The following is a 54,547-nucleotide window of genomic DNA, read 5'->3' as shown; positions in this document are numbered from 1 at the left end:
ACAAGGCCACCAAGCTGATGCTCGACGTCCACCACAAGGGCCGCGCCGTCGTCTCCAGCGGAACACGCGAGGAGATGGAACGCGACGTACAGGCCATGCACGGCTACGGTCTGTGGGCCACCCTCCAGCAGGACCGGAAGTAGCGACCGCCTTCATGCCAGGACAATTCGAACCGCTCCCCGGCGGCGGCGCGGCCGTCGCGCTCGACGAGGTCGAGATCTCCATCATCCGCTCACTGGCGGTGCAGCTCCTGGAGCTGATCGGCCCGGGTCCCGCCGAGGACGCCCCCGACGACCCGCTCGCCGAACTCTTCGCCGAGGGCCCCAGTGAGCCCCCCGAGGACCCCGTACTCAAGAGGCTCTTCCCCGACGCCTACAGCGACCCCGAGGGCACGCCGACGTCCGAGGCGGCCGAGGAGCAGCGGGCGTACTCCTCCGAGTTCCGGCGCTTCACCGAGAACGACCTGCGGGCCGGTAAGCGGGACAACGCGCTCGCGGTCGTCCGCTCCCTGGACACGCTGTCCGCGGTGGGTGAGGGCGGCGCCGTGCTGAAGCTCTCGCCGGACGACTCCCGGCAGTGGCTCGGCTGCCTCAACGACCTGCGCCTCGCCATCGGCTCCCGCCTCGACGTCGTCGACGAGGAGGACGCCGACCTTCTCTACCGCCTCCCGGACGAGGACCCGCGCAAGCCGATGGTGATGGCGTACCTGTGGCTGGGCGGACTCCAGGAGTCACTCGTCGCGACGCTGATGCCCTAGCGGACTCCCTGGCGAAACTCCGTGTTCCGTCATTGTTCGCTCAGAGGACACTCAAATCCGGATAACGATCGTGTCACCGGGGCGGCGAGGGATGACCTCCCGGGTGCTCTTTATCCCCTTCTTCCTGTGTTGTGCGCCACACAGCGGATAGTCGATCAAGATTGCGGCCGTGATAGATCTTCACGACCGCCCGACGAACACCACCCGTATGTTCGCCCGGGTGCGCCACCGAGCCGGCAACCGCCGGCCAGGCACCGCTCCATCAATCCGGGGGGATCGAGATCCGATCCGGGGCCGACGAAGGCCTGGGTCGGCGTGGAGAAAGGCGCACAACACATGACCTCCGCTCAGGTCAGCAAGAACGGCGACGACGCCGTGCAGGGAGACGCCCCCGAAGAGGGGTACGAGCGCGGGCTCGGCAGTCGCCAGGTCCAGATGATCGCGATCGGCGGCGCCATCGGCGTCGGCCTCTTCCTGGGAGCCGGGGCGAACATCGCCAAGGCCGGCCCCAGCCTGATCTTCATGTACGCCCTCGCCGGCGTCATCATCTTCTTCATCATGCGAGCGCTCGGCGAGCTGCTCCTGTACCGCCCGGTCTCGGGTTCCTTCGCGGAGTACAGCCGCGAGTTCCTCGGCCCGTTCTTCGGCTACTTCACCGGCTGGACGTACTGGCTGATGTGGGTCGTCACCGGCATGGCCGAACTCACGGCGGCCGCGATCTACGTCAACTACTGGTGGCCGGAGATCCCGCGGTGGGTCACCGCCCTGGTCTTCCTGGTGGTCCTCTTCGGCGCCAACCTGATCTCGGTGAAGCTCTTCGGCGAGATCGAGTTCTGGTTCTCGATGGTCAAGGTCACCGCTCTGCTCGGCATGATCGTGATCGGCCTCGGCGTCCTCACCTTCGGTTTCAGCTCCGCCGGTGACACGGCCGCCGTCTCCAACCTCTGGGCCTTCGACGGCTTCTTCCCCAAGGGCATCGGCTCGTCCCTGATGACCCTCCAGGGCGTGATGTTCGCCTACCTCGCCGTCGAGCTGGTCGGTGTCACCGCCGGCGAGTCCGAGAACCCGGAGAAGACCCTCCCCAAGGCGATCAACACCCTGCCCTGGCGTATCGCGCTCTTCTACGTCGGTGCCCTCACCGTCATCCTGTGCGTGGTGAAGTGGACCGAGTTCGGGCCCGGCGTGAGCCCCTTCGTCGCCGCCTTCGCCAAGATCGGCATCCCGGCGGGCGCCGGCATCGTCAACTTCGTCGTGCTGACGGCGGCCCTGTCCTCCTGCAACTCGGGCATGTACTCCACCGGCCGTATGCTCCGCACCCTCGCGGACAACGGCGAGGCCCCGCGCGTCTTCAGCAAGCTGTCGTCGACGAAGACCCCGGCGTTCGGTATCACCGTCTCCGTGCTCTTCATGGGCATCGGCGTGATCCTGAACTACATCGTCCCGGAGAAGGCCTTCGGCTACGTCGTCTCCGTCGCCACCGCGGCCGGCATCTGGACCTGGCTGATGATCCTGATCAGCCACGTTCTCTACCGCCGCGCGGTCGACGCCGGCCGCCTGCCCGCCTCGTCCTTCCCGGCCCCGGGCGGCGCGAAGTGCAGCTGGGTCGCCATCGTCTTCCTGCTCTTCGTCACCGGCCTCATCGCGTACGACGCCGACTCCCGCGTCTGCCTGTACGTCATGGCCGGCTGGGCGGCGGCCCTCGGCGTCGGCTGGGCCGTACTGAAGGCACGCAACCCGGAGGTCACCGAGCGCCGCGACCCGGAGCTCGAGAAGATCGGCTGACACCGGAGCTCACGGGTTCGTCCCAGCATGTGGGCCGTTCCGTACCACCCCCCGGTACGAACGGCCCTTCTGCTTATCCTGACCATCATGCTGACCATCACCCAGGCCCTCGTCGACCAGATCGTCGCCCACGCGCGCAAGGACCACCCCGACGAGGCGTGCGGCGTCATCGCCGGCCCGGCTGGCTCGGACCGCCCCGAGCGCTTCATCCCGATGCTGAACGCGGCCATGTCGCCCACGTTCTACGAGTTCGACTCGGGCGACCTGCTCAAGCTCTACCGGGAGATGGACGACCGCGACGAGGAGCCGGTGGTCATCTACCACTCCCACACCGCCACCCAGGCCTACCCCTCCCGCACCGACATCTCCTACGCCAACGAGCCCGGCGCCCACTACGTCCTCGTCTCGACCGCCGACACCGACGGCCTCGGCGACTTCCAGTTCCGCTCGTACCGCATCGTCGAGGGCGAGGTGACGGAGGAGGAGGTGAAGATCGTGGAGGCGTACTGACGTGCACGTCAGTGCACTGACGTGCACTGACGTGCACTGACGTGCACTGACGTGCACTGACGTGCACTGACGTGCACTGACGTGCACTGACGTGCACTGACGTGCACTGACGTGCACTGACGTGCACTGACGTGCACTGACGTGCACTGACGTGCACTGACGTGCACTGACGTGCACTGACGCGTACTGATCATTCGGTGAGCGGAATTCGCGGCTACGGTGTGGCGTACGCACACACGCACACACACGCACGCACGCACGTACGTCCGCGCACGCACACACAACTGCCCGCGACGGAGACGGTGTTGACACCACAGACGCGACGACAGACGCGACGACTGCCCGGCCGGCGCCCCACACTCGACGACGTCGCACGCGGCTCGGGTGTCTCGAAGTCCACCGTGTCACGGGTGATCAACGGCGAGGACAAGGTGCGCGCGGAGGTCGTCGAACGCGTCCGGGAAGTGATCGACGAGCTGGGCTACGTACCGAACTCCGCCGCCCGCCAGCTGGTCACCCGCCGCAACAACGCCATCGCCGTCGTCGCGAGCCAACCGCAGAACCGGCTCTTCATCGACCCCTTCTTCGACCTCCACCTACGGGGCATCCGCAAGGAGTTGGTGGCCCACGGCACCCAGCCCGTCCTCCTCTTCCTGGAGGAGCCCGAGGAGTACCCGCGCGTCGGCGACTTCCTGGGCGGCGGCCATGTCGACGGCGCCCTGCTCTTCTCCCTGCGCGCCGACGACCCCCTGCCCGGCATGATCGAACGGCTCGGCCTGCCCGCGGTCTTCGGCGGCCGCCCGCTGGTCCGCGAGGGCGAGCGGGTCCGCGAGTGCGTGTACGTGGACGCCGACAACCGTGGCGGTGCCCGCGAGGCCGTCCGCCATCTGGTCTCCCTCGGCCGCGAGCACATCGCGACGATCACCGGCCCGTACGACCAGGAGGCGTCCGCCGTCGACCGCCTGGACGGCTACCGGGACGTCCTGCTCGACGCCTCGCCCGACCTCGTCGAACGCGCCGACTACACCCGGCAGGGCGGCGCCGACGCCATGGCCGCGCTCCTCGACCGCCGCCCCGACCTGGACGCAGTCTTCGTCGCCTCCGACCTCATGGCCTCCGGGGCGTTGCAGGTCCTGCGCGAGCGCGGCCGCCGGGTGCCGGACGACGTGGCCGTCGTCGGCTTCGACGACCTCGCCCCGATCGCCGAACACACCGACCCACCCCTGACGACCGTGCACCAGGACATCGAGGGGATGGGACGGCTGATGGCACGGCTGCTGTTCAGCCGTGCCGGGGAGACGGAGGCGGGCGGGGTGACCGGGGCGGCCGAGGCGGGGCGACCCCTGTCGTCGGTGGTCACGCCCACGAAACTGGTGGTGCGGAAGTCCGCCTGAAACGCGCGCCCGAGCCGGGTATCTCACTCCCCGGCCCGAATCCGTCCGCCATGTGGGATCACATTCCGAGACCCGGACCGGGAATCGATACGATGAGCGCATGGTTTTTGACGACGTGAGCGAGAAGACGCCGGGCGCACTGCTCGTGGCGCGGCTGCACGTCGACCTGTGCAGGCTTGCCAGCGCCATCTGTTGACGCCGACCCCTGTCGCCGTACGGCCGTGAGCCGCGGCGCCACCACCTGTGTGACCACGCACTTCGCGCTGCCGCGCGCCACCGATCTGACAACTCCCGACAGGAGCCGCAAACCATGGCCATCGAGGTCCGCATCCCCACCATCCTCCGCCAGTACACCGACGGTCAGAAGGCGGTGGAGGGGGCCGGTGCCACGCTCGCCGACCTGTTCGCCGACCTCGAGACCCGCCACACGGGCATCCAGGCCCGCATCGTGGACGGCGGTGAGCTGCGCCGCTTCGTCAACGTCTACCTGAACGACGAGGACGTCCGCTTCCTGGACGGCATCAACACCAAGCTGTCCGACGGCGACAACGTGACCATCCTGCCGGCCGTGGCCGGCGGCATGGCCTGATCGGACCGCTGATCCCCGATGCGCTACGACTCCCCGTTGGCCGCGGTGGGCAACACCCCTCTGGTGCGCCTGCCGCGGCTGTCGCCGTCCGCCGACGTCCGCATCTGGGCGAAACTGGAGGACCGCAACCCCACCGGTTCGGTCAAGGACCGCCCCGCCCTGCACATGATCGAACAGGCGGAGAAGGACGGCCGCCTGACCCCCGGCTGCACGATCCTGGAACCCACCTCCGGCAACACCGGCATCTCCCTCGCGATGGCGGCCAAGCTCAAGGGCTACCGCATGGTCTGCGTCATGCCCGAGAACACCTCCCAGGAGCGCCGCGACCTGCTCGGCATGTGGGGCGCCGAGATCATCTCCTCCCCGGCGGCGGGCGGCTCCAACACGGCCGTACGGGTCGCCAAGGAGCTCTCGGCCGAGCATCCCGACTGGGTGATGCTCTACCAGTACGGCAACCCCGACAACGCGGGCGCCCACTACGCCACCACCGGCCCCGAGATCCTTGCCGACCTCCCCTCCATCACCCACTTCGTGGCAGGCCTGGGCACCACCGGCACGCTCATGGGTGTGGGCCGCTACCTCCGCGAGAACAAGCCCGACGTCAAGATCGTCGCCGCCGAACCCCGCTACGACGACCTCGTCTACGGCCTCCGCAACCTCGACGAGGGCTTCGTGCCCGAGCTCTACGACGCCTCGGTCCTCACCACCCGCTTCTCGGTCGGCTCGGCCGACGCGGTCACCCGTACGCGAGAGCTGCTCCAACAGGAAGGCATCTTCGCCGGCGTCTCCACCGGCGCCGCCCTCCACGCCGCGATCGGCGTGGGCAAGAAGGCCGTGAAGGCGGGCGAGCCCGCCGACATCGTCTTCGTGGTCGCAGACGGCGGCTGGAAGTACCTCTCAACGGGCGTCTACACCGCCGCGACAACAGAAGAAGCCATCGAAACACTCCAGGGCCAGCTCTGGGCGTAGAGACCGGACGCCTGAGAACTCGGGGGCGCGGTTTGTGTGGCGGGTGCGGTGCGGGTGCGGGTGAGCCGTGGCTGGGGCGCAGCCCCTGCTTTTCAGGGGCGCGGGGAACTGCGCGAACAACCCCCACCCACCCGCACCCGCCACACAACCCCACCCACCCGAGCTCGAACGCGGGGGTCGAAGGGGCACAGCCCCTGGGGAAGGGACGGGTAGGGGCGGCGGGGGCGAGAAAACCCCTCAGCGGGACAGATGCCGCACCTGATCCCAAAGCACCGGATCCACCACCCCCGCCTTACGCCGAAAATCCCACACCGGCACATCCCGCAGCTCCCCGGTCTCCAGAAAGCTGGGCCGCCCCCGCGCATCCCCCACCACCCCCGGCGGCAACGGAATCACCCCACCCCGCTCATCCCGGTACTTACTGGTGATCTTCGCGACCCGAGCCCGATCCCCCCGAACCGCCAGCACAAGACAGGGCCGATCCTTGACCCCCGGCCCATCCTCGAACGGCACACTCGCCCACCAGATCTCCGCGGGCCGAGGCCGCGGCACAACCCGCCCCGCGCCCACCCCCTCGGCCCGCCCCGGCGGCCGAGTACGCCGCCCGCCAGGCCGCCGCCGCGAGTGCCCCCGACCCCACCCGTCGACAAGCGCCGCGACCAACGCCAGCAACACCACCGCCGCGAGCCCCAACCACCAGGACGTGTCCATAGCAGGACGGTACCGGCGCATCCCGAACCCTGCGCGTCGCACAACCGAGCGCCTGGTAACCCGGATGGCAGCGCCGCACAGGTGAGTTCGCCCACAACAGCCCCTGGTGGAGGAGCGACCCACCCTTTTGCGCCTTACGCTCAACGAACCGCACAACCCTGGTTGCACCCAAGTCCATCCTTCGCAACCCCGCTAACTGCAACTCGCACTCTGTACGTCACGACTGTCACGACTGTCACGACTTCACGCCAGCGCGGAGGTTCCAGCTCTCATGAAGCTCACCGTCGTCGGCTGCTCGGGGTCGTTCCCGTCCGCGGAATCGGCCTGCTCGAGCTACCTCGTAGAGGCCGACGGCTTCCGGCTGCTTCTCGACATGGGCAACGGTGCCCTGGGTGAGCTGCAGCGCCACTGCGGTCTCTACGACCTCGATGCGATCTTCCTCAGCCATCTGCACGCCGACCACTGCATCGACATGTGCGCGTACTTCGTCGCGCGCTACTACCGGCACGACGGCGGCCGCTGCGCCCCCCTCCCGGTCTACGGCCCCGAGGGCACCGAGCAGCGCCTGACCACCGCCTACGCCGACACCCCGTCCGCCTCCTCCATGAGCGAGGTCTTCGACTTCCACACGGTCAAGCCGAGCACGTTCGACCTCGGCCCCTTCACCGTCCACACCGAACGGGTCGCCCACCCCGTGGAGGCGTACGGCATCCGTATCGAACACGGCGGCCGCACCCTGACGTACTCCGGGGACACCGGAGTCACCGACGCCCTCGACGAACTGGCCCGCGACGCCGACCTGTTCCTGTGCGAGGCCGCCTTCACCCACGGCAAGGAGAACATCCCGGACCTGCACCTGAACGGCCGCGAGGCAGGCGAGACGGCCGCCCGCGCCGGCGCCCGCCGCCTGGTCCTCACCCACATCCCGCCGTGGACGGACCCGCAGGTCAACCTCGTCGACGCCCGCGCGGTGTACGACGGCCCGGTGGAACTGGCGGTGCCCAGGAAGTCGTACGAGATCTGAGCCTCGTACATACGAGAAGGCTCCCGGAATGACCGATCACCGGGGGCCTCTCGTGTGTTACGGGACGAGTACTACTTGGCCTCCGCCTTCTGCAGCTCCGCCAGCTCCTCGTCCGACTCCCGGCCGGGAGTCGGCAGGTTGAACCTGACGATGGCGAAGCGGAAGACGACGTAGTACAGCGCGCCGAAGCACAGGCCCACCAGCACCAGCATCCACGGCTTGCTGGCGATGCCCAGGTTGAGGAAGAAGTCGATCGCGCCGGCCGAGAAGCCGAAGCCGTCCTTCATGCCGAGTGCCCAGGTCAGAGCCATGGAGACACCGGTGAGGACGGCGTGGATGGCGTAGAGGATGGGAGCGATGAACATGAACGTGAACTCGATCGGCTCGGTCACACCCGTCACGAACGAGGTCAGGGCGAGCGAGAACATCATGCCGCCGACGACCTTGCGGCGCTCCGGGCGGGCCGTGTGGTAGATCGCGAGGCAGACGGCCGGGAGGCCGAACATCATGATCGGGAAGAAGCCCGTCATGAACTGGCCCGCGGTCGGGTCACCCGCCAGGAAGCGGGCGATGTCGCCGCTCTTGCCCTCGTACGAACCGGCCTGGAGCCACGGGAACGAGTTCAGCAGGTGGTGCATGCCGACCGGGATCAGCGCGCGGTTGGCGACACCGAAGATGCCCGCGCCGGCGGCGCCCGAACCGACCAGCCACTCACCGAAGTTGTGCAGACCGGCGCCGAGGACGGGCCAGATGTAGCCGAAGACGATGCCGATGAAGAGACCCGCGAACGCGGCCAGGATGGGCACGAGGCGGCGGCCGCCGAAGAAACCGGCCCAGTCGGGCAGCTTGGTGCGGTAGAAGCGCTGGTAGAGCAGGGCCACCACGATGCCCATCACCACACCGCCGAGGACACCGGCGTTGACCGCCTTGTCCACCATGACGACCTTGCCGTCGACGACCGTGGCCTCCTGGGGGAGGTTCGGGTCGGTGAAGGTGGCCAGCACCTTCTGGAAGACGAGGTAGCCGACCACCGCCGCGAGGGCCGTGGAGCCGTCCGACTTCTTGGCGAAGCCGATCGCGATGCCGACGGCGAACAGCAGCGGCATGTTGTCGAGGATCGCACCGCCGCCCGCGGCCATGAAGCTCGCGAACTTGGTGATGAACTCCGGGAACGACTCGCGCCCGAGCATGTCGGTGTTGCCGAGGCGGACCAGGAGCGCGGCCGCCGGCAGGACGGCGACCGGCAGCATCAGGCTGCGGCCGATGCGCTGAAGTACCGCCATGGTGCGCGAGCCCCAGCCGGGCCCCTTGTTGTCTGCGGCCGCGGGAGCGGCACTGGCCGTAGTCACGACTTCCTCCAGAGGGCAGGGCGCCGCCCGGGGACAAGGGTGGGGGAGGGCAGCACGAACAGGTCTACACCAATCAGTGGTGTAGACCTGTTGTAGCACGGTGGGGGGCGGCCAAGGAACCCGTGATTGCCGTTTGTGTCCTCACTTATGTCTTCACTTGGCGGCCGATCGGTGAGTGGTGTAGACCAGCCTAGGACGGTTCCGCAGTGGATCAGGTCAGTGGAACAGGCAGTGGAACAGGGAGAGAAGACATGGCCACCAAGGCTGAGAAGATCGTCGCCGGGCTCGGCGGCCTCGACAACATCGAAGAGATCGAAGGCTGCATCACCCGCCTTCGCACCGAGGTCAACGACCCCTCCCTCGTCGACGAGGCCGCCCTCAAGGCCGCCGGCGCCCACGGCGTCGTCAAGCTGGGCACGGCGATCCAGGTCGTCATCGGCACGGACGCGGACCCGATCGCCGCGGAGATCGAAGACATGATGTGAGCCCAGCTCACGCACACACAGGGGCTCCTTCCCGATATCCCCCTATCCCCGACAACCCCATACGGGAGGAGCCCCTTCCATATCTGCGGCTAGGCTCATGGCCATGTCTCGAATCGACGGCCGCACGCCCGAACAGCTCCGCCCGGTCACCATCGAACGCGGCTGGAGCAAGCACGCCGAGGGCTCCGTCCTCATCTCCTTCGGTGACACCAAGGTCTTCTGCACCGCCTCCGTCACCGAGGGCGTCCCGCGCTGGCGCAAGGGCAGCGGCGAAGGCTGGGTCACCGCCGAGTACTCCATGCTCCCGCGCTCCACCAACACCCGCGGCGACCGCGAGTCCGTACGCGGCAAGATCGGCGGCCGCACCCACGAGATCTCCCGCCTCATCGGCCGCTCCCTGCGCGCCGTCATCGACTACAAGGCGCTCGGCGAGAACACCATCGTCCTCGACTGCGATGTGCTGCAGGCCGACGGTGGCACGCGTACGGCGGCGATCACCGGCGCGTACGTGGCGTTGGCCGACGCCGTCGGCTGGGCCCAGCGCAAGAAGCTCGTCCGCGCCGGCCGCCAGCCGCTGACCGGCACCGTGAGCGCCGTGTCGGTCGGCATCGTGGGTGGCGTTCCCCTCCTCGACCTCTGCTACGAAGAGGACGTCAAGGCCGAAACCGACATGAACGTCGTCTGCACTGGCGACGGCCGCTTCGTCGAGGTCCAGGGCACCGCCGAGGCCGAACCCTTCGCCCGCGAGGAACTCAACGCCCTGCTCGACCTGGCCGTTTCCGGCTGCACGGAGCTCGCCCTCCTGCAGGCCAAGGCACTTGATACGGTCCTCGAAAAGTAAAGGGCACACCAAGAGCGGTGGCCGCCGACAGCAACCACACGGCCCCCGCTCGCGTCCTTGGAAGTACGGGCGTGCGGAACACCACCGTGCGCCCGGCCACACCGGCAGTAACCGTTCACGCGCCACACGGGGGCCGTCAGGCCTGCGACCAGTAGCCAGTAGTAACCAGTAGGAGGACCGTTCCATGGCCGCGAGCCGCCGACGTCGTACCACCACCATCGCCGGAGCCATAGCTGCCGTCGCACTCACGGCCGGGCTCACCACCGGCTGCGACGCCGTGAACAAGGCCCTGGACTGCGTCCAGACCGCCGAGGCCATCGCCCAGAGCGTCAGCGACCTCCAGCAGGCCGTCGAGAACGCCGCGAACGACCCGACCCAGCTGGAGGAGTCCCTCAACTCCATCGACGAGAACCTGAAGGAGATCGGCGACAAGACCGACAACGCCGACGTCAACAAGGCCGTCGACGACCTCCAGAAGGCCGTGGAGGACGTCCAGAAGGCCGTCGACACCGGCGACACGACCCCCGACGTGAGCGGCATCGTCAACGCCGGGAGCGAACTGACGAAGGTCTGCACCTCGTAACCCTCCAGGGGAGGGGCTCGGGATACTGGTGGGCATGACCCGCCTGATCCTCGCCACCCGCAACGCCGGAAAGATCACCGAACTGAGGTCGATCCTCGCCGACGCAGGTCTCCCGCACGACCTCGTCGGCGCGGACGCCTACCCCGACATCCCCGACGTCAAGGAAACCGGCGTCACCTTCGCCGAGAACGCCCTGCTCAAGGCCCACGCCCTCGCCCAGGCCACCGGACTCCCGGCCGTCGCCGACGACTCCGGCCTCTGCGTCGACGTCCTGAACGGCGCCCCCGGCATCTTCTCGGCCCGCTGGTCGGGCAAGCACGGCGACGACCGCGCCAACCTGGAACTACTGCTGTCCCAGCTCGCCGACATCGACGACGCGCACCGGGGGGCACACTTCGCCTGCGCGGCGGCCCTCGCCCTGCCGGACGGCACGGAACGGGTCGTCGAGGGACAGTTGAGGGGGGTGCTGCGGCATGCGCCGGTGGGCACGAACGGGTTCGGGTACGACCCGATCCTCCAGCCGGAGGGTGAGACGCGGACCTGCGCCGAGCTGACGGCCGAGGAGAAGAACGCGATCAGCCATCGGGGGAAGGCGTTCCGGGCGCTGGTGCCGGTGGTGCGGGAGCTGTTGAGTTGACTTCATGAAAGAGCCCCGCACCTTTGAATCGAAGGTGCGGGGCCATCCTTTCCTGTGGGCCCGGTGGGACTTGAACCCACGACGCACCGCTTCTAAGGCGGCGTCCTCTAGCCTGCTGGGATACGGGCCCGCAGTACGGTGCCTACTCTACTGGGCGTTACGACTGCGCTGTCCGCCTCCTCTGCACCAGGTGCTGGTGATCGCATGGCAGTTGGGGCACAGCAACCGCAGGTTCTCGCGCCGGTTGTCGCTCCAGTCCCCGTTGGTGTGATCGACCTCCAGGGTCATGGGCTTGCCGAGCCATTCGGGGCCGACGCCGCAGCGCGCGCACTCCTCGGTTACACCGACTTCGCGAAGAGCACGGCGTATGCGCTTGGTCTCCGTCCGGCGCATGCCGTTGTGCTGCACCAGCACCTCTTCGGGGCGCTTGGCGTTCGTGGACGGTTTACCCCGCTGATGTGCCTGCCCCAGGAAGTGTGAGGTCGTGATCTCGTACTCGGCGATCCACTTGCGCAGCTGGTTGCGTTGCGAACCGTTGCCCGGGCGGTCCAGGCGCCGCAGCACCTCTGCTATGGAGGTCGACTCGGCGACTGCCGTTCGCAGTTCGCTCACCGCGGGGCGAGGGCGCCTGCCGCAAGGGCGGAAGTGCGAAACGTCGAGGCCGAAATGAGCGAACCGTCTCACGAGATAGCGGCGAAGGTTCTCATACGGCTGGGTTCCGAAGAACGCGATGACCTCGTCGATGTCGACACACCTCTCGGCAGCCTCGGCCAGCCGCTCCCGGGAGTACAGCACGCCGCTGCTCATGAAGCCCTACCCTTCCCGCGTCCCCGATAACTGTCCGTCGTCGAGTGGCAGTTGGGGCACAGCAGTCGCAGGTTCTCAATCCGGTTGTTGCGCCAGTCGCTGTCGATGTGGTCGACCTCAAGGGGGAGCGGCTCTCCGAGCCACACCGACTCGATGCCGCACAGGGCGCAACGCTCCTCCACGCCCAGCTCGCGCATCGCCCGCTTGAGACGGCTGCTCGGTACGCGCCTGGCGTGTGCAGAGGCGTCCTCGACGAGGATCTCTTCAGCTGTCCGGCGGCGTTGGTTGTACCGCTGCCGCTCCGTCCGGACCACTGGCGTGAAGTGCGAGGTGTCCAGGCCGTACGCCTTGATGCGCCGGGAGATGTTCGTATGGTGCCCGCCGACCGGGTCGAGCCCCAGATGCCGTAGCACCTCGTTGACGCTCGTCGACCGGGCGACCGCCGGCTCAAGGATCTCCCGCGTCCACTTCGCCCCCTCGCGCTCGAAGTGCGATACGTCCACCCCAAGCTTCTTCATGCGCTCGTGGATGTACCGCCGCTTCCAGCCCTTCGGATCCACCCCCAGCCTCCCCAACGCCTCCGACAACGTTCGCGCCCCCCGAGCCGCCTCCTCCAGCCGCTCCTTGGTGTACGCACTGGCCCCCATCGAGCCCCTCCATCCTCGGTCACCTGTTCATGTCTCGTACGGAGTAACGAGACGCAGATCGGACAGTCACGCCCGGAATGCGGAACAGCCCGTACCGGGGCGATCCGGTACGGGCTGTAAGCGCGGCTGAGGCGGGCTCAGATACCCAAGTCCTTGATGATCTTGGCCACGTGGCCGGTCGCCCGCACGTTGTACAGCGCCCGTTCGACCTTGCCCTCCTCGTCGACGACGATCGTGGAGCGGATCACGCCCAGGTAGGTCTTGCCGTAGTTCTTCTTTTCGCCGAAGGCGCCGTAGGCGTCGAGGACGGACTTGTCGGGGTCTCCGAGGAGGGTGACCTTCAGGGACTCCTTGTCGCGGAACTTGGCGAGCTTCTCGGGGCTGTCGGGGGAGATGCCGATGACGTCGTACCCGGCGCCGGCCAGCAGCTCCAGGTTGTCGGTGAAGTCGCAGGCCTGCTTGGTGCAGCCGGGGGTCAGGGCGGCCGGGTAGAAGTAGACGATGACCTTGCGGCCCTTGTGGTCGGACAGGGACACCTCGTTGCCGTCGGCGTCGGGGAGGGTGAAGGCGGGGGCCACATCACCGGGCTGGAGTCGCTCGCTCATCGTTCCAGCGTAATGGCGGGCCCTGACGGTGCGGCGCCGGGTGGAGCTGACAGACTGTCCGCAAACAAGAGTTTTCACCGACAACGGGAGGCGGCGCGGTGGCGGACACCTCGGACACCAGGACCCCGGCCGAGATCGAGGCGGACATCAAGCGCCGCCGCGACACCCTCGCCGAGACGCTCGACGAGATCGGCGTCCGGGTGCACCCGAAGACCATCGTCGGGGACGCCAAGGCCAAGGTCGTCTCCAATGTCGATCACACGCTCGGCAAGGCGTACGTCGGCGTCAACCGGGTGGTGAGCGACGTCAAGGCGCAGTTCGTGAGTGAGGACGGCGCGCCCCGGATCGAGCGCATCGTGCCGGTCGCCCTCGTGCTCGTCGGTGTCGTCGGGCTGCTCGCCCTCGGGACTCGGCGCCGCAGGGGCTGAGGAAGACAGGTAGGTTCGTGGGTGTGAGCGAGAAGACCCACCACGACAAGTTGCCCATCCGGATGCTGCACGACCGTGTGCTCGTGCGGCAGGACACCGCCGAGGGCGAGCGGCGGTCCGGGGGTGGCATCCTGATCCCCGCGACGGCGGCGGTCGGCCGGCGCCTCGCCTGGGCCGAGGTCGTCGCGGTCGGCCAGAACGTCCGGACCGTCGAGCCCGGCGACCGTGTCCTCTTCGACCCCGAGGACCGTGCCGAGGTCGAGGTCCGGGGCGTCGCGTACGTCCTGATGCGTGAGCGGGACCTGCACGCCGTGGCCGCCGACCGCTTCGAGGGGTCGGAGGACTCGACGGGCCTGTATTTGTAGGGCCTGTATGTGTAGGGCCTGTCATTCGCAGGGCCTGTCATTCGTAGGCGAAAGGGGCCGGTGACCATCGTCACTGGCCCCTTTCGGCGGTTCAGGGGTGCGGACCCGCTAGGGGAATGTCCCCTCCGTCGTCCCGTCTCCCGCTGTGACTCCGCCGTCCGACGTTCCTCCGTCGGTGGTGGTGGCTCCGCCGTTCGACGTTCCTCCGTTGTTGGCGTTGCCACCGTTCGACGTGGTACCGCCGTCGGTCGTCGTGCCGCCGCCCGTGGTGGTCGTGCCGCCGTCCGTTGCCGTGCCGCCGGTGGTGGTCGCGCCGCCCTCGGCCGGGGTGCCGCCGGTGGCGGTGCCGCCGTCCGTGCCGCCGCCGGTCGGGTCGTCGGGGGTCTCGCCGCCGGTGGTGGTGCCGTTCTCCTCCTCGTCGCCGGTGGCTCCCGGCTCGTCGGCGGGGGTGCTCGGCGGGACGACGACCACGTCCGCGCCCTCCTGGAGCTCGAGGTCGAAGTCCTTGACCTTCTTGCCCTTCAGGGCGTCCTTGGTGAACTGGGCCCAGATCTCCGTGGGCGCCCCGCCACCGTTGATGCGGGGCAGGCCCATGGCGCCGTACAGCGATTCGTGGGCGCCCGTCTCGGGGTTCTGGGCCATGACGGAGACGACGGTGGCGAGGTCGGGGGTGTAGCCGGCGAACCAGGCGGCCTGGTCCTCCTCGGCGGTACCGGTCTTGCCGGCGGCCGGGTGGCCGGAGGCCTGCGCGGCGGTGGCGGTGCCGCCCTCGACGACGCTCCGCAGGACGGAGGTGGTGGTGTCGGCGGCCTGGCGGCTGACGGCCTGCTGCGGCTCGGTCGAGGGCAGCTTGATCACCTCGCCGTCCTTCGAGATCTTCTCGATCATGGTGTATGTGCCGTGCTCGCCGTGGTTGGCGAGCGTGGCGTACGCCTCCGCCATGTCGAGGACGCTGGCGGTGGCCGTGCCCAGCGCGACGGACGGGTACGGGTTCATGTCCGGGGTGTCCTTGGGCACGCCCAGGGCGATCGCGGTCTGTTCGACCTTCTCGGGGCCGACGTCCACGGCCATCTGCGCGTACACCGAGTTCACGGACTTGTCGGTGGCCTGGCGGACGGTGATGTTGCCGTAGTCGACGTAGTCCTCGTTCTCGGGGGCGTACGCCTCGCCGGGCCAGCCGACGACGGGGCGCTCGCTGCTGCCGTCGTAGATGGTGTTCGGGGTGATGGCCTGGCCGGTCTGGGTGTTGGAGTTGTTCTCCACGGCCGCCGTGAACACGAACGGCTTGAAGGTGGAGCCGACCTGGTAGTCGCGGCGGGTCGCGTTGTTGACGTACTGCTTGGTGTAGTCGATGCCGCCGTACATCGCGATGACCTTGCCGGTCTTCGGGTCGATGGAGACGCCGCCGGCGCGGACGTAGTTGTCGACCTTGCGGTTCTTCTTGTCGAGTTTGTCCATCAGGTTGTCGTCGACGGCCTTGATGAACGCCTTCTGCATCTTGGGCTGGATGGTGGTGGTGATGCGGTAGCCACCGCCGTTCTCCAGCGCCTCCTCGTCGATGATCTTGTTCTCGATGAGGTACGACTTGATGGCCTCGACCAGGTAGCCGCGCTGTCCGGAGAAGGCGGTGGAGGTGGTGGTCTGCTTCGGCGTCGGGAACTTCATGCCGTCGCGCTCGGACTGCGTGAGCCAGCCTTCCTTGACCATGCCGTCGAGGACGTAGTTCCAGCGGGCTACGGCCGCGCCCTTGTTCTCGGGGTGGGCGACGACGTCGTACATGCTCGGCGCGTTGACGAGCGCGGCGAGGTAGGCGCCCTGCTCGGGGGTGAGTTCGTCGGCGTCGACGCCGTAGTAGGCCTGGGCGGCGGCCTGGATGCCGTAGGCGTTGCGGCCGAAGAAGCTGGTGTTGAGGTAGCCCTCGAGGATTTCGTCCTTGGTGACCTCGCGGTCCAGCTTGATGGCGATGAAGAACTCCCTCACCTTGCGGGTGACGGTCTGGTCCTGGGCCAGGTAGTAGTTCTTCACGTACTGCTGGGTGATCGTCGAGCCGGACTGCTTGCCCTTGCCGGTCGCCGTGTTCCAGGCCGCGCGGACCATGGCCTTGGGGTCGATGGCCGGTTCGGTGTAGAAGTCGCGGTCCTCGGCGGCCAGTATGGCGTGCTGGGCGGCCTTGGAGACCTTCGACAGCGGGACGTTCTCGCGGTTGACCTCGCCGTCGCGGGCGATCTGGGTGCCGTCCGCGTAGAGGTAGACGTTGGACTGCTTGGTCGCGGCGTCCTGCGGCTTGTCGGGGATGTGGACCATGGTGTAGCCGAGGACGAAGGCGCCCATGATCAGCATGATCCCGATGACGAAGGAGCCGAGCACCATGCGCCAGGTGGGGATCAGCCGCTTCCACCCGGTCCGCTTGGGCCGCTTGGCCTTCTTCTTCGCCTTGCCGGTGGGGGCCGCCGCCGGGCCGGGTGTGACGTCGGGAACTTCGCTGAGCGCGGCGGTCGCGGTGACATCCGGGCCGCCGGGACCGCCGGGGGGCGTCGGGCCGGGCTCCCCACCAGGGGTGGGCCCGCCCTTCCCGGCACGCGTGACGCCGAGCGTCATGGTGTGCTCGACGTCGCCCGCCGGGCCGCTCGCAGCACCGGGCGCACGGCCGGCTGCAGCGCCGGCCGCCGAGCCGGCGGCTGCTGCGCCGAGCTTCCCGCCAGGTGCCGAACCGGACTTGCCACCGGGCTTTCCACCCGGCGTGGGGCCGGTCTTGACGGGGCGCGTGACACCGAGGGTCATGGTGTGCTCGACGTCATCCACCTGACCGGGCGTCCGGCCGGCTGCCGCGCCAGGCGTGCGGGGCGCCGCCGCGCCAGGCTTTCCGCCGGGTGCCGCGTCGGGCGTCCGGCCGGGCGCGGAGCCGGGTGTTCCACCGGTCGCCGGGCGGGGCGTACCACCAGGCCTACCGGCAGCGGAGCCGGAAGTTCGGCCGGGGGTGGCCTGGGGCGTCCGGCCGGGGGCCGTGCCGGGCGTTGCGCCAGGAGCAGCCTGGGGCTTGCCGCCGGTGGCCGAGCCAGGCGTTGCGCCAGGAGCAGCCTGGGGCTTGCCGCCGGTGGCCGAGCCAGGCGTATCACCGGGCTTGCGGGCGGCAGCGGAGCGGGAAGTGCTGTCGTGGGTGGCCTGGGGCTTGTCACCAGGTGCCGTGCCTGGCGTTCCGCCGGGCGCCGCTGGGGACTTGCCGCCGGTGGCCGAGCCGGGCGTACCGCTGGGCGCCGCTGGGGACTTGCCGCCGGTGGCCGAGCCGGGCGTACCGCTGGGCCTTTCGGCAGCAGCCGAGTTGGAGGTTCGGCCGGGGGCGGCGTGGGGTGTCCGGCCGGGGGCCGTGCTGGGCGTTGCGCCGGGAGCAGCCTGGGGCTTGCCGCCGGTGGCCGAGCCGGGCGTATCGCCGGGCGTGCCGGCAGCAGCCGAGTCGGAAGTTCCGCCGCGGGCAGTACGAGGCTTCTCGCCGGGTGTCGAGCCGGGCGTTCCGCCGGTGGTGGAACCGGCCATACCACCGGGCTTCCCGCCGGTCGCCGAACTGGCCGTCCCGCCGGTCGCCGAACCGCCCATACCGCCCGGCATGCCGGCCCCCGAACCGCCCGTACCGCCGGCCTCCGAGCCGGAGTTCCCACCAGCGGCCGTCGAGGGCTTCCCGGCGGGCGTCGGGTCGGGCTTCGGCCCGGTGGCCGAGGCCGAAGTCCCCGCGGGCGTTGGCTCAGGCTCTGCTTGCGGCGTGCTCTGGGCGGCGGTGCTGTCGCCGGAATCCGGGTTCGCGCCCGGAGCGCGGGGCTCCGGTTCTCTCGGTGCCCAGCCCGGGCTGTTCCGCTTCGGCTGCGGCTCGTCGCTCATCGTGCTGCCGTGCTCCTGTTTCGCGTCGTACGTTCATTTCCGTACGGCCTCGTACGCTTTGCGCCCGCTCCGGGCAAGTTTTGCACCCCTGACTGAAGACTCCCGCACCGGCCGATCCGTTCCCGGATCCCGGCACGCGCCCCGCACGCCCCCCTGCGCCCCCTTCGTCCTGTCCGCCCCGCCCGAAAACCCATGGCACACGGATCCGGACGCGGAATAGGCTGGTTCGCTTCGGCCCGAAACGGCCTCGACCTCGGCTTCTCGCCTGACTCTTCGCAGCGGATGGGGGTTTCCTCGTGGGCACAGGGCGGTTGTACGCCGCCGTCGCCGCCGGTGGATTCAGGCGGTACGCGACATATCGGGTGGCCACCGCGGCGGGGGTGTTCACCAACACCGTCTTCGGCTTCATCCTCGCATACACCTACATCGCCCTCTGGCACGAGAAGCCCCACCTCGGTGGCTACGACCAGGCGCAGGCACTCACCTATGTCTGGGTCGGCCAGGCGATGTTCGCGGTCATGGTGCTGGGAAGCGCCGGATTCGAGGAGGAGTTGATCGAGCGGATCCGTACGGGCGACATCGCGGTCGACCTGTACCGGCCCGCCGACCTCCAGTTGTGGTGGCTCGCCGCCGACATGGGCCGGGCGTTGTTCCAGCTGCTCGGACGGGGTGTCGTCCCGATGGCGTGCGGCGCGCTCTTCTTCGATCTGGCGCTGCCCGACGGCCCGTTGCCGTGGCTCGCCTGCCTCGTCGCGGTCGCCCTCGGCGCCCTCGTCAGCTTCGCGATCCGGTACATCGTCGCGCTGTGGGCGTTCTGGCTCCTCGACGGCGCCGGAGCGATGCAGATCACGTGGCTCACCGGTGTCTTCTTCTCCGGGATGCTCCTGCCGCTGAACGTCTTCCCGGGCGCGCTCGGCGACCTCGCCCGCCTCCTGCCCTGGTCCGCGCTGCTCCAGGCGCCCGCCGACGTACTGCTGGGCGAGGCCGACCCGATCGGCACGTTCGCCTTCCAGCTCGGCTGGGCGGTGGTGCTGCTGGCGGTCGGGCGGCTGATCCAGTCGGCGGCGACGCGGAAGGTGGTGGTTCAGGGTGGTTGACCTCGACGGGCGCCCGGCCGGGCGGGTCACGGAGGACCCCTTCGGGCGGTACGGCGCCGTCAGCCGCGTACGGGACGGTCTGCGCGCCTACCGCATGATCGCCGCCATGTGGATCCGCTCCACGATGGCGTACCGCGCTTCCTTCGCCATGACGACGTTCGGCAACTTCGCGGCGACCTCCTTCGACTTCGTCGCGATCCTGCTGATGTTCTCCCAGGTCGACGAACTCGGCGGCTACGCCCTGCCGGAGATCGCCCTCCTGTACGGCACCTCCGCCGTCGCCTTCGGTCTCGCGGACCTGACGATCGGCTCGATGGACCGGCTCGGCCGCCGGGTGCGCGACGGCACGCTGGACACCCTCCTCGTACGGCCCGTGCCGGTGCTCGCCCAGGTCGCCGCGGACAAGTTCGCGCTGCGCCGCCTGGGCCGGGTCACGCAGGGGCTGTTCATCCTCGGGTACGCGCTGGCCACGCTCGACGTCACCTGGACACCGGTGAAGGTGCTGATGATCCCGCTGATGGTGGCGAGCGGCGGGCTCATCTTCTGCGCGGTGTTCGTGGGCGGGGCCGCCTTCCAGTTCGTCGCGCAGGACGCCTCGGAGGTGCAGAACGCGTTCACGTACGGCGGTGTCACCCTCGTCCAGTACCCGCCGAGCATCTTCGCCAAGGACCTGCTGCGCGGCGTGACCTTCGTCCTGCCGCTCGCCTTCGTCAACTGGCTGCCGGGGCTGTACGTCCTGGGCCGCGCCTACCCGCTCGACCTGCCGACGTGGGTTGCCTTCGCACCGCCCCTGGTGGCGGTCGCGTGTTGCGCGCTGGCCGGGGTCGCCTGGCGGGCGGGACTGCGTACCTATCGGAGCACGGGGAGTTGACGTGACGGACAGCAGCGTGACAAACAGCAGGTTCATCGAACTCGACCGGATCGAGAAGGTCTTCGACGTCCGCAAGAAGACCGGTTTCCTGCGCCGGGAGCGGCGCGAGGTGCGGGCCGTCGACTCGATCTCCTTCACCGTGGCGCGCGGTGAGATGGTCGGCTACATCGGGCCGAACGGTGCCGGGAAGTCCACCACCATCAAGATGCTGACCGGCATCCTGACTCCCAGCGGGGGCCGGCTGCGGGTCGCCGGCATCGACCCGTCCCGCGAGCGGACGCGGCTCGCGCGCCGTATCGGGGTCGTGTTCGGGCAACGTACGACGCTGTGGTGGGACCTCCCCCTCATCGACTCCTACCGGTTGATGCACCGTATGTACCGCATCCCGGACGCCCGTTACCGCGAGAACCTCGACCGCTGTGTCGAACTCCTCGAACTCGGCGCCCTGTTGGACGTGCCCGTACGGCAGCTGTCGCTGGGCCAGCGCATGCGCGGCGACATCGCGGCCGCGCTGCTGCACGACCCCGAGGTGCTGTACCTGGACGAGCCGACGATCGGGCTCGACGTCATCAGCAAGGCGAAGGTCCGCGAGTTCCTCAAGGACCTCAACACCGAGCAGGGCACCACCGTCCTGCTCACCACGCACGACCTCCAGGACATCGAGCAACTGTGCCGCCGGGTGATGGTCATCGACCACGGGCGCCTGATGTACGACGGCCCGCTGACCGGGCTGCACGAGGTGGGCGAGAGCGAGCGGACCCTCGTCGTCGACCTGGAGCGTGAGCTGCCGCCGATCGAGGCCGCGCCCGCCCGGGTCGTACGGGTCGAGGGGCCCCGGCAGTGGCTCGCGTTCCCGGCGTCGGAGTCGGCGGCGCCGCTGGTGGCACGGATCGCGTCGGCGTATCCGCTGGTGGACCTGTCGGTGCGGGAGCCGGACATCGAGGCCGTGATCGCCCAGATGTACGCACAGCAGGCCGAGCGGGTGGGGGAGGAGATGGGCGAGGGGGGCTTTCAACACGCCCCGTAAGGCCGTCTCGTAGCCCGGCGGGGCGGTTCCTCGTACGCTGATTCGTATGACGGACGATCTCCCGGACCTTCCGGCCTCCGCAGACCTTCGAGCCTCCGACGCCGATCGTGAACGAGTCGCCGAGCAGCTGCGGGACGCCCTCGCGGAGGGGCGGCTCGACATGGAGGAGTTCGAGGACCGGCTGGAGGCGACGTACAAGGCACGGACGTACGGCGAACTGGCGCCGGTCACCCGTGACCTGCCCGGCGCCCAGGCCGTGGCCCCGCCGTCCGTCTCGCTGGTCAAGGGCCCTGCGGGCCACCGGAGTTGGCCCGATCGGATCGTCGGCGGCGAGGGCTCGTCCCGGTGGGGCGTCGCGGTCATGTCCGGGTTCGAGCGCAAGGGGCACTGGACCGTGCCGCAGCGGTTCGACTGCGTGGCGTTCTGGGGTGGCGTCGAACTCGACCTGCGGGACGCGAACTTCGCCGACCGTGAGGTCACCATCAACTGCGTCGCCATCATGGGCGGCGTGGACATCGTCGTGCCGCCGGGCGTCGAGGTTCTCGTCCGCGGGGTCGGCATCATGGGCGGCTTCGACTACGGCGAGGACGGCGTCCCGGGCGACCCCGACGCGCCCCGCGTGATCGTCACCGGGTTCGCGTTCTGGGGTGGCGTCGGGGTCACGCGCAAGCTGCCGAAGGCGGAGCGGCAAGCGGAGCGGCAACGGCTGAAGGAAGCGCGCCGGCAGGAGAGGCTGGACCGCCGGGAGGAGCGGCGTGAGCTGGGCACGGCCCGGCGTGACCATCTCCACGATCTGCATGACGCCCACCGTGAGGCGATGCGTCAGCATCGGGAAGCGCGACGGGAGGAGCGGGAGCGGCGTAGGAGCGGGGAGTGACTCCTGGGGCCTGTCGTCACATCGCTTCGCTCGAGCGGGAGGGGCCCCGGCCCCCATGAACGGGAGGGGCATCAGTCGCTGCCGCGGCGGGCGCGGTGCCGCCCTCCGGGCGACGACGGGAAGGTGACGACAGGCCCTGGGGGCTTTCAGAACACCCCCTACAGCTCCGCCGGAGCCGCGCCCTTCAGGGACTCCAGGTCGAAGACCTCCCCCATCCGCTCGTACCCCTTGTCGCTCGGGTGCAAATGGTCCCCCGAGTCGTAGTCACTCCGCAGGCGCCGCGGGTCGTACGGATCCCGGAGCGCCTTGTCGAAGTCGACCACCGCGTCGAACACACGGCCGGAGCGGATACGGTCGTTGATGGTGCGGCGTACGGATTCGCGCTGGTCGGTGTAGCCGCGGTGGCCGTGGAAGGGCATGAGGGTGGCGCCCACGACGCGCAGGCCGCGGGCGTGGGCGCGGTCGACGAGGTCGCGGAGGCCGGCGACGATCGCGTCGGGGTCGGCCTGGCCGGGGTTGCGCAGGATGTCGTTGACGCCGAGGACGATGACGACGGCCTTGACACCCGTACGGCCGAGTACGTCGCGCTGGAAGCGGGTCAGACCGCTGGGGTTCCCGGCGGGGCGGCCGAGACCGCTGACGAGGACCTGGTTGCCGCTGATGCCCTGGTTGACGACGCTGTAGCGGGGCGCGTCGGAGGAACCGGCGGCGGCACGGAGGCGGTCGGAGAGGACGTCGGTCCAGCGCCGGTTCTCGCCCATGGTCGAGGTGATGCCGTCGGTGAGGGAGTCGCCGAGGACGACGACCGTGCCGTCGGCCTCGTTGCTCAGCACGTCCAGGGCGGTGACGTAGCGCCAGTGCGTGGACTGCGTCGTGTACGGCGTCCCGGTGACGTCCGCCGCCTGGTCGCCCTCGGCGGTGTACGAGATCTGCCGGGCGTGCGCGTGGTAGGTGGTGGGGCCGGACGGGGTGGGGGAGTAAGTGGTGATCAGTACGTCGCCGTCGTGCGGGATCGCGACCCGTACGACATCGCTGACCACCTGCTGACCCGCGGCGATGACCACGGTGGTGTTGCCCGCGAAGGTGAGGCGGCGCATGGTGTCGGCCGCGGCGGCGGGGGTGTTCGCCGTGGCGGCGACGGCGAGCGAGGCGTGGGTGATGGTCAGCGGCCCATGTCCGTAGAGGTTGGACAGGGTGACACGGGCACTCGTACCGGCGGCCGCCGTGTGCACGACGTTGCGGACCGAGCGGCCCGCGAGGCCGTTCGTCTCGGTGCCCGGCTCCGACCCGCTCGGCGAGGCCGACCAGGCGCCGACCCAGACGCCGGTGGAGGCGGGGGCAACGCCGTTGCGCGGGGCGTGGGTGAGTGCCTCCTGCCTCTGGGCGCCGTCGTTGCTGCCGACACCGACGTATATGGCGGCCGAGACCCCCAGGATGAGGGTGAGCATGGCGGCCAATACTGCGCCGTGCCTTGTGGGGGACACCCCCACACCCCCGGCGTGACGCTTGGTCATGCGGTGTGTGACTCCTTGCGCAGTGGAGCCCGGGGCTCCGAAGTGATCACCCCATGATGCGTCATGGGATGGGGGTCGCTTGTGAGAACCCCCATCGGTTCCCCCGGCCGGACAGACGTGGGGAACTCCTGTTCCGTTCCAGGAGTAGGTAGTGCAGTGGGTCACCCCAGGTATGAAGAAGGCGAAGAAAGGGACAATGTGTACGGGGGACAGGAACGGGTGGAGTGAATGGACCGTACGACAGCGGGAACGGACCGTACGACAGCGGAAGCGAACGCCGAGCCGCCGCGTGTCTCGCATCGCACCATGACCGTCTTCAGCGCCGCCGACGAGGAGAAGCAGCGCGGTGTCCGGCGGATGAAGTTGACCGCGACCGGGATGCTTCTCTTCGTGGCGGTGGTGTACGTGCTGGCCAAGTGGGCCTCGCACGCGGGCGCCGGCGCCTGGGCGGACTATGTCGCGGCGGCCGCGGAGGCGGGCATGGTCGGCGCGCTGGCGGACTGGTTCGCCGTGACCGCGCTGTTCCGGCATCCCCTCGGCCTGCCCATCCCGCACACCGCGATCATCCCCACCAAGAAGGACCAACTGGGCGTCACCCTGGGCGAGTTCGTGGGGGAGAACTTCCTCTCCGAGGACGTCGTACGGCAGCGGCTGCGGGCCGTCGGCATCGGCAGCAGGCTCGGCGCGTGGCTCGCCGAGCCGCAGAACGCCGACCGGGTGACGGCGGAGCTGGCGACCGCGCTGCGGGGCGCCCTGACGGTGCTGCGCGACTCGGACGTCCAGGCCGTGGTCGGGGAGGCCATCAATCGGCGGGCGGGCGCCCAGGAGGTCGCGCCCGGCCTCGGCAAGCTGCTGGAGGGGGTTGTCGCCGACGGTGGCCACAGACGGGCCGTCGACCTGATCTGCGCCCGCGCCCAGCACTGGCTGATCCTCAACGAGGAGCAGATCATGGACGCGATCGAGGGCGGCGCCCCCGGCTGGACCCCGCGTTTCGTCGACCGGAGGATCGGCGAGCGGGTCTACAAGGAACTGCTCCGTTTCGTCACCGAGATGCGCGACTCGCCCGCCCACCCGGCGCGGGGCGCCCTCGACCGCTTCCTCACCGACTTCGCCCTCGACCTCCAGTCGGACACCGACACGCGCGCGCGGGTGGAGCGGCTGAAGGGCGAGGTGCTGGGCCGGGGCGAGGTCCAGGACCTCATCGCCTCCGCCTGGACCGCCGTACGGTCGATGATCGTGGCCGCCGCCGAGGACGAGCGCAGTGAGCTGCGGCTGCGGGTGCGGGCCTCCCTGCTGTCGCTCGGCACGCGGCTGACGACCGAGCCGTCGGCACAGGCCAAGGTCGACAAGTGGCTGGAGGGCGCGGCCGTGCACGTCGTGACCACCTACCGCGGGGAGATCACCTCCCTCATCACCGAGACCATCGCCGGCTGGGACGCCGAGCACACCACCCGGAAGATCGAGGCCAACATCGGCCGCGACCTGCAGTTCATTCGCATCAACGGCACGGTGGTGGGTTCGCTGGCGGGCCTGCTGATCTACACGGTGTCGCGGGCGCTGGGGGCGTAGCCCCTCCGCGTACTAGCGTCGGCCGTCCGTCAGGGCCATGGTGTGATGGCTCATCAGTATGCCGAGCGTCCCCTTCGTGTAGAGGACCGTTCCCGCGATGGACACGGGCACGGAGAGGCCGAGGACACCGAGCAGACGGGGCCAGGGGCGCTCGGCGGCACAGTCGGGGACGTTGCCGTCCGCGGTCGTCTGCCTCTCGAAGAGCGCACCGTCGCAACCGCTGCTCTCCTCGGGCAGGAGCAACTGCCAGGCCACGTAGCCCCACATGAGCGCGGCGAGGATCAGCAGTACGGTGCCGCGGTCCTTCCACTTCCCGGCCCGGGTCAGGACCATCCGATGGAGCTCCGCCTTCGGTATCTCCGCCTTCGGTATCTCCGCGTCCCCCACGCGCGCCTCCCCCTGTGCCGCAAGTCCGGCATTTCCCGCGGTTCCAGGCTAACGGCCGAGGGGTGCCGCTACCTAGGTACGCGTAAGTACCGGTCCCGCACCCAGGTCTGAGTACCCGTACTCTGTCCGCCCGCCGCCGCCCCCGGAACCCTCGTACGCATGACCGAGAAGCTGCTCCGCCCCCTGCGCACGCGCCCCTGGCCGGAACGCTGGCTGACCCGCCTGCTCGGCGCCGCCCTCGCCGCGGCCGCGTACCGCCTCTGTCTCCCGTGGGATCTGCGCAACCGGCCCGAACTGGAGGGATCCCTCAGCGAGACGACCCCCGTGACCGTCATCGGGGTGGTCGTCCTCGCCCTCGTCCTGCTGCTCCTCGCGGCCTACTTCGGCCACCGGGACGCCCTCGCCTGGCCGTTGCTGCTGGCCGCGGTGGTCCCGGCCGCCCTGATGTACGTGTCCTTCCACACCCACCCCGAACCGCCCGACGCCGCCGTCTGGCCCCTGGCCTGGGCGTTCTTCACCCTCGTGATCGGCGCGTGGGCGCTGGTCGCGGCCTCGGTGGCGCGGCAGTTCAGGAAGGAGCCGGTGGACCGGGTGGCCGAGGGGTGGCTGATCAGGGCCCACCGGTGAGCCGTCGGAGAGGCGGGTGGTGCCACCGCCGCGTCAGTGGCCGTCGAAGTAGAGCCTGCTCTTCTTGATGAGGTGCGACGCGTAGGCGGCGCCTATGAACCCCCTGCGCCGGTAGGTGCCCACATACCGGCGCGCGCTGTCGACCACGACGGGCCGGGCCATGATGGCCCACTCGTTGCGCGCCTCTGCTTCCGCCCACTGCACGGCGGCCGGGTCCACCCGGTCGCTGACCAGCACCGGGAACACGCCGATCCCGGTCTGCAGACCGGCCGGCAGCCCACCCTTGGTGCGTTTGGCGTACTCCATCGCCTGGAAGGTGAAGGTGCCGATGGCCGGCATGGTGATCTCCGGGACGGCGGCCGCCACCGTGAACAGATGCACCTTCGTCGCCATCCAGCGCAGCCGGAAGTCGGACCGCCGCCCCACGAGCACGGGCACCCCACCCCAGTCCTCCCACCAGGTCTGGCATTCGTCGGCGGCGAGACGGGCGGCTACGGAGGCGAGGTAGGCCTGCGAGGCCGGGGAGACATGGGAGGCCTGGGAGGCCGGATTCTGTGGATGCATGGCCGGATCATGCACCGCGCGAGCTTCGCTGGGAAGTCAGGCCCCCGTGGTCGAACCGGGCCGCACGATCATCAGGATCGTGACGGTGGCCCACAGCAGGTTGAACACACCGGTGAACATGGCCAGTCGGGCGGTGACCTCGAGGTCGGGGGGGAGGGGGGAGGCGGCGGAGTTGCCGACCCCTTCCAGGATCTCCTCCTGCCGGGGCAGTACGAGGGCCAGCAGGACCATCGCCGCGAGGCCGGTCAGCACCATCGACACGATCAGCCAGGCATCGCCCAGCACGCCCATGCTCATCGCGGTGGCGAGCCCGAGCACCGGTACGGCGATGCCGACACCGCCGTACACCCGGCAGATGCGGTGCAGCAGCCGTACGACCGACACGGCCCGTTCGCTGCCGGGCTCGGCCAGCGCCTTGCGCGCGCTCGGCGGGAACATGCTGGCCGCGACGGTGATCGGCCCGACGGTGATGATCGCGGCGAGGACGTGGAGGGAGAGGAGGAACTTGGTCACGCTGGGACGGTAGGGCGCGGAACGATCTCGTAGAAGTGGCGGGATTGCCAGGCCCCAACGGATTCTCGCCAGCGCTGCGAGGGCAGGACAGAGGAGACCCAGGACCTGCTTGGGGGTGACCCGGCCAGCTTGGCGGAAACCCGGCGTATGCCTACGCTCCCGCCATGCACACCGTGGCCGTACTGGCGCTCGACGACGTCATCCCGTTCGACCTCTCCGCCCCGATCGACACCTTCGGCTGGGCGCGGCTGCCGGACGGGCGGGAGGCGTACCGGGTGCGGGTGTGTTCGGTGCAGGGGAACGGGGAGGTGCAGGCGGGGCCCTTCAGCGTGCGGGCGCCGTACGGCCTCGACGCGCTGGCCGAGGCGGACACGATCATCCTGCCGGGGACCCAGGACCCGACCGTCCCGCTGCCGCCCGGGGTGACGGAGGCCCTGCACGCGGCGGCGGCGAGCGGTACACGGATCGCGTCGATCTGCGTCGGCGCGTTCATCTTCGCGGCGACGGGCCTGCTGGACGGGCTACGGGCGACGACCCACTGGATCGCGGCCCCCGACCTGGCCGCGAGACACCCCGAGGTGACCGTCGACCCGAACGTCCTCTACGTCGACAACGGCCAGTTCCTGACCTCGGCGGGCGCGGCGGCGGCCATGGACATGTGCCTGCACATGATCCGCAAGGACCACGGCTCGGCCGTCGCCGCGTTCACCGCCCGCATGTGCGTCATGCCTCTCGAACGCGAGGGCGGCCAGGCCCAGTTCATCGTCCAGGACCAGCCACCGGCCCCCGCCGGCGCGACCATGGAACCCCTCCTGCGCTGGCTGGAGGAGAACGTCGAACGGGACCTGACCCTGGACGACATCGCCCTCCACGCCGGCACCAGCACCCGCACCCTGAACCGCCGCTTCCGCGAACAGACCGGCACGACTCCACTCCAGTGGCTGCACCGGGCCCGCGTACGCCGCGCCCAGTACCTCCTGGAGTCCACCGACCACACCGTCGAACGCATCGCGACCCAGGCGGGCTTCGGCTCACCGACGGCGTTCCGGGACCGTTTCAAGAGAGTGGTGGGGACGAGCCCGCAGGCGTACCGGCAGGCGTTCCGTGCCTCGTGAGCGGCGGGCTGCTGAGCGGCCGGGGCTGCAGAGCGGTCGCTGCTGCTGAGCGGCCGGGGCTCCCGGGGCCTGCTGGGTTACGCCCGCCGGTCGGCGACCACCCATGAGGCCAGGGCCACCGCCCCGGCCACCCCGAACACCGCCGGCCAGGCCCCGACCTTCTTCGCCAGCGGATGCGACCCGGCGAACGCGGCCACATACCCGGCGGTCAGCGCCCCGGCGGCCCTGCCCCCGGCCCGCCGCCGCCACTGCTGAGCCGCCGCGGCCCCGGCCACGGCGAGCACGACTCCGCCGAGTTCCCGCTTCTCGGTCCACCGGGCCACGCCGTAGCCGCCGACGAGCCCGCCCGCGGCCACCGCCGCGCTGGGAACCTTCATGATCGCTGCCTCCTGACCGGTACGGGGCTGTCGTGCTGTGGGTGCTGTGGGTGCTGTGGGTGCTGTCCGTGGTGTCCGCGCTGTCCGCGCTGTCGGCCCGAGGCTAACCCTTCGGCGGGTCCGCTCGCCGAACCTGAGTCATAGCTTGTCAACTTTCCTCCTCGGAGTTATATAAGGAGGTGTGGGACGCCAAAGAGGCAAAAGGAGTCCACAGGGCGTCCACAGGGCATCGCATTCAGTGCCTGACGAGAGGAGTGACCCGTGATGCTCATGCGTACCGACCCGTTCCGCGAATTCGACCGACTCGCGCAGCAGGTGCTCGGTTCCACGACCCGGCCGGCCGTCATGCCGATGGACGCCTACCGGTCCGGGGACGACTTCATCGTCCACTTCGACCTCCCCGGCGTGGACCCGGAGACCATCGACCTCGACGTGGAGCGCAACGTCCTCAACGTCCGCGCCGAGCGCCGTTCCCCGGCCCCTCAGGACGCCGAACTGATCGCCGCCGAGCGCCCGACGGGTACCTTCACCCGTCAGCTCTTCCTCGGCGACACCCTCGACGCCGACCGCGTCGACGCCTCCTACGAGGCGGGCGTCCTCACCCTCCGCATTCCGATCGCCGAACAGGCCAAGCCCCGCAAGATCCAGATCACCGGCGGCACGGAAGGCCGGAGGCAGATCGACCGCTGAGGCCCGGGCCCGGCCGCAAACGGGGCCCGGCCGCAAACGGGGCCCGGCCGCAAACGGGGCCTGGCGATAAACGAGGGCTGGCCACCCCGCGCCCCCTCGGGGCGCGGGGCATGATCGCTGAACGTCCACCACAGCACGCCACTTCACCACCCCCGACGGCATCCGTCTCGCCTACCCGGGACCACACCGGAGCCGGAGCCGGAGCCGGATCAGACTCCGGCTCCGGCTCCGCCGGTACGCTCCTCCTCCTGCATGGCCTGGCCGGCCACATGGGCTAGTGGGACGCCCTGCTCCCCGCACTCCTGGCGAACGCCCACCGCGTGGTCATGTACGACGCCCGAGGGCACGGCGAGAGCACCCGCCGCCCGGCGGACATGAGCCGCGAGGCCGCCGTGCGGGACGCGGTGACGGTGATCCACGAGCTGGGCCTGAAGGAGGAGACCACGCCGTTGACCTTCGTGGGCCAGTCCCTCGGCGGCCACACGGCCTTCCTCGCCGCCGTCGCGCACCCGGAATCACTGGACTCCCTGATCCTGATGGAGCCGGGCCCGGGGGCCCCGAACCCCGGCCTCCCGGCGGAGATCGCCGCCTGGCTGGACCGCTGGGATCCCGGGGACCGCGCCGCGATGTTCGCCGCGATCGCGGAACTGGCGGAAGCCCCCTACCACTCCCAGTGGGCCGCCACGACCTGCCCCACCCTGGTCGTACGCGGCGCGAACGGCACCATGCCGGCGGCCGACGCCGACACCGAGGCGATGCCGACTGCCCGCGGCCCGCGGCCCGCGCGGCGCCGTCACCCGCCTCGCCGTCATCGACGACGCGGACCACGACGTACATCTGGACCAACCCGACCGACTTGCCGCCACAATGGCCGAATTCCTCAACTCCCTTTATGGGAAGGCCAGTTGAACAACACGCGGATGTGATCCAGGTCACCGGAGTTTGACGGGAGGAGTGGCATACCGGGTTCCTCGAACCTGGCATGCTCATGCAAGGCTACTGGGGGTAACCGCCGCTTTCGTGTGCCATCCCTCACGTGCCGTCAGTCACCGCTTGATCGGTTGATCAGGCACCTCAAGAAGCGCACCCCCATCAACCGCTCCCGAGGATCACGCGTGCACAAGTTCAGAAGACATGCCTTACTTTCGGCGCTGTCGGCGGTCACCGTCGCCACCCTGCTGACCACCGGCTGCTCCGCCGGCTCCGGGTCCGCCGCCGACAAGGCCCCCGCCGCGGCGGCCGAGACCCCCGAGCCCGCGGCGGCCGAGGAGCAGCTCGCCGTCGTATCGGCCGCGACGGGTGGCGCGACCCCCGCCGCCGTGGCCGACGCGGACGCCGCCGACCAGGGCAAGGCCAAGAAGTCCGCACTCAAGGTCGCGTCGTACGACAAGAAGAGCGGCCGGGCGGTGATCTCGGCCCCGACGAAGTCGAACGACTCCTCGCCCTCGACAGCGCCGCCCTCGAACTCACCCTCGCCCTCCACCTCCGCCCCGGACTCGGACAAGACCCCGGACGCGCACAAGACCCCGGGCACGGACAAGACCTCGGACGCCGACGCGGGCGCGAAGCCGAAGGCGGCCGTGGCCGTGGGCGACGTCATCGCCAGCGCCCCGGCCCCCGGCGCTCCCGACGGGCTGCTGGCCGAGGTCACGAAGGTCGTCGGCGCCGCGGAGGACGGCGGCGGCACGACGGTCGAGACGGAACCGGCCGAGCTCAGCTCCGTACTGGGTGAGACCAAGGCCGACGGCACGGTCCCCGTGGACCCGTCCACCATGGAGGTCGACCCGCTCGTCCAGGGCGTGAAGGTCTCCTGGGCGAAGACCGGCGACCTCGCCTTCGGCCCCGAGGGCGCGAAGCTCCCGCTCGGCAGCCTGCGCATCGACGTCGGCGCCGCCGTGGCCACCGCGGAGGGCGCCCCGGCGTCGGCGTCCGCGTCGGTCGAGGGCTTCGTGCAGCTCGCGCCGGAGGTCTCCTTCTCGTACGACGGCTCCGGGTCCGGTACGGGCTCCTCGCCCGGCGGCGCGTTCCTGGGCCTCACCGGCGACTGGGCGTCGCAGTGGTCGTTGAAGGGCCGCGCGGCCGGCTCGACCGATGGCAAGCCGATCCGCATCCCCTTCGCCGAACTCCACGCCGACCCCGTCATCCAGGTCGGCCCGGTCCCGATCGTCGTCAACCTCGACCTCGTCTGCTACTTCCAGGTGGACGCCGACGGCCGCGTGACCGTCGACGTCGAACAGGACCTCAAGGGCGACTTCAAGGTCGGCGGCAACTTCACCTGGTCCAAGGGCTGGACCGGCGTCAGCGAGTCCCACATGACCGGCGAGCCCCTGAAGACGACCGTCACCGCGGTCGGGGACGTCAAGGCGGCCCTGGGCGCCGAGGCCACGGTCGGCCTCTACGGCGCGGTGGGCGTCACCGCCGACCTGGCCCCGTACCTGCGGGCGGAGGCCGAAGGCTCGGCCGAGGGTTCGGCGAACGGCACGGGCTCGGCGTCCGGCTCCTGGGCCCTGTACGGCGGCGTGGACCTCACCGGCACCCTGAACCTCCAGCTCTCCATCTTCGGCACGCCCATCTTCCAGAAGAAGATCCCGCTGGGGGCGCTGCACGAGGAGTGGCTGCTGACGAAGGGCGAGGCGGCGACGGCGTAGCTCTTACGGACGAGCCGTAGCGCTTACGGACGAGCCGTAGCGCTTACGGACGAGCCGTAGCGCTCACGGACGAGTCGTAGCGCTCACGGACGAGCCGTAGCTCTTACGGCCACGCGGGCTGTGCCTCAACTCCCAGGCGCAGCCCGCGTGTTGCTCCGCACGTCGCTGTCAAACCCCGGTAAACACACGCGGGCCCGCCCGAGTCCCCGGGCTCCATCACTCCGTGACGACGCTTCCCTTCGGCGGGTCGGTGCGGGCGAGGGGATGTGCGGTGCCCTGACCCGTTGTCGTAGACCTGTACGGCCAGGGAGCCTCCTTCGCGGCCTTCCCGCCGCCGATCGCGTACGAGTCGGACGGCACGGCGAACGAGGCGAGCAACGCGACCACGGCCGCTGCCACGACGATGCCCTGCCGCTGCCTCGACTGCCTCATGGTGAACTCCTGACCCTCTGACTCGCCTGACTGACATCGAGTGTCGTCCATGGGGAAGGGCGTGCGCTTCCTTCTTCAGGCCACTCCGAGCCGAGCATTCCGCCTGAATCAGAACAAACCGATGAGCCTTTCGGCCGGATCGTGATCTCGACGGCGGTTGCGCGGCGACATGTGGTGGACCGGCGACCTGACCTGACCTGACCTGACCTTGACCTGACCGGATCGGGCACAGGATGTCGGGCCCGGCAGGATGTGTGCCTCCTAGCGTGGTGATCAGGAAAGAGGAAGGAGACCGGGCGTGCTGGAGCGGCTCAACCAGGCGATGGAGCACATCGAGCGCCACCTCGACCAGTCCATCGAGGCGGCCGAGTTGGCCCGCATCGCGGCGACCTCGGAGTACCACCTGCGCCGGATGTTCTCCGCGCTGGCGGGCATGCCGTTGTCGGAGTACGTCCGGCGCCGGCGGCTGACGCTCGCGGGCGCCGAGGTCCTGTCGCGGCAGGACTCGCTCCTGGAGATCGCCGTGCGACACGGTTACGGCTCGGGCGAGGCGTTCGCCCGTGCCTTCCGCGCCATGCACGGCGTAGGCCCGGGCGAGGCCCGCCGCACCGGCGCCGAGCTCGTCTCCCAACCCCGGTTGACCTTCCGCCTCACCATCGAAGGGAGCAGCAGCATGCGCTACCGCGTAGTGGACCGCCCGGCGTTCACGGTCGTAGGCCCGAAGACCCGGGTCCCCCTGATCCACACGGGCCCGAACCAATCGATCATCGACTTCGTACGAGGAATAGCCCCAAGGACGAAGGAACACCTGGCGGAACTCGCGAACGTCTCCGCACAGGCACCCCAGGGCGTCGTCGCCGTCTGCGACGACCTGGACCCCAGCCGAGCCGAGGGCACCGAACTCGACTACTACCACGCCGTGATCACGACGCCGGAGTCCGCCGAGTCGGCCACAACACCCCTCGACGACATGGCCGTCCTCCCCGTCCCACCCGGTACCTGGGCGGTCTTCACCACCTCAGGCCCGGCCCCGGAGGCCATCCAGCACCTCTGGCGAGACATCTACGCGGAGTGGTTCCCGTCCAACCCGTACCGCACCCGCCCTGGCCCGGAGATCCTCCGCACACAACTCTCCCCGGACGGCACGCAAGCCGAAGCCGAGCTCTGGCTCCCGGTGGCACGCGAACACCCCTGACCACTTAGAGTTCGGCAGTAGCCCGACGAAGGGGGAGCCATGGCCAAGGTCAACATCAGCCTCGACGCCGAGTTGGTGGTGGAAGCGATGGTCCTGTCCGGCATCGGCTCCCCCCAGGACGCGATCGAGGTAGTGGTACGCGACTACATCGCCCGCGGCCACAGAACGGAAGCCCGCACGGAGTTGAGGGACCAGGGCCTGCGCGAGGCCGACGCCAAACCGCAGGAGCCGCAGGGCTGACTGGCCCCTCTTGGCCCCGTCCGGGCGATCGGCCGGGCTCGAGGCGTCGGGCGGGCACACCCGGATGGTGGCCTTGGGCCGCCCGGTCGGCGGGAACCCATGGGGAGGTCCATCGAGGAAAGGAGCCGACTCATGGCGAGCAACGCCCACGCGCGCCACAGCGGTGACGGTCAGGCATTCTGGATGCTGAACGGTCTCTACGAGGTCAAGGCCTCCAGCGAAGAGACCAACGGCGCGATGACCGTCATGGAGATGACCATTCCGGTGGGCAGTGGCCCGCCACCCCACACCCATCCCGGGACCGAGAGCGTGTACGTCATCGAGGGGACGCTGCGCTATCACATCGCAGGCGAGATCGTCGAAGGCGGGCCCGGGTCCTTTTTCCACATTCCCGAGGGCACATTGGAGCGGTTCGAACCCACCAGCACGGCGCGGGTCCTGGTCACCTACACACCGGGTGGTATCGAGAAGTTCTTCGCCGAAGCCGGTGAACCGGCCCAGCGACGGGAGCTGCCGCCTCCGTCGGACACACAGCCGGACGTTGATCGCCTCATCGAGATCGCTGAGCGGCACGGAATTCAGATGCAGCCGATGCCCGGCGCCTGACTGGGTGGTACCCGCGGATACCGCGGGTACCGCCCACCGCCGCACGCGTACAGCCCGAAGGCATGAGCCCAAGCTTTATTCAGCGGGCGTCAGCGGGCGTCAGCGGGCGGCGGACGCCGGGTTCGCGTACTCCTGGGGTGTGCCCCAGATACGCGTCAAAGGGGCAATGAGTTGATCTTGCGGCCCTGAGGCGAGGTCCGCCCCGGAGGCGTGCTGGGCCGGCGCGGCCGTTCGGGTCCGTACGGTGTGCGACAGCTGGGTGTGTGGGCGCCGGTTAGTGCGGGATGCGGCGGCCGAGGAACGCAGCTACCTGATCAAGGGCCGGGGCGCGCTCGGGTGCGGGCTGCGCTGAGGCGATGGATCCGCCGGCGGTGCGGGGCAGGTCGCCGTAGATCTCCCGGACGACCGGCAGGGCGGCGCGCGCGATGTCGGGTTCCAGGTCGCGGTCGCGGCCGAGCGCGGTCGCGAGGTCCCAGCCATGCACAAGCAGCTCGACGAGGAGTTGCTCGACCACGCGACGGCCGGGAGCGGGGCCGAAGGAGCGGTCCAGTAGGCCCGGTTGCCGGAAGGCATCGCGAGCCTGGGCGGCGGCGGTCTCGAATGCGGCGATGTGGTTGTCGCCGAGGTGGTCCTTGGCGTGGCCGTCGGTGGGGGGCGCGCCCTCAGCCAGGCCGCCCCAGATGATGTTCTCCCACACCAGATGGTCGAGCAGGTCCCGTACGGTCCAGTCCTTGCAGGGAGTCGGCAGGCCGAACTGATCCGGCGCCGTTGCGTGCACGAGTGTGCCGACGGTGTCCTGGACGCGCGTGAAAGCGTCCAGGACACCGCCCGGCCAGGGGTCGGTGTCGTCCGTGTAGAGGGCTTCGAGCCGGGCGTTGCGCGCGCCGGGCGCGGGGTTGGCACGCAGCGCGGTGGCGAGCCACTGCCCTTCCTCGGCGATCCCGGCGGGTGCGGGGCGGCCGCCGAGGACGCACAGCAGTTGCCAGAAGCGCTCGACGGCGGGCTCGGCCGCGGCGGTGAGCTGCTCACACAGGAGTGTGCGGGCCTCGGTGCCGTCGGAGGTCACGGCAGGGTCGGTGTTCGCGCGGCTGGGCAGCCAGGCGGCGATGATGTCGGCGACGACATGGTCGGAAGCCGGGGAGTCCGCTGCGGTGCCGGCCTGCATCGCCTCGCGGACGCGTGTGGTCCACGTGCTGGTGAGTGCGCGCATTTCCGCCGCTGCGGCGGAGTGCTGCACTCCTTGCCCATGACGGGCGGCGTACTGCGCGATGCGCCTCATGGCGGGACGCAGGTCCCCGTCGGCGACCAGCTCGCCCAGCTCCAGCCACGCTTCAACCTGCTCGTCGGTGGGATCTTCCGGAAGGGCAGAGCCGGCCGCGAGGAGCCCCTCGCGGAAGTGGGGCACATCCAGGTCGCCAAGCGTGTCGGTGAGGAAATCGTGGACCAGCTTGCGACGTTCGTCGGGGGACATGCGGGCGGTGCGGGTCATCAGAGCGAGTCCTTCATGGGTAGTACGTCGTGTGACGGTGCGCAGGACGGCCTGGTGGGTCCGCAGGCGGCGGATCTGCGCCTCCAGAGCCTCGACGTGTGCGGCCGCCACCTCTGTGAGCCCGTCCTCGCGGTCCAGGGCGGCCCGGATTTCACCGAGCCCCATCCCCAGGTCCCGCAGGGTGCGGGCCAGGTGCAGCCTGGCGACGCCTGCGGTGTCGTAGCGGCGGTAGCCGCCGACGGTCCGGCCGACCGGTGTCACGACGCCCACATCCGACCAGTGCCTGACCACTTTCACCGGCAGCCCGGTCTGCCGCGCCACGGCCCCGATGCTCCACATAGGCCGCGACGCATCGTCCATGCGCATGTGCTCCACCTTTGACTCTCCCTTCGTAGGAGAGTCAAGCAGCCTCATGGTCCGCCGCAGTAAGTACCGGATTTACTGCGGTGGCGCCGATACGCTCCCCGCGGCACCCCACCCCTCCCGTGGCCTTGCATGTTCGACTGAGCATGGTGTGTTGCTGTGGATCCGTCTGCTTGCCTCGGGCCGAGATCCCTTTGCGGGATCTGGCCGCCCGACTCGAAACTGAAGTCATGCTCGGATTCGTCAGAACCGACAACGCAGCCCTCGTCTCCTGCTTGGGCGACCCGCAGCGCACGGTCGCGGCCTACCACGAACTGCTGGGAGCGGCCAGAACGCGCTGAACGCCATCCGCCCCGGCCTCCGCGACGAGAACCCAGCCGTCCGCGAAGGCTGCTGCCGCCTCCTCGACCACCTCGTCGACACCGACTCCATGGACGAACTCATCACCATGGCCGACGACCCTGACGCCCGGGTCAGGATCGCCGCCTTCCACGCCCTGTCCTGCGACCGCTGCAAGAGCGACAGCTGCGCCCCGGGCCCCGACCGCGTCCTCGAACCTGCGCTGCACCACTTGTCCTCAGACCCGGACCCGCAGGTCCGGTTGAGGGCCGCCGAGCTGGTCGGCAAGTTCGCCCACTCGGACGCCCGCGCCGTCGCCGCCCTGAAGGCATCCCACACCAAGGACCCGAGCCCCGCCGTACGAAAGAAGGCGGGTTGGTACGCACCCGGCGGCACCATCTACGAACGGACTGCCCCGCCCGCCCCTTGACAAGGAGAAGCCCCGCACCGGCGGCCACCTCGGCGAAAGGGCGGTGACAGGCGTACATGCTTCTCCGCGCCAATCGGTGTCGCCGGCGCGCTCCGCAGGGCGCGCCCCGCCGATCGGACGAGCGGCGCCCACTCGATCAGTCACCGTCCGCGCGCCCCGCCGTCCTGGCTCCCCGTACCGCCCGGGGGCGGCGGAGATGCTGACCACCCCGGGGAACAACCGTTCCTCAGGGCGAACGGCCATCGGAGGCGACCGTGACGCAGCTGACTCCCATCGACCACAAGGTCAAGCACAAATCGACCATCCCGGCGAATTACGGCGAGGAGGTCGAGCTCTTCGTACGGGAATACAGCGTCGGATCCAACGGCACTCCCAAGCCGGTCCTCATGCTCCACGGCAGGAGCGTTCCGGCTCTCCCGGGCTGCGACCTCGTGCTCCCTCCGCCCGGCAGCTCCACGCACCCGGACACCAGCCTCAGTTGGGCGCAGGCCCTGGCCGACAAGGGCTACAACGTGTTCATCATGGACCTCCAGGGTTCCGGGCTCTCCCCCCGCCCGAAGATGGAAGACCCGTGCAATGCCAACCCGGCCCAGCGGGGCCTCCTGAAGACCAATCCCGGTACAGCGCACTGCCCCGAGGGCAAGGCCAACTACCCGCACCAACTGGGTAACTCCAAGAGCGAATGGGACGAGCTGGGCACCGTAGTCAAGTTCATCAGGGAGCGGTGCGCCAACGAGAAGATCGCCTTCGTCGGCTGGTCCGCGGCCTCGTTCGTCATGGGTCCGTACACGATGCAGAATCCCGGGGACGTAGCGAAGTTGTTCCTTCTCGCGCCCATGTTTCCCCCGAACGGCCGATGGTCGACGAACACCAGCGCACCCTTTGCTCCGCCTCCCAACACGCCCCTGCCCACGCAGCCCGTGTCCGAGCCGACCACGGTCTTCGGCTTCCCGATGAACCTGACCAGCAAGGCGGGGCTCCAACGGGGCATCAACGACAAGGAGCTGGCCGAACACGTATGGCGGGCCATCATGGAGTGCGACAACGAAGGCAAGAAGTGGGGCGGCTCGACCGCTGGGGCACCCGAGGGCGTCATGCGGTGGCGCAATACCTATTGGTGGGGCTGGAACACGAGCACCGTGCCGCTCGGTTCCACGCTCGGCGGCACCGTGCCGGTGTGCATCGTCTACGGAGACCTGGACAGAACGGCCAACACTCCGGAGGAACTGGGGGAGGCGCACTTTTCCGTTCCGAAGTTCTACAAGGCGATCCAGGGCGACGACAAGCTGATGCTCCGTGTCGAGGGCTGGGACCACAACCCGGTCTGGGAACGTAAGCCCGCCCAGGTCCTGCAGCACATCTGCTGGAAGTGGCTCGAAGACAAGAAGGTGTACGGCGTCGAGAAGGGAAGCTGGGTCATGGACCCGGACGGAGTGCTGACGGAAGTGGGGTCCGCCCCGGTCGGCGGGTGACGTGACACGCGGACGAGCCGGGGGTCTGCCGACCCGGCCCCGGCGGGAGGGCCGACTCTGCGTAGGGGAGTGATCATGTCCGACCCGCTTCTCGCTCGGCCTCGACCCAAGGGACGAAGGGCTGGTTCCTCGACGTCAGCAGGAACGCGATCTGTAAGCCGCATAGCCGACTTGAGGGGCGGATGAGTCGCGCTCGCCGACTCATCCGCCGCCAGAACTTCCCCGGCGATGCGCTCCGGCGAGCGGCGGACGCCGACATGAATGACCTGGGCTACTGGACTGCCAAGTAGCCCTTTCGAAAGGCAGCTTGTTGTTCTCCGTGTCGTTCTTCTCCGTGTCGTCGGTCCGTCGCCCTCAGACTGCCGGGTGGTGCGGCGGGAGTTCGCCGCGGAGCAGCGCGGTGCCCAACGGGGTGAGGGTGTGTATGACCTGGGAGCCGGCGCGCTGGCTGTGCGCGAGGCTGACCTCGCGCAGGGCGCTGATGTGTTCGCTCGCCGAGGGCGCGGAGATGTTGAGGCGTTGGGCGACTTCTCCGGTGGTCGCGGTGGTCTCCAACGCGGCCAGCACGCGTGCGCGGGTCCGGCCGAGCAGGGTGGCCAGCGCTTCGGGGCGGCGGTCGCGGGTGACGGGCGGTGCCCAGGCCGGGGGGTGGGTGACGGGGTAGGCCAGGACCTGGGGCAGGGAGGGGTCGGCCAGGGCGATGGGGGTCTTCCAGCAGAAGTGGGAGGGGATCAGCCGCAGTCCGCGTCCGCCGAGGTGGAGATCCCGGTCTTCCGGGTAGCGCACGTGCAGCACGGGCGGCCGCCAGTCCATCAACGGGCGGAAGGAGTCCAGCAGTCCGTGCACACCACGATCGCGCAGGACACGTGTCCGCAGGGCCCGGTCGGCCTCCGTGGTCCTGGCCGCCCCGGTCCAGTCAGGCGCGATGATCGTGCGGTGCACCAGACGGAACGCCGTCGCGACCTCCTCCATCCGGTGCGGCTCGCCCCCGGCAAGACGGTGAGCCCAGCGCGGCAGTGGGTGGGTCTCGGTCAGCCGGTCCATCTCCTGGCGTAGCTGCGGCTTGGGGGTGGCCCGCAGTTCCTCCAGTGCGGCCTCCAGGCCATCGGCCGAGGCGCCGGGGGTCAGGAAGTCGGGCCAGTAGCCCGCCGAAGCGGGGGCCAGGGTGGACAGCATCCGCACCGGGCCCGCCAGGTGACCCTCGGCCAGTCTGACGCGGGCGTCGCGCCGCCAGGGGGCGAAGACCGGCAGTCCGCGCCGTGGCGCGGTCAACTGGTGCAGACCCAGCAGGGTCTCCCAGACCGGGTCGGGCTCCCGGGCCAGGTGGACGCGGGCCAGGTCTCCGTCGGTGAAGTGAATGCGCAGCACGTTGTCTCCCCCGTGTGTTGGTCGGTGTCGGGACACGCAGTCCGGCAGGTGTGTCCTGATGACGTGGGCTGTCCGTCGGCAGGTGTGTCCTGATGACGACGACGGCTTCACCTGTCCGGGCCTTGGCACACCACACCCAACGACCCGAAAGCCCCAAAGTCACCGGTATTGCGGCTAGATGGATCACGCCGAGGTGTTGCTGATCGGCGGGCGGGCCGGGGTCGGCAAGTCGACGGTGGGCTGGGAGATCTCCGATCAGCTGCGGGTCGCCGAGGTTCCGCACGCGCTCATCGAGGGCGACTTCATGGGCCAGGTGCACCCGGCCCCGGAAGGCGATCCGCGCCGGGCCGACATCACCGAGCGCAATCTCACGGCCGTGTGGGGCAACTACGCCGCCCTCGGCTACCGGCGGCTCGTCTACACCAACACCCTGAGTGTGCTGGCCGAGACGGCGGGCATGTTCCAGCGGGCCATGGGCGCGGACGTACGGATCGTACGGGTGCTGCTGACCGCCACCGACGAGATCACGGAGCGGCGGCTCAGAGGGCGGGAGATCGGTTCGGAACTGGAACGGGAGCTCGCCGGGAGCCGGCGCAAAGCCCGGCTGCTGGACGACCACGCGCCCCCGGACACCGTGCGGGTGCCGACCGACGGGCGCTCCGTCATCGACATCGCGGCGGGGGTGCTGGCCGCCACGGGGTGGGTGACGGCCGGGTGAGGAGATGAGCCGACCACCCACCTCGTCGTCGATCTCGGATCGTGCGCAGGATGTCCCCGGAACGTGAAGAACGTGAAACCGGAACGGACTGCACCCGCGTTCGCCGGGCACTCGCAGGTCTGCGGGGGTCCCGACGAAAAGGGGCGGAGTTCAGATGGAGATCGACGGCATCATCAGCGCCATCGTCATCGGCATAGTCATCGGCGTCCTCGGACGGCTGGTCGTCCCGGGCCGGCAGCGCATCGGCATCCTGCTGACGATCCTCGTCGGCATCATCGCCGCGTTGATCGGATCCTGGATCGCCACCGGCCTCGACGTGGCCGACACCGACGGTGTCGACTGGATCGAGTGGCTCATCCAGATCAGTCTGGCGGCGCTGGGTGTCGCGTCACTGGATCGCACGAGGGCACGGCGCTGACTCCAGTGGTCGGTGGTCGCGTCCCTCGCAGGCGGCTCGGCGCCCTGAATTCCGTTGCGGCTCACCACGCCCGGCGGCTGGCGTCTGCGGGCCTCACCGCCTCGGCCGCCGCGCCACCAACCCACCCGGAGACGCCTTGCCCCCACGCATCACGCCGCTCGCCGGCCCCGACGCGACCCCGGCCGGCCACCGCCTGGTCTTGCCGGCATCAGGGACGGGCGGCGTACCTCTCGGCTCCGCCTTCCTGCGCCTGTTCACCAGGGAGGGGCAGACGCATCTGGCGGAGCTGGACGTGACCGTGCATCCGGCCGAGCGACGCCAGGGGGTGGGTACGGTGTACGCGACGCCACGATCGGTGCGCCCGGCGTGAGCGGCGCCGCGCGGTGATCGCGCAGGCCCCACAGGGGTCGCCCGGATCGCCGAACAGCCGCATCCCGGCTACTGCTTGACGGCCTGGACCGGCGTCGTCCCGACCGATGGTGGCCGCGGTGGACGCGTCGACCTCCGCGATCGTCGGATTCTCCGAGCTCGTCCTCCCGGGCGACGGGAAGGGCGGCGGTCAGCACTACGGTACGGCCGTGTTGCCCGAGCACCGGGGTCATGGGCTGGGTCTGTGGATGAAGGCGGAGGCGATCCTGCACGCCCACGGCCTGCACCCGGGGCTCGCCCTGCTCACCGACACCGCGGCCGACAACACGCCCGTGCTCCGCGTCAACGACGCACTCGGCTACCGGCCCACACACACGGCGGTGGAGTACCAGCTCAACCTGTGACACCTCGCTCGGCTCCGCCGACACAGAACGTCACGTCACGCCGCCGCCAGATGACCCACCGTGTACTCGTACGGCGTCGTCGTCGTGAGCGGCTCGAAGCCGAGGCGGGCCAGGATCGGGCGGCTGCGGGCCAGGGCGTCGACCTGGACGTAGCGGTAGCCGCGGTCGGCCGCGACACGGGCGCGGTGGGCGACGAGGGCCCGGTAGACGCCGCGGCCGCGCCACTCCTCGACGGTGCCACCGCCCCACAGGCCGGCGAAGCGCGTGCCGGGCACGAGTTCCATACGGGCGGCGCTCACCGGTTCGTCGCCCGCGAGGGCCACCACGGCGACCACCGTGTCCGGGTCGGCGGTGAGATGGGCGAGAAGTTGGTGGCGCATGCGGGAGCTGTCCGTGCCGAAGGCCTTCTCGTGGACGTCCGCCACCATGTCCACGCCCGCACGGTCGGTCACGGGGAGGATCCGTACGCCCTCGGGCGGCTCGACATCGAGGGTCAGGCCGGCGACCTCGGCGACCATCAGCGTCTCCTCCGGGGCGGCCGTGAAACCGGCCGCGCGCAGGCGTTGCCCCAGGTCGACGGGGAGATCGTGGCCGTAGAGCTTCCATTCGAAGTCGCGTCCGAGGCCGGCGAAGTACCGGATCTGCTCGGCGACGGCCGCGTCGGCGCCCGCCTCGTCCAGGTCGGACCAGACGACACCGCTCCAGCCCTTCTCGGAGCCGACCTGGCGCACCACCCCGTCCACTCGCTCGATCCGGGCGCCGGGGCCGTCGGGGCGAGCGCCCTCTCGCATGTCCCGGTCGAACAGTGCCAGCACAGCAGCGTGATCCATACGTTCACTTCATCATCAGTCGTTCGCCATGGCAACGAAATTCACTAGGGTGCCCTCTCGGAGCGCAGATGAGCGGTCGGTGAGGAGGGGCGTACGACCATGGTGAATTCGTCCGAACTGGTGTATCTGCGGCGCTGTGTGGAGCTCGCGGCCGATGCGCTGCAGGCCGGTGACGAACCGTTCGGCTCGGTTCTCGTCGGTGCCGACGGCACGGTTTTGGCCGAGGACCACAACCGGGTGGCCGGCGGCGACCGCACCCGCCACCCCGAGTTCGCGCTGGCCCGCTGGTCGGCTGCCCGGCTCACTCCCGAGGAGCGCGCGGCGGCGACCGTGTACACGTCGGGTGAGCACTGTCCGATGTGTGCGGCGGCCCATGCCTGGGTGGGCCTGGGTCGTATCGTGTATGTCGCATCCTCCGCGCAACTCTCCGCTTGGCTGGGCGAGTTGGAGGTACCCGAGCCGCCGGTGCGGACGCTGCCCGTGCAGGAGGTCGCGCCCGGGGTGACGGTCGAGGGGCCGGTGCCGGAGCTGGTCGAGGAGGTACGCGCCCTGCACCACCGGTTCCACGCCGCAACGAGCGGCCACGTTCGGTGACGACGAGTGAGAGTGGCGAGACGGGGCAGGCGCCCCGGGAAGTCCGTTGTCGTTGTCCGGAGACCTTCTGTCGATGTCTGAAGACGTGGTGCAGCACACCCGCCCCGCCGCCCCCGCGGCCCCGCCCGACCGGGACCGGCCGGCGGCGAGACCCGCCTCGCGGGACCCGTACTTCGACAATGCGAAGTACCTCACCATCGTCCTGGTGGCCTGCGGACACGCGTGGGAGCCGCTGACATACGGCAGCCGGGCCGCGACGGCCGCGTATCTCACCGTGTACGCCTTCCACATGCCGGCCTTCGCGCTGATCTCCGGATACTTCTCGCGGAGCTTCGACATGGCGCCCGGTCGGCTCAAGCGGCTGCTGACGGGTGTGGTGCTGCCGTATGTGGTGTTCGAGACGGCGTACACGCTGTTCTACCGGTGGGCCGAGGACGATCCGGGTTATCCGCTGAGTCTGCTGGATCCCTGGTACGTGATGTGGTTCCTGGTCGCGCTGTTCATCTGGCGGCTGACCACTCCGCTGTGGCTGATGCTGCGGCACCCGGTGCCGGTTGCCCTGGGGCTCGCGATGCTGGCGGCGGTCTCACCGGATCTCGGCGGCGACATCTCGATCCAGCGGGTGCTGGGGTTCCTGCCGTTCTTCGTGCTGGGTCTGACCCTGCGCGCCGAGCACTTCGAACGGTTGCGCACCCGTCGTGTACGGCTGTGCGCGCTGCCGGTCGGCCTGGGGGCGCTGGTGGCGGCGTACTGGGTGGCGCCGTGGTTCGACGCGGGCTGGTTCTACCACCGGGGCAGCGTCACCGGTCAGGGCGCGCCCCGCTGGGCGGGGCTGCTCACCACGCCCGCCCTGTTCTGCCTGGCGCTGCTGCTGACGGCCGCCTTCCTGGCCTGGGTGCCACGACGGCACCTGTGGTTCACGGCGCTGGGCGCGGGCACGATGTACGGCTATCTCCTGCACGGCTTCGTGATCAAGTGGGCCCGCTTCCGGGACTGGTACGCCGCCGACTGGCTGCACACGCCGCTCGGGCAACTGGCTGTCACGGCCATGGCGGTCGGCGGCATCACCCTGCTGAGCACCTCACCCGTACGGACCGTGCTGCGCTGTGTCGTCGAGCCGCGCATGGAGTGGGCATTCCAGAAGGGGGACACCGCCCAGTCACCCGAGAAGGGGGACACCGCCCAGTCACCCGAGAAGGGTGGTGACGCCGGCCCCTCCCCTAGCCGAGCTCCAGGGTCGTGACCCCGAAGACGCGCTCCTCGGCGTACGGCCGGATCGGGCCCGTGTACATCCGGGCCGTCTCGAAGGAGGGCGTCAGCCCGTACTCCTCGGCCAGGGCGACGGCGGCCGCGTTCGGCTCGGGCACGTCGATGGCGAACTCACGGCCCGCGGCCTCGGCGGCGAGTCCGGCGAGGAGGGCCCTGGCGTCCGCGGCGGTGTCGGCGAACAGCGGGCCGATGCGCAGGGCGTCCCGGCCGGGACGGATGACGCCGTAGCCGGTGAGCCGTCCGTCGACCACGCGCGCCAGGGCGCGGTGTCCGTCGGTGCTCAGCCAGCGTTCCAGGAAACGGGGCCGGTCGGCGGGACAGCAGGCGCTGTCGTAGGCCTCCACCGCCCGGGCGTCCTCGATGGGCCGGACATCGGCGGGCACGTCCGCCTCGGGTGCCGTGCCCGAGTAGCGGAAGGTGCGGTGGGCGAACTCGAAGCCGGACTGCCGGTAGTTGTCCTGCTGCGCGGTCACTCCGTCGAGGCCGACCGTGCGGCCGACCGCGTGGCCGAGAGCGGACTTCCAGGTGGTGAGGCCGTAGCCGCGGCCGCGCAGGTCCGGGCGTACGAGGTAGAAGCCGAGGAAGGCGTAGTCGGCGCCGTAGGTGACGACGGAGACGGCCGTGACCGGTTCTCCGTCGAGCCTGCCGATGAAAAAGCCCTCGGGGTCCTGTGCGAAGAAGCACGACGGGTCCGAGAGCCCCGGGTTCCAGCCCTCGTCCCCCGCCCATCGGGCGACCACCGTCCAGTCGTCGAGCGTGGCGCGGGTGACGACGAGGTCCTGAGGCCCGGGAGAGGTCATCTGTGCGCTCCTTCGACGAGGTCGCGAGTGCGGCGACGGGTGCGGTGGTCGGACGCACCCCGGGCAGCATCCTCGTCGAAGCGGCTCGCGGTCGCGACGCCGGAAATGGCCACGATCGCGGGGCGACGCGCCTTCCGGACCGAGTTCACGCGTACGGGTGAGGCGGCACGGTCGTCGTACGGCGGTGGCGGGGCGCAGGGTACGGCACTTCCGTCCCTCCCGCTCGCCGGGAGGCGTGGGCGGATGGGCCCGCTTATCGTGATCCGGGGGTTGTCCCCGGCCGCCTCGGCCGGGTGTCCCTGGAGGCACGTATGCGGTCCACGCACAGACGGCATCCGCTCGCCGAAGCCGCGGTGGCGGTGCTGGCCCTGCTGGCGGCCTGTCTGCCGGTCACGGCGGCGGAAGCCGACAGCAAGCAGGACGACAAGCAGCCCGACCTGACCCGTTTCTACGACCAGAAGATCAAGTGGACCAGGTGCGGGGGCGAAGAGATGCCCAAGGACCTGAGGTGCGGCAAGGTCACCGTGCCGCTCGACTACGCCCGCCCCGGCGCCGGAACGCTCGACCTGGCGCTCGCGCGCTACCGGGCGACGGGCGACTCGCGCGGCTCCCTGCTGCTGAACTTCGGCGGCCCAGGCGGCCCGGGCGTCCCCGAACTCGCCTACGGCGGCAAGGAGTTCATGGATCTCACGAACGGCTACGACGTCGTCTCGTTCGACCCGCGCGGCGTCGGCCGGTCCTCCCCCGTCAGCTGCGGCGACGGCACCGAGCAGGCCCTGGAGGCGACTGACGACGGCGAGGACTCGGCCGATCCGCAGACCGCGCTCAAGCAGCTGAAGAAGGCCGCCGACGCGTGCGCGAAACACTCCGGTCCGGTCCTGCCCCACATCGGCACGCTCAACGTCTCCCGCGACCTGGACGTGATGCGCGCCGCGCTCGGCGACAAGAAGCTCAACTACCTCGGTTTCTCGTACGGGACGCGGCTGGGCGCGGTGTACGCGACGCAGTTCCCCGGCAAGGTCGGGCGGATGGTCCTGGACGGCGTGGACAGCCTCACCGAACCGCTGTCCGAGCAGGGCCTGGTGGCCGCAGAGGGGCAGCAGACCGCGCTGGAGGACTACCTCGAGGCGTGCACCGAGCAGGTGACGTGTCCGTTCGGGCAGGATGCCCGGTCGGCCCGCGAGCAGGTCGTCCAGCTGGTCGAATCGCTGGACGAGTACCCCGTACCGGCGGGCCTCGGACAGGAGTTCTCGGGCCAGGACCTCGTGGGCGCCATCGGCCAGGCCCTGTACAGCGAACAGATGTGGCCCGTGCTCACCCAGGCGCTCAACATGCTCGTCCACGACGGCGACACCCGGGGCGTCATGGCCCTCGCGGGCGGCGGCTTCACCGCCCCGACCCGCCCGAACGCGCCGCCCCGCCCGTACGCCCCTGCCGAGCCCAGCGCCGCCGGCACGCCCAGTCCGGACGGGGACGGCGGGCTCGTCGACGCGGAGGACGTCCCGCTCGACAATCCCCCCGCCGCGCTGATGGCGGTCAACTGCGCCGACGACCCGGACCGGCCCACCGCCGACCAGATCACCGAGGACATCGAGAACCTGCGGACGGCGTACGAGAAGGCCTCCCCGGTCTTCGGCCAGTACCGCCTCGCTCAGGTGCTGTTGTGCTACGGCCGTCCCAAGGGCACCGACTTCATCCGCGAGAAGGTGCGCGACGTCGACACCCCGAAGATGCTGCTCGTGGGCACCCGGGGCGACCCGGCGACCCCGTACCGCTGGACCGTGGAGACGGCCGAGCGGCTCGGCTCCTCGGCGGTCGTCCTCGACAACAAGGGCAAGGGGCACACCGGGTACGCCTCGTCGACGTGCGTGCACGAGAAGGTCGACGACTTCCTGCTCTTCGGGACGCTGCCGGACGACGGGAGTTCCTGCGGGCCCGACGACCGACGTTCCTCCGGGCCCCGCGGCTGATGTATCAGGCCTGTAACACGGGGAGCCCTGGTACAACCTCGCCCGCGGCTCGCTCGTCACACTGGGTGTGCGTCGCTTTTCGCGCGTGCCGTACCCGTACGTGACCAAAACTGGGGGAATTAACCGATGCGTATCCGTTCCGTCCTCGCCTTCTCGACCGCGGTGACCGCCGGCGCCGCGATGCTGATCACCGCCGCTCCGTTGAGTCTGGCCGCCCAGCCGGCCGCCAAGACCCCCGTCTGCAAGGCGAAGGTCCTGAAGTTGGGGGCCAAGCAGGCGAAGGACGCGAGGATCGTGCACATCACCGTCAAGAACACCAGCGGCCGCACCTGCACCATCGACCGCCTGCCCGTCGTCACCTTCGGCGACCTCGACGGCGCGGCCCAGCCGGTGCCCTCCGGTGAGAGCGGACCGTACAAGGTCGGCGCCGGGAAGACGGTGTACGCCGCGGTCCGTACGATCGCCGACCTGAAGGACCCGGAGGCCCGTCGCGTCGGCACGATCACCGTGTCCGCCAACCCGGCCTACAACGGCCGTACCTTCACCGCGAAGCAGCTCGGCGCGAGCAAGAAGGTGAAGGTCTGGGAGCCGGTGACGACCTGGTGGAAGCCGTCCAAGGCCGCCGCCGACAAGGCGCTGAAGAAGGCTGTCGGCTGACCTTCACGGCACACGTACTCGCGACATCGCCCGTCGCGCACGCACCGGCGAAGGTGCGCGCCGACGGGCGCTGTCGCGAGAAATGCCCGGTGGGCGAATCAGTCCTATCGTGAAGTCATGGAGCACGCTCTCAGTCCCGCGACCCTCACCGAGCTACGCCGCCCGCGGCCCTATCCCGCGGTGTCGGTGCTCACGCCGACGCATCGCCGGGAACCGGAGAACACGCAGGATCCGGTCCGGTTGCGCAATGTGCTCGCCGAGGCGAAGAAGCAGCTGGAGCAGGATCCCGCGGTCACGCGGGAGCGACGCAACGACGTCGTCGAACAGCTGGACAAGGCGCTGGCCGAGGTGGATCTGGCGCACACCGAGGAAGGCCTGGTGATCTTCGCGGCGCCGGGTGAGCACCAGGTCTGGTCACTGGCGCGTACGGTGCCGGAGCGTGTGGTGCTCTCGGACACCTTCCTGACCCGGAACCTGGTGGCCGCGCAGGCCGCCGAGCGGCCGTTCTGGGTGCTCTCGGTCTCCCCCGACCGGGTCGCGCTGTGGAACGGCGGCGGCGACCGTGTCACCGAGGCGCGCGTCGGCGGTTTCCCGCTGACCAGGAGCCGCGACAACTTCGACGCCGAGCGGCAGGAGCAGATCGGCGACATGCCGAGCACCTTCCGCGACGAGGACACCCGGCATTTCCTGAAGGACGCCGACACCGCGATGGGCCGGGTGCTGCGCACGGACCCACGGCCCCTGTACGTCACCGGTGAGACGGCGGCGTTGTCCCTCCTCGACGAGATCGGCACCGTCTCCAAGGACGCCGGCCACATCCCGTACGGCGGCCTCGCGCACGGCACCCCGGACGCCGTCTGGCAGGCGGTGCGGCCGCTGGTCGCCGCGGAGGACGCCAGGAACGTCGACGTCGTGGCCCGGCGGCTCGAAGCGGCCCGTGGCCAGAAGGCGTTCGCCGCCGGTGTCGACGAGGTCCGGCAGAACGCGGAGCAGGGCCGCATCCAGCTCCTGGCCGTGGAGGAGAACTACCGGGTGACCGTCCGCTCCAACGACGGCGGTCACCTCGTACCGGCCGAGAGCGGGGACCTCGACGCCCGCGAGGACATCGTGGACGAGATCGTCGAACAGTGTCTGGACACCGGCGCCGAGGTGCGCTTCGTCCCCGACGGCACACTCGGCGACGCGCTGGGCATCGCCGGCGTACTGCGGTACTAGGGCCTGTCGTCACATTCCCGTCGTCGCCCGGAGGGCGGCCCCGCGCCCGCGGCAGCGGCTGATGTCCGCGTAGGTGCGTGCTCCTCCCGTCAGACACCGTCGAAGAGGGCGGTCAGCCCCCGGTCGACAGCGGGGCCCAGCCGTTCGCTGCCGGCGCCGACGACCGCGAAGGTGCGCAGCAGGAAGCGCTGGAGGGCGGGGGTGTCGAACTGGAGCAGGGCCATGCCGTGGGGGGAGTGCAGTTCCACGACCGTGCGGGCGCGGCCGGAGGGCCATATGTGCACGTCGCCGCTCCCGGCGGGTTTCCGTAGCCCCTCCTCCAGCAGTTCGCGGCCGAAGGTCCAGGTCACCATGGAACCGTTGAGCGAGATGTCGGCCGGGAAGTCGATGTGCACGGCGAGCGGGTCGTCCGAGGCGTAGCGCAGGGTGGCGGGCACCGGCAGCTCGCGGTCCTCGGCGGTGACCAGGAGGACTCGTGCGGGCTGTTCCAGCGTGACGGTCATGCGCGCTCTCCGTTTCGGATCAAGTCGGCCGTGTGCCGACATACCTGTTCGACCTCGCGAAGGGCTTTCGCTTGTCGCACCTCTCCCGGATTCACCATGTGACCCATGTCACCCATGCCATCCGGGAGCAGACCCGCTCATGCGGTCGAGGAGAATCACGCACACACCCTTCGAACATGAGAATGAGAAGAACGCCGAGCGCGCGCGACAATCCGTCAAGTCACGTACGATCTCTACGTCTTGAGCCCTGTGAACGCGTATCGACCCGCCGTGGCGGACCCGGCTCGCAAGGACGGCGGCATATGCCAGAAGCACCGCCGTATCGGGTCTTGCCAAATCCCTTACAGCGCGTCGCGGGCTGTGCAACAGTCGTAACCGGCCCTTCCGTCAGCGTTGGTCGCATCGACCCCCATCGGAGTACGTGATGCCGTCGCATCTCTCTGCGGATCGTCCCGCCGCCCAGCCGCCCCGGCGCGGCACGGTCGACGCGCTCATCTCGCAGACGCGGCGGCTGCGCGGGGACGTGGACGCCGTACGGCGTGAGGCTCCGGTGGACGGGACGGACCCCGAGGGCCGATGGCAGCGGGCCCTCTGCGATCTGGCGCTGCATCAACTCAGGGATCTCGACGAACACTTGGCCCAGCTGCGGGACGGGCCGGCCGAAGCGGCCGCGCCCGAGGCGGCGCCCGACACCCCGGCCGTGCCCGTCGCGCCGCCCCGTCCCGACTCGCTGCTCAGCCGGGTGGGCAGCGCCGAGTGGAACCTGCTGACGGACGAGGCCAGTTGGTCCGGGGAGTTGTACCAGATCCTCGGACGCGACCCCGCCGCGCCGCCGCTCACCCTCGACGAGCTGCCGTCACTGGTGCTGGACGAGGACCGGCCGAAGCTGACGGCGATGGTCACGGACTGTCTGATCGACGCGAAGCGCATCGACGGGGAGTTCCGGTTCGTGCTCCCCGACGGTGGAGTGCGCACCGTGCACATGATGGGCGAGCCCGTGCTCGACGACGACGGCAGTACCGCCTCGATGTGGGCCGTACTGCGGGACGTCAGCGAACTGCGGCGCAGCCAGCGGGCGGTGAGCGAGACCCGTGACTCGCTTCAGCGCCGGCGGCACATGGCGCAGACCGAGCACCGGCTTGCGGTCGAGTTACAGGAAGCCGTGCTGCCGCCGTGGCGCGGCTCCCTGCGACTCCCGCAACACGGCCCCGGGACGCTGGAGCTCGCCGCCCACTATCTGCCGTCCGCGACGAGCGCGCTGATCGGCGGCGACTGGTACGACGCCCTCGAATTACCGGGTGGGGAAAGCCTGTTGAGCGTCGGCGATCTCACCGGGCACGGCGTCACCGTCACCTCGGGCATGGCGATGCTGATCGGGGCACTGCGCGGTATGGCGATGGCCGGCACCGAGCCGGGCCGGCTCATGGCCTGCCTCAACCGGTTACTGGACACCACCGTGCAACCGGCGCTCGGCAGCGCCGTCTGCTGCCGCTACCGGCCCGCGACCCGCACCCTCGTCTGGGCGCAGGCAGGGCACCCCGCCCCGCTGCTGTTCCGCGACGGGACGGGGTGCGCGTTGACATCGCCGGACGGCGTGCTGCTCGGAGCGACCTCGGGTGCCGTCTACGGGCAGGCCGAAGTGCGGCTCGAACAGGGCGACCTGCTGCTTCTGCACACCGATGGACTGGTCCCCCGGCGCAACAGCAGAACGGCGGCCGTCCAGCGGCTGTTGGACCTGGCCCCACGGTTCGGCGAGGCGCGTTCGGCCCAGGACTGTGTGCGGACAGTGGTGGAAGAGTTCGGCGAGACCGAGCGCGAGGACGATGCCTGCGTACTCGTCGCCAGGGTCAGCTCCTGAGCTCCTCGTCAGTTCCTGGTCCCGGCGCCGACGTGATGCTCCCCTACGCCGACGCGATGTCGCCTTTGTTCTTCACCGTGCCCTTGGGCAGGGCGAGCTTGATCTCCTCCCGCAGTTCCCGGATCTTCGGATGGTCGGCGTACGCACCGGTCAGCTCGTACATCTGGCCAAGGCGGTCCCAGGTGCGGTGGGAGGAGTTGGTCCCCATCGCCTTGAGGGCGTCACGGGCGTAGCGGTCCCCCTGTTCGGGATCGCCGTCGATGAAGCACGCCGACGCCATGGACAGATAGTCGAAGATCTTCGACCGCTGCCGGCCGTCGACGCGCAGCGCGAGGGCCTTCTCCGCATAGTGCTGGCTGTGCCTTGCCACGCTCGGATCGTGCTCCGCGAGGGTGCGGTAGGACAGGGCCTGCATGCCGTACAGGTCCTCTTCCTTGAACGTCGACATCCAGCTCGGCAGGGCCTCGTCCGTGCGGTCGGAGACGAACAGGTCCTCCGCCTGGCCGAGGGTGCGCCGCATGGCCTGGCCCTTGCCCATGGAGGCATGCGCCCACGCCTCGACTGTGTAGAGCATGGCCTTGGTGCGCGGCAGCACCTGGTCGCCGGAGCCGGACTGGGCGAGCTTCATGAGGTCGAGCGCCTCGTCGGGCTTACCCAGGTGGACCAGTTGACGGGCCGCCCGGGAGAGGGCCTCGCCGGCGCGCGGCCGGTCGCCGCCCTCCCTGGCGGCGTGGGCGGCGATGACGAAGTACTTCTGGGCGGTGGCTTCCAGGCCGACGTCGTGCGACATCCAGCCCGCGAGGACCGCGAGGTCGGCCGCGACGCCCCACAGGCGCCGCTGGAGATGGTCGGAGTGGCGGTAGGAGAGCATGCCCCCCACCTCGTTGAGCTGGCCCACGACCGCCTTGCGCTGCAGCCCGCCGCCGCGGGCGGCGTCCCAGGCCCGGAACACCTCGACCGAGCGCTCCAGTTCCTCGACCTCCTGCGAGCCGATGGGTGCGGCCTCGTAGCGCTCGTACCCGGCCGGGTCGGCGTGCAGGGGGTTGTCGATAACAGGAGCGTCGTCCTTCAGTGCCGGATCGGTGTGCAGCCAGTCGTGCATGGCGCTGCTGAGTACGGATCCCGCGGTGAGCGCGGCACCCGCGCCCACCAAACCGCGTCGGTTGAGCATGAGGTCCATTCCCGTGAATTCGGTGAGGACCGCGGCTGTTCGTTCGGGCGTCCACGGCACGCCGTCGGGGTGTTCCACACTCCCGCGGCCCTGTCGCTTCCCCGGACGCCCGTGCCGCACCAGACCGAGGTCCTCGATGGTCACGACACGGCCGAGACGCTCGGTGAACAGCGCCGCCAGCACCCGCGGCACGGGATCGCGCGGGATCTCTCCCATGTCGATCCAACGCCGTACCCGTGAGGTGTCGGTCGCCAGCTGGGGGTGGCCCATGGCCGCCGCCTGCCGGTTGACCAGCCTCGCGAGCTCTCCCTTCGACCAGCCGGCCAGGCCGAACAGGTCTGAGAGTCGGGTGTTGGGTTGTCCGCTCACGTCAAGCCCCCAGGGTTCTCGGCTGAGTTGAATGTAGCCCGCTGTCAGTTGCTCGGGGACTATTCGCCAGGCTTCGCCAGGGTGCGCTACATGGTGTGCCACTGCCCCTCCGTTGTCAGGTAGGAAAGCGCCACCCCGGCCCGGTCGCCCGCCCGACAGACACATGCACTCCCCAGGGTGCATCTGGACGGCCGGGCCGGGTAGCGCGTCACATCGCAGGCACACGAAGGGATCTGTATTCCCCCATGTACGCAGCATCGTCGTACGCAGCATCGTCCTCCGTGTCCGCCCCGCCCCGGCCGCTCACCACCCCCCGTCAGCCGGGCAGCGGCGGCCCCTACCTCGACCCCACGCGTACGTCGGCTCCCGTACTCGGCGCCGGCCGCAGGCGCGTTCCGGGGCTCGGCACCCAACCGCTCAGCGGGAGACTCGACTTGTCCGGCCCTCAGGGCGCGCAGCTGCGCACGGCGATCGCTTCGGTGCATCGCATCTGCCCGGAGTTCGCTCCGGTCCAGGTGCTGCGCCGAAGCGGCCGCTCGGTGCTGCTCGTCGGAACGACAGGGCGCAGCACGGCCGTCGCCAAGTGTTTACTGGACCACTCCCCCATCTGGGAGGAGCGGATCAGGCATGAAATAGCCGCATACCGCTCGTTCGTCCGGCACCGCCCACCCGTGCGGGCGCCGAGACTGATCGCGGCGGACCCGGACAACTGCACCTTGGTCATCGAGCGGATGCCGGGCCGGGTGGCCGCCCTGCAGCGGCATCCGGTGGAGGCGCCGCCGCGCGCCGACATCCGGGCGGCGCTCGGAGCGATCTGTCGGCTCAACGCGTGGCGGCCTCCGGCGGGGATGTTCGCCGCCCCGCTGGACTACGCGGAGCGGATCTCCCGTTTCCATGAGCTGGGTCTGCTGACCGACCGGGACCTGGGCGATCTGCAGAAGCTTCTGCACGGCATCGCGCACGCCTCGGGCCGTCAGGGCATGGGCCAGTTCTGCCACGGCGACGCCCTGCTGTCGAACGTCCTGCTCTCACCGGCCGGTCCAGTGCTGGTGGACTGGGAACACGCGGGGTGGTATCTGCCGGGGTACGACCTGGCGACGCTGTGGGCGGTGCTCGGGGACGCCCCGGTGGCGCGGCGGCAGATCAGTCAGCTGGCGCAGTCGGCGGGCCCGGCCTCGCGTGACGCCTTCCTGGTGAACCTGATGCTCGTACTGACCCGTGAGATCCGTACCTACGAGA

At 69.9% G+C, this 54,547-nt stretch carries 59 protein-coding genes and 1 tRNA gene (2 of these 60 cut by a window edge); 41 read left to right on the top strand and 19 right to left on the bottom strand.

The annotated features are described in order from the left end of the window. The 8 genes from clpS to CES90_RS30070 all read left to right on the top strand — a co-directional run. Positions 1 to 143 carry the end of an ATP-dependent Clp protease adapter ClpS gene (gene clpS, locus CES90_RS30100; protein WP_055520955.1) on the top strand. The gene continues 175 nt to the left of window position 1, outside the view, so 143 of the gene's 318 nt are visible here — the last part of the coding sequence; the start codon falls outside the window, past its left edge; its stop codon occupies positions 141 to 143. Between the two features lie 11 nt (positions 144 to 154). Then, positions 155 to 757: a DUF2017 domain-containing protein gene (locus CES90_RS30095; protein ID WP_189784123.1), complete on the top strand. Its 603-nt coding sequence runs from the start codon at positions 155 to 157 to the stop codon at positions 755 to 757. Positions 758 to 1,093: 336 nt separating this feature from the next. Beyond that, positions 1,094 to 2,539, top strand: coding sequence for an amino acid permease (locus CES90_RS30090; protein WP_189784122.1), 1,446 nt, complete (start codon positions 1,094 to 1,096; stop codon positions 2,537 to 2,539). 87 nt (positions 2,540 to 2,626) lie between these two features. Continuing rightward, the gene (locus CES90_RS30085; RefSeq protein WP_149824822.1) at positions 2,627 to 3,049 is read left to right on the top strand and encodes a Mov34/MPN/PAD-1 family protein; all 423 of its coding nucleotides are present in this window, start codon (positions 2,627 to 2,629) and stop codon (positions 3,047 to 3,049) included. Positions 3,050 to 3,354: 305 nt separating this feature from the next. After that, positions 3,355 to 4,443, top strand: a complete 1,089-nt coding sequence (locus CES90_RS30080) for a LacI family DNA-binding transcriptional regulator (RefSeq protein WP_189784121.1) — start codon at positions 3,355 to 3,357, stop codon at positions 4,441 to 4,443. Positions 4,444 to 4,543: 100 nt separating this feature from the next. Then, positions 4,544 to 4,639 carry a putative leader peptide gene (locus tag CES90_RS51680; RefSeq protein ID WP_020115562.1) on the top strand — a complete coding sequence of 32 codons (96 nt, stop codon included), beginning with the start codon at positions 4,544 to 4,546 and terminating at the stop codon, positions 4,637 to 4,639. Positions 4,640 to 4,753: 114 nt separating this feature from the next. Continuing rightward, entirely contained in the window at positions 4,754 to 5,032 is a 279-nt protein-coding gene (locus tag CES90_RS30075) for a MoaD/ThiS family protein (RefSeq protein WP_149824817.1), read from the top strand. 18 nt (positions 5,033 to 5,050) lie between these two features. After that, positions 5,051 to 6,001, top strand: a complete 951-nt coding sequence (locus tag CES90_RS30070; protein WP_189784120.1) for a PLP-dependent cysteine synthase family protein — start codon at positions 5,051 to 5,053, stop codon at positions 5,999 to 6,001. A gap of 237 nt (positions 6,002 to 6,238) precedes the next feature. Here the strand turns inward: CES90_RS30070 and CES90_RS50045 are convergent, their stop codons facing one another. After that, positions 6,239 to 6,712: a type II toxin-antitoxin system PemK/MazF family toxin gene (locus CES90_RS50045; protein ID WP_229913941.1), complete on the bottom strand. Its 474-nt coding sequence runs from the start codon at positions 6,710 to 6,712 to the stop codon at positions 6,239 to 6,241. Positions 6,713 to 6,983: 271 nt separating this feature from the next. Here CES90_RS50045 and CES90_RS30065 point away from each other — a divergent pair, with 271 nt between their 5' ends. Continuing rightward, complete coding sequence (locus tag CES90_RS30065) at positions 6,984 to 7,736, top strand: MBL fold metallo-hydrolase (RefSeq protein ID WP_189784119.1); 753 nt, start codon at positions 6,984 to 6,986, stop codon at positions 7,734 to 7,736. A 71-nt stretch (positions 7,737 to 7,807) separates the two neighbouring features. Here the strand turns inward: CES90_RS30065 and CES90_RS30060 are convergent, their stop codons facing one another. Beyond that, positions 7,808 to 9,085, bottom strand: a complete 1,278-nt coding sequence (locus tag CES90_RS30060; protein WP_189784118.1) for a PTS transporter subunit EIIC — start codon at positions 9,083 to 9,085, stop codon at positions 7,808 to 7,810. 251 nt (positions 9,086 to 9,336) lie between these two features. On the opposite strand from CES90_RS30060, the gene CES90_RS30055 reads away from it, so the two are divergent. The 4 genes from CES90_RS30055 (at position 9,337) to rdgB (ending at position 11,631) form a co-directional block, all read left to right on the top strand. Beyond that, positions 9,337 to 9,570, top strand: a complete 234-nt coding sequence (locus CES90_RS30055; protein WP_189784117.1) for a glucose PTS transporter subunit EIIB — start codon at positions 9,337 to 9,339, stop codon at positions 9,568 to 9,570. Between the two features lie 103 nt (positions 9,571 to 9,673). Then, positions 9,674 to 10,411: a ribonuclease PH gene (gene rph, locus CES90_RS30050; protein ID WP_189784116.1), complete on the top strand. Its 738-nt coding sequence runs from the start codon at positions 9,674 to 9,676 to the stop codon at positions 10,409 to 10,411. Between the two features lie 184 nt (positions 10,412 to 10,595). Continuing rightward, positions 10,596 to 10,994: a hypothetical protein gene (locus CES90_RS30045; protein ID WP_189784115.1), complete on the top strand. Its 399-nt coding sequence runs from the start codon at positions 10,596 to 10,598 to the stop codon at positions 10,992 to 10,994. Positions 10,995 to 11,028: 34 nt separating this feature from the next. Beyond that, a complete protein-coding gene (gene rdgB / locus CES90_RS30040) occupies positions 11,029 to 11,631 on the top strand; it encodes an RdgB/HAM1 family non-canonical purine NTP pyrophosphatase (protein ID WP_189784114.1) in 603 nt (200 codons plus the stop codon). A gap of 55 nt (positions 11,632 to 11,686) precedes the next feature. Here rdgB and CES90_RS30035 read toward each other — a convergent pair. The 4 genes from CES90_RS30035 to bcp form a co-directional block, all read right to left on the bottom strand. Beyond that, positions 11,687 to 11,761, bottom strand: a tRNA-Leu gene (locus CES90_RS30035). Between the two features lie 17 nt (positions 11,762 to 11,778). Next, complete coding sequence (locus CES90_RS30030) at positions 11,779 to 12,438, bottom strand: HNH endonuclease signature motif containing protein (protein WP_189784113.1); 660 nt, start codon at positions 12,436 to 12,438, stop codon at positions 11,779 to 11,781. Further along, positions 12,435 to 13,085 carry an HNH endonuclease signature motif containing protein gene (locus CES90_RS30025; protein WP_189784112.1) on the bottom strand — a complete coding sequence of 217 codons (651 nt, stop codon included), beginning with the start codon at positions 13,083 to 13,085 and terminating at the stop codon, positions 12,435 to 12,437. Before CES90_RS30025 ends, CES90_RS30030 begins: the two co-directional genes overlap by 4 nt. A 137-nt stretch (positions 13,086 to 13,222) precedes the next feature. Next, the gene (bcp, locus tag CES90_RS30020) at positions 13,223 to 13,690 is read right to left on the bottom strand and encodes a thioredoxin-dependent thiol peroxidase (protein ID WP_189784111.1); all 468 of its coding nucleotides are present in this window, start codon (positions 13,688 to 13,690) and stop codon (positions 13,223 to 13,225) included. Between the two features lie 98 nt (positions 13,691 to 13,788). Between bcp and CES90_RS30015 the strand changes: the two genes are divergently transcribed. Together CES90_RS30015 and CES90_RS30010 are read left to right on the top strand one after the other, a co-directional pair. Beyond that, on the top strand, positions 13,789 to 14,118 hold the full coding sequence (locus CES90_RS30015; protein ID WP_189784110.1) for a DUF3618 domain-containing protein: 330 nt from the start codon (positions 13,789 to 13,791) through the stop codon (positions 14,116 to 14,118). 23 nt (positions 14,119 to 14,141) lie between these two features. After that, positions 14,142 to 14,483, top strand: a complete 342-nt coding sequence (locus tag CES90_RS30010; protein ID WP_189784109.1) for a GroES family chaperonin — start codon at positions 14,142 to 14,144, stop codon at positions 14,481 to 14,483. 108 nt (positions 14,484 to 14,591) lie between these two features. Here CES90_RS30010 and CES90_RS30005 read toward each other — a convergent pair whose 3' ends face one another. Continuing rightward, positions 14,592 to 17,081 (bottom strand): transglycosylase domain-containing protein, encoded by a 2,490-nt coding sequence (locus tag CES90_RS30005; protein WP_189784178.1) that lies wholly within the window; start codon positions 17,079 to 17,081, stop codon positions 14,592 to 14,594. Positions 17,082 to 18,649: 1,568 nt separating this feature from the next. Between CES90_RS30005 and CES90_RS30000 the strand changes: the two genes are divergently transcribed. From CES90_RS30000 to CES90_RS29985, 4 genes are read left to right on the top strand one after another with little or no spacing between them, the layout of a single operon-like run. Beyond that, positions 18,650 to 19,450, top strand: coding sequence for an ABC transporter permease (locus CES90_RS30000; RefSeq protein WP_189784108.1), 801 nt, complete (start codon positions 18,650 to 18,652; stop codon positions 19,448 to 19,450). Next, the gene (locus CES90_RS29995) at positions 19,443 to 20,321 is read left to right on the top strand and encodes an ABC transporter permease (RefSeq protein WP_373313393.1); all 879 of its coding nucleotides are present in this window, start codon (positions 19,443 to 19,445) and stop codon (positions 20,319 to 20,321) included. Before CES90_RS30000 ends, CES90_RS29995 begins: the two co-directional genes overlap by 8 nt. Before the next feature lie 16 nt (positions 20,322 to 20,337). Further along, positions 20,338 to 21,348 (top strand): ABC transporter ATP-binding protein, encoded by a 1,011-nt coding sequence (locus CES90_RS29990; RefSeq protein WP_189784176.1) that lies wholly within the window; start codon positions 20,338 to 20,340, stop codon positions 21,346 to 21,348. Between the two features lie 46 nt (positions 21,349 to 21,394). Then, positions 21,395 to 22,225, top strand: a complete 831-nt coding sequence (locus CES90_RS29985) for a DUF1707 SHOCT-like domain-containing protein (RefSeq protein WP_189784107.1) — start codon at positions 21,395 to 21,397, stop codon at positions 22,223 to 22,225. 158 nt (positions 22,226 to 22,383) lie between these two features. Here the strand turns inward: CES90_RS29985 and CES90_RS29980 are convergent, their stop codons facing one another. Next, positions 22,384 to 23,739 carry an SGNH/GDSL hydrolase family protein gene (locus tag CES90_RS29980; RefSeq protein ID WP_189784106.1) on the bottom strand — a complete coding sequence of 452 codons (1,356 nt, stop codon included), beginning with the start codon at positions 23,737 to 23,739 and terminating at the stop codon, positions 22,384 to 22,386. Between the two features lie 228 nt (positions 23,740 to 23,967). Here CES90_RS29980 and CES90_RS29975 point away from each other — a divergent pair, with 228 nt between their 5' ends. Beyond that, entirely contained in the window at positions 23,968 to 25,308 is a 1,341-nt protein-coding gene (locus CES90_RS29975; RefSeq protein WP_373313392.1) for a DUF445 domain-containing protein, read from the top strand. Between the two features lie 12 nt (positions 25,309 to 25,320). On the opposite strand, the gene CES90_RS29970 is transcribed toward CES90_RS29975, so the two are convergent. After that, the gene (locus CES90_RS29970; RefSeq protein ID WP_189784104.1) at positions 25,321 to 25,695 is read right to left on the bottom strand and encodes a hypothetical protein; all 375 of its coding nucleotides are present in this window, start codon (positions 25,693 to 25,695) and stop codon (positions 25,321 to 25,323) included. 159 nt (positions 25,696 to 25,854) lie between these two features. Here CES90_RS29970 and CES90_RS29965 point away from each other — a divergent pair, with 159 nt between their 5' ends. Next, positions 25,855 to 26,322: a hypothetical protein gene (locus tag CES90_RS29965; RefSeq protein ID WP_189784103.1), complete on the top strand. Its 468-nt coding sequence runs from the start codon at positions 25,855 to 25,857 to the stop codon at positions 26,320 to 26,322. Between the two features lie 33 nt (positions 26,323 to 26,355). Here CES90_RS29965 and CES90_RS29960 read toward each other — a convergent pair whose 3' ends face one another. Then, positions 26,356 to 26,886, bottom strand: coding sequence for a levansucrase (locus CES90_RS29960; protein WP_189784102.1), 531 nt, complete (start codon positions 26,884 to 26,886; stop codon positions 26,356 to 26,358). A 36-nt stretch (positions 26,887 to 26,922) separates the two neighbouring features. Then, on the bottom strand, positions 26,923 to 27,399 hold the full coding sequence (locus CES90_RS29955) for a DUF2269 family protein (protein WP_189784101.1): 477 nt from the start codon (positions 27,397 to 27,399) through the stop codon (positions 26,923 to 26,925). Between the two features lie 164 nt (positions 27,400 to 27,563). Between CES90_RS29955 and CES90_RS29950 the strand changes: the two genes are divergently transcribed. Then, entirely contained in the window at positions 27,564 to 28,514 is a 951-nt protein-coding gene (locus CES90_RS29950) for a GlxA family transcriptional regulator (RefSeq protein WP_189784100.1), read from the top strand. Positions 28,515 to 28,591: 77 nt separating this feature from the next. Here CES90_RS29950 and CES90_RS29945 read toward each other — a convergent pair whose 3' ends face one another. Beyond that, positions 28,592 to 28,894: a hypothetical protein gene (locus CES90_RS29945; protein ID WP_189784175.1), complete on the bottom strand. Its 303-nt coding sequence runs from the start codon at positions 28,892 to 28,894 to the stop codon at positions 28,592 to 28,594. Positions 28,895 to 29,155: 261 nt separating this feature from the next. Here CES90_RS29945 and CES90_RS29940 point away from each other — a divergent pair, with 261 nt between their 5' ends. The 3 genes from CES90_RS29940 to CES90_RS29930 all read left to right on the top strand — a co-directional run bounded on the left by CES90_RS29940 (position 29,156) and on the right by CES90_RS29930 (position 32,229). Beyond that, complete coding sequence (locus CES90_RS29940) at positions 29,156 to 29,581, top strand: Hsp20/alpha crystallin family protein (RefSeq protein WP_189784099.1); 426 nt, start codon at positions 29,156 to 29,158, stop codon at positions 29,579 to 29,581. Positions 29,582 to 29,907: 326 nt separating this feature from the next. Continuing rightward, a complete protein-coding gene (locus CES90_RS29935; RefSeq protein ID WP_189784098.1) occupies positions 29,908 to 30,507 on the top strand; it encodes an alpha/beta fold hydrolase in 600 nt (199 codons plus the stop codon). A 189-nt stretch (positions 30,508 to 30,696) separates the two neighbouring features. After that, positions 30,697 to 32,229, top strand: coding sequence for a hypothetical protein (locus CES90_RS29930; RefSeq protein ID WP_189784097.1), 1,533 nt, complete (start codon positions 30,697 to 30,699; stop codon positions 32,227 to 32,229). 216 nt (positions 32,230 to 32,445) lie between these two features. On the opposite strand, the gene CES90_RS29925 is transcribed toward CES90_RS29930, so the two are convergent. Then, positions 32,446 to 32,661, bottom strand: coding sequence for a hypothetical protein (locus CES90_RS29925; RefSeq protein ID WP_189784096.1), 216 nt, complete (start codon positions 32,659 to 32,661; stop codon positions 32,446 to 32,448). Between the two features lie 298 nt (positions 32,662 to 32,959). Between CES90_RS29925 and CES90_RS29920 the strand changes: the two genes are divergently transcribed. From CES90_RS29920 to CES90_RS29910, 3 genes are all read left to right on the top strand, one after another. Next, positions 32,960 to 33,856 carry an AraC family transcriptional regulator gene (locus CES90_RS29920; protein WP_189784095.1) on the top strand — a complete coding sequence of 299 codons (897 nt, stop codon included), beginning with the start codon at positions 32,960 to 32,962 and terminating at the stop codon, positions 33,854 to 33,856. Positions 33,857 to 33,895: 39 nt separating this feature from the next. Then, positions 33,896 to 34,096, top strand: a complete 201-nt coding sequence (locus tag CES90_RS29915; RefSeq protein ID WP_189784094.1) for a type II toxin-antitoxin system VapB family antitoxin — start codon at positions 33,896 to 33,898, stop codon at positions 34,094 to 34,096. A 132-nt stretch (positions 34,097 to 34,228) separates the two neighbouring features. Then, positions 34,229 to 34,702: a cupin domain-containing protein gene (locus CES90_RS29910; protein WP_189784093.1), complete on the top strand. Its 474-nt coding sequence runs from the start codon at positions 34,229 to 34,231 to the stop codon at positions 34,700 to 34,702. 274 nt (positions 34,703 to 34,976) lie between these two features. Here CES90_RS29910 and CES90_RS29905 read toward each other — a convergent pair whose 3' ends face one another. Then, a complete protein-coding gene (locus tag CES90_RS29905; protein ID WP_229913940.1) occupies positions 34,977 to 36,557 on the bottom strand; it encodes a TIGR03086 family metal-binding protein in 1,581 nt (526 codons plus the stop codon). 334 nt (positions 36,558 to 36,891) lie between these two features. On the opposite strand from CES90_RS29905, the gene CES90_RS29900 reads away from it, so the two are divergent. Continuing rightward, positions 36,892 to 37,323 carry a HEAT repeat domain-containing protein gene (locus tag CES90_RS29900; RefSeq protein ID WP_308437868.1) on the top strand — a complete coding sequence of 144 codons (432 nt, stop codon included), beginning with the start codon at positions 36,892 to 36,894 and terminating at the stop codon, positions 37,321 to 37,323. Positions 37,324 to 37,577: 254 nt separating this feature from the next. After that, positions 37,578 to 38,795: an alpha/beta hydrolase gene (locus CES90_RS29895; protein WP_229913939.1), complete on the top strand. Its 1,218-nt coding sequence runs from the start codon at positions 37,578 to 37,580 to the stop codon at positions 38,793 to 38,795. 354 nt (positions 38,796 to 39,149) lie between these two features. Here CES90_RS29895 and CES90_RS29890 read toward each other — a convergent pair whose 3' ends face one another. Next, positions 39,150 to 40,163 carry a winged helix-turn-helix domain-containing protein gene (locus CES90_RS29890; protein WP_189784091.1) on the bottom strand — a complete coding sequence of 338 codons (1,014 nt, stop codon included), beginning with the start codon at positions 40,161 to 40,163 and terminating at the stop codon, positions 39,150 to 39,152. A 178-nt stretch (positions 40,164 to 40,341) separates the two neighbouring features. On the opposite strand from CES90_RS29890, the gene CES90_RS29885 reads away from it, so the two are divergent. The 4 genes from CES90_RS29885 (at position 40,342) to CES90_RS50035 (ending at position 42,072) form a co-directional block, all read left to right on the top strand. Further along, complete coding sequence (locus CES90_RS29885) at positions 40,342 to 40,881, top strand: ATP-binding protein (RefSeq protein WP_189786949.1); 540 nt, start codon at positions 40,342 to 40,344, stop codon at positions 40,879 to 40,881. Positions 40,882 to 41,035: 154 nt separating this feature from the next. Next, positions 41,036 to 41,299 carry a GlsB/YeaQ/YmgE family stress response membrane protein gene (locus CES90_RS29880; RefSeq protein ID WP_189786948.1) on the top strand — a complete coding sequence of 88 codons (264 nt, stop codon included), beginning with the start codon at positions 41,036 to 41,038 and terminating at the stop codon, positions 41,297 to 41,299. Between the two features lie 136 nt (positions 41,300 to 41,435). Further along, positions 41,436 to 41,669, top strand: coding sequence for a GNAT family N-acetyltransferase (locus CES90_RS50040; RefSeq protein ID WP_229914298.1), 234 nt, complete (start codon positions 41,436 to 41,438; stop codon positions 41,667 to 41,669). A gap of 118 nt (positions 41,670 to 41,787) precedes the next feature. Next, on the top strand, positions 41,788 to 42,072 hold the full coding sequence (locus CES90_RS50035) for a GNAT family N-acetyltransferase (protein WP_229914297.1): 285 nt from the start codon (positions 41,788 to 41,790) through the stop codon (positions 42,070 to 42,072). A 35-nt stretch (positions 42,073 to 42,107) separates the two neighbouring features. On the opposite strand, the gene CES90_RS29870 is transcribed toward CES90_RS50035, so the two are convergent. Next, a complete protein-coding gene (locus CES90_RS29870; RefSeq protein WP_189786947.1) occupies positions 42,108 to 42,902 on the bottom strand; it encodes a GNAT family N-acetyltransferase in 795 nt (264 codons plus the stop codon). A gap of 99 nt (positions 42,903 to 43,001) precedes the next feature. On the opposite strand from CES90_RS29870, the gene CES90_RS29865 reads away from it, so the two are divergent. Together CES90_RS29865 and CES90_RS29860 are read left to right on the top strand one after the other, a co-directional pair. Continuing rightward, complete coding sequence (locus CES90_RS29865; protein ID WP_189786946.1) at positions 43,002 to 43,496, top strand: nucleoside deaminase; 495 nt, start codon at positions 43,002 to 43,004, stop codon at positions 43,494 to 43,496. A 73-nt stretch (positions 43,497 to 43,569) separates the two neighbouring features. Further along, positions 43,570 to 44,739 carry an acyltransferase family protein gene (locus CES90_RS29860; protein WP_229914296.1) on the top strand — a complete coding sequence of 390 codons (1,170 nt, stop codon included), beginning with the start codon at positions 43,570 to 43,572 and terminating at the stop codon, positions 44,737 to 44,739. Here CES90_RS29860 and CES90_RS29855 read toward each other — a convergent pair. Then, the gene (locus CES90_RS29855) at positions 44,717 to 45,565 is read right to left on the bottom strand and encodes a GNAT family N-acetyltransferase (RefSeq protein ID WP_189786945.1); all 849 of its coding nucleotides are present in this window, start codon (positions 45,563 to 45,565) and stop codon (positions 44,717 to 44,719) included. The genes CES90_RS29860 and CES90_RS29855 overlap by 23 nt on opposite strands. A 311-nt stretch (positions 45,566 to 45,876) precedes the next feature. On the opposite strand from CES90_RS29855, the gene CES90_RS29850 reads away from it, so the two are divergent. The 3 genes from CES90_RS29850 to CES90_RS29840 all read left to right on the top strand — a co-directional run bounded on the left by CES90_RS29850 (position 45,877) and on the right by CES90_RS29840 (position 49,407). Further along, positions 45,877 to 47,535: an alpha/beta hydrolase gene (locus CES90_RS29850; RefSeq protein WP_189786944.1), complete on the top strand. Its 1,659-nt coding sequence runs from the start codon at positions 45,877 to 45,879 to the stop codon at positions 47,533 to 47,535. Positions 47,536 to 47,661: 126 nt separating this feature from the next. Next, the gene (locus tag CES90_RS29845) at positions 47,662 to 48,192 is read left to right on the top strand and encodes a DUF4232 domain-containing protein (protein ID WP_189786943.1); all 531 of its coding nucleotides are present in this window, start codon (positions 47,662 to 47,664) and stop codon (positions 48,190 to 48,192) included. A gap of 117 nt (positions 48,193 to 48,309) precedes the next feature. Then, on the top strand, positions 48,310 to 49,407 hold the full coding sequence (locus CES90_RS29840; RefSeq protein ID WP_189786942.1) for a baeRF3 domain-containing protein: 1,098 nt from the start codon (positions 48,310 to 48,312) through the stop codon (positions 49,405 to 49,407). An 89-nt stretch (positions 49,408 to 49,496) separates the two neighbouring features. On the opposite strand, the gene CES90_RS29835 is transcribed toward CES90_RS29840, so the two are convergent. Then, positions 49,497 to 49,910 carry an SsgA family sporulation/cell division regulator gene (locus tag CES90_RS29835; protein WP_189786941.1) on the bottom strand — a complete coding sequence of 138 codons (414 nt, stop codon included), beginning with the start codon at positions 49,908 to 49,910 and terminating at the stop codon, positions 49,497 to 49,499. Positions 49,911 to 50,334: 424 nt separating this feature from the next. Here CES90_RS29835 and CES90_RS29830 point away from each other — a divergent pair, with 424 nt between their 5' ends. Further along, positions 50,335 to 51,768 (top strand): PP2C family protein-serine/threonine phosphatase, encoded by a 1,434-nt coding sequence (locus tag CES90_RS29830; protein WP_189786940.1) that lies wholly within the window; start codon positions 50,335 to 50,337, stop codon positions 51,766 to 51,768. A 43-nt stretch (positions 51,769 to 51,811) separates the two neighbouring features. On the opposite strand, the gene CES90_RS29825 is transcribed toward CES90_RS29830, so the two are convergent. Then, entirely contained in the window at positions 51,812 to 53,308 is a 1,497-nt protein-coding gene (locus tag CES90_RS29825; RefSeq protein ID WP_189786939.1) for a DNA-binding protein NsdB, read from the bottom strand. A gap of 245 nt (positions 53,309 to 53,553) precedes the next feature. Here CES90_RS29825 and CES90_RS29820 point away from each other — a divergent pair, with 245 nt between their 5' ends. Then, a protein-coding gene (locus CES90_RS29820) for an aminoglycoside phosphotransferase family protein (RefSeq protein WP_189786938.1) crosses the window boundary here: on the top strand, positions 53,554 to 54,547 show its 5' portion. The gene runs 164 nt beyond the window's last position; 994 of the gene's 1,158 nt are visible here — the first part of the coding sequence; the start codon lies at positions 53,554 to 53,556; its stop codon lies beyond the right edge, outside the window.

Origin of the sequence: Streptomyces capitiformicae, from assembly GCF_002214185.1 — a bacterium.
GTDB classification, from domain to species: domain Bacteria; phylum Actinomycetota; class Actinomycetes; order Streptomycetales; family Streptomycetaceae; genus Streptomyces; species Streptomyces capitiformicae.
The sequence above is the reverse complement of the archived record's forward strand: the minus strand, read 5'-3'. Positions and strand labels throughout refer to the sequence as shown.

Excerpts from the sequence above, each read along its gene's own strand:
- bcp (WP_189784111.1), bottom strand. The coding sequence starts at position 13,690 with ATGAGCGAGCGACTCCAGCCCGGTGATGTGGCCCCCGCCTTCACCCTC.
- CES90_RS29870 (WP_189786947.1), bottom strand. The coding sequence starts at position 42,902 with ATGGATCACGCTGCTGTGCTGGCACTGTTCGACCGGGACATGCGAGAG.
- CES90_RS30095 (WP_189784123.1), top strand. The coding sequence starts at position 155 with ATGCCAGGACAATTCGAACCGCTCCCCGGCGGCGGCGCGGCCGTCGCG.
- CES90_RS30070 (WP_189784120.1), top strand. The coding sequence starts at position 5,051 with ATGCGCTACGACTCCCCGTTGGCCGCGGTGGGCAACACCCCTCTGGTG.
- CES90_RS29865 (WP_189786946.1), top strand. The coding sequence starts at position 43,002 with ATGGTGAATTCGTCCGAACTGGTGTATCTGCGGCGCTGTGTGGAGCTC.
- CES90_RS29935 (WP_189784098.1), top strand. The coding sequence starts at position 29,908 with ATGTACGACGCCCGAGGGCACGGCGAGAGCACCCGCCGCCCGGCGGAC.
- CES90_RS29905 (WP_229913940.1), bottom strand. The coding sequence starts at position 36,557 with ATGCGCATGGACGATGCGTCGCGGCCTATGTGGAGCATCGGGGCCGTG.
- CES90_RS30005 (WP_189784178.1), bottom strand. The coding sequence starts at position 17,081 with ATGACGCTCGGCGTCACGCGTGCCGGGAAGGGCGGGCCCACCCCTGGT.
- CES90_RS29830 (WP_189786940.1), top strand. The coding sequence starts at position 50,335 with ATGCCGTCGCATCTCTCTGCGGATCGTCCCGCCGCCCAGCCGCCCCGG.
- CES90_RS29855 (WP_189786945.1), bottom strand. The coding sequence starts at position 45,565 with ATGACCTCTCCCGGGCCTCAGGACCTCGTCGTCACCCGCGCCACGCTC.
- CES90_RS29840 (WP_189786942.1), top strand. The coding sequence starts at position 48,310 with ATGGAGCACGCTCTCAGTCCCGCGACCCTCACCGAGCTACGCCGCCCG.
- CES90_RS30065 (WP_189784119.1), top strand. The coding sequence starts at position 6,984 with ATGAAGCTCACCGTCGTCGGCTGCTCGGGGTCGTTCCCGTCCGCGGAA.
- CES90_RS29980 (WP_189784106.1), bottom strand. The coding sequence starts at position 23,739 with ATGACCAAGCGTCACGCCGGGGGTGTGGGGGTGTCCCCCACAAGGCAC.
- CES90_RS29850 (WP_189786944.1), top strand. The coding sequence starts at position 45,877 with ATGCGGTCCACGCACAGACGGCATCCGCTCGCCGAAGCCGCGGTGGCG.
- CES90_RS29965 (WP_189784103.1), top strand. The coding sequence starts at position 25,855 with ATGACCGAGAAGCTGCTCCGCCCCCTGCGCACGCGCCCCTGGCCGGAA.
- rdgB (WP_189784114.1), top strand. The coding sequence starts at position 11,029 with ATGACCCGCCTGATCCTCGCCACCCGCAACGCCGGAAAGATCACCGAA.
- CES90_RS30075 (WP_149824817.1), top strand. The coding sequence starts at position 4,754 with ATGGCCATCGAGGTCCGCATCCCCACCATCCTCCGCCAGTACACCGAC.
- CES90_RS30090 (WP_189784122.1), top strand. The coding sequence starts at position 1,094 with ATGACCTCCGCTCAGGTCAGCAAGAACGGCGACGACGCCGTGCAGGGA.
- CES90_RS29925 (WP_189784096.1), bottom strand. The coding sequence starts at position 32,661 with ATGAGGCAGTCGAGGCAGCGGCAGGGCATCGTCGTGGCAGCGGCCGTG.
- CES90_RS51680 (WP_020115562.1), top strand. The coding sequence starts at position 4,544 with ATGGTTTTTGACGACGTGAGCGAGAAGACGCCGGGCGCACTGCTCGTG.
- CES90_RS29845 (WP_189786943.1), top strand. The coding sequence starts at position 47,662 with ATGCGTATCCGTTCCGTCCTCGCCTTCTCGACCGCGGTGACCGCCGGC.
- CES90_RS29880 (WP_189786948.1), top strand. The coding sequence starts at position 41,036 with ATGGAGATCGACGGCATCATCAGCGCCATCGTCATCGGCATAGTCATC.
- CES90_RS29860 (WP_229914296.1), top strand. The coding sequence starts at position 43,570 with ATGTCTGAAGACGTGGTGCAGCACACCCGCCCCGCCGCCCCCGCGGCC.
- CES90_RS29835 (WP_189786941.1), bottom strand. The coding sequence starts at position 49,910 with ATGACCGTCACGCTGGAACAGCCCGCACGAGTCCTCCTGGTCACCGCC.
- CES90_RS30025 (WP_189784112.1), bottom strand. The coding sequence starts at position 13,085 with ATGGGGGCCAGTGCGTACACCAAGGAGCGGCTGGAGGAGGCGGCTCGG.
- CES90_RS29975 (WP_373313392.1), top strand. The coding sequence starts at position 23,968 with ATGGACCGTACGACAGCGGGAACGGACCGTACGACAGCGGAAGCGAAC.
- CES90_RS29940 (WP_189784099.1), top strand. The coding sequence starts at position 29,156 with ATGCTCATGCGTACCGACCCGTTCCGCGAATTCGACCGACTCGCGCAG.
- CES90_RS30055 (WP_189784117.1), top strand. The coding sequence starts at position 9,337 with ATGGCCACCAAGGCTGAGAAGATCGTCGCCGGGCTCGGCGGCCTCGAC.
- CES90_RS50045 (WP_229913941.1), bottom strand. The coding sequence starts at position 6,712 with ATGGACACGTCCTGGTGGTTGGGGCTCGCGGCGGTGGTGTTGCTGGCG.
- CES90_RS29950 (WP_189784100.1), top strand. The coding sequence starts at position 27,564 with ATGCACACCGTGGCCGTACTGGCGCTCGACGACGTCATCCCGTTCGAC.
- rph (WP_189784116.1), top strand. The coding sequence starts at position 9,674 with ATGTCTCGAATCGACGGCCGCACGCCCGAACAGCTCCGCCCGGTCACC.
- CES90_RS29960 (WP_189784102.1), bottom strand. The coding sequence starts at position 26,886 with ATGCATCCACAGAATCCGGCCTCCCAGGCCTCCCATGTCTCCCCGGCC.
- CES90_RS30085 (WP_149824822.1), top strand. The coding sequence starts at position 2,627 with ATGCTGACCATCACCCAGGCCCTCGTCGACCAGATCGTCGCCCACGCG.
- CES90_RS29910 (WP_189784093.1), top strand. The coding sequence starts at position 34,229 with ATGGCGAGCAACGCCCACGCGCGCCACAGCGGTGACGGTCAGGCATTC.
- CES90_RS29915 (WP_189784094.1), top strand. The coding sequence starts at position 33,896 with ATGGCCAAGGTCAACATCAGCCTCGACGCCGAGTTGGTGGTGGAAGCG.
- CES90_RS29985 (WP_189784107.1), top strand. The coding sequence starts at position 21,395 with ATGACGGACGATCTCCCGGACCTTCCGGCCTCCGCAGACCTTCGAGCC.
- CES90_RS30030 (WP_189784113.1), bottom strand. The coding sequence starts at position 12,438 with ATGAGCAGCGGCGTGCTGTACTCCCGGGAGCGGCTGGCCGAGGCTGCC.
- CES90_RS29885 (WP_189786949.1), top strand. The coding sequence starts at position 40,342 with ATGGATCACGCCGAGGTGTTGCTGATCGGCGGGCGGGCCGGGGTCGGC.
- CES90_RS30045 (WP_189784115.1), top strand. The coding sequence starts at position 10,596 with ATGGCCGCGAGCCGCCGACGTCGTACCACCACCATCGCCGGAGCCATA.